Origin of the sequence: Asticcacaulis sp. (assembly GCF_035497195.1) — a bacterium.
Taxonomy (GTDB): Bacteria; Pseudomonadota; Alphaproteobacteria; order Caulobacterales; family Caulobacteraceae; genus Asticcacaulis.
In genome coordinates this window covers 1-57,671 of sequence record NZ_DATJDZ010000027.1, presented here as the reverse complement: position 1 = coordinate 57,671, position 57,671 = coordinate 1, and the positions used below count along the sequence as shown (strand labels likewise).

Below are 57,671 nucleotides of genomic sequence, written 5' to 3'. Positions count from 1 at the left end.
CTGGCCGCCCCATATTGAAAAAGGTGGCTTCCTCGCGGTTATGACCGACAATCAGCGGCACATCGGCCATCAGCGGCGAGGCCACCGGATCGAACGGATCATGTGGCAGAACCATGCCATCGACCACAGGACCATAACCGCCGGGAACCGGATATCCCGCCGTATGCAAGAGGCCTGAGCGCGGCACGGGAGATGATCCATCCGAAGGGAGCGTCATCGCCCCCTGCCCCTGCTCCGCCGCCAGTTGGATGGCCAGGATCTGTTCGGCGGGAGCATCGGCCAGCTTGTGCAGCGCGTTCGGCGCGATACCGAGGCCTTTCAGCACACGCCGCGCGGTTTCCGTCGCCATTTCCTTCGGCATCCGCCGCAGGGCCGCACCGCTCTCGATACTGGCCTTGTGGAACAGGCCCTTCGCCGCCGGCATGGCCAGGAGCGTGCCAACCTTGAAGCCGCCGCCGGATTCGCCGAAGATCATGACATTCTCCGGATCGCCGCCGAAGGCCGCGATATTGGTCTTTACCCAACGCAGCGCAGCCACGATATCGAGCATCCCCTGATTGCCGGAGGTCGCCCAATCCGCGCCGCCCAGTTCACCGAGATAGAGATAGCCCAACAGGCCCAGCCGATGATTGATGGCGACCACCACCACATCATAAACCGCCGCCAACCGCGCGCCATCCTGCGCCGTCGATCCGCCCGATCCGCTGGCGAAACCACCGCCGTGGCAATAGAACATCACCGGGCGTTTCTTGCCGTCATTCACCGCTGGCGTCCAGACATTGAGCACCAGGCAGTCCTCGGCATAGGCCGGCTCCTGTTCGCCATAGGTCGAATGCGCTTTTTGCAGGGAAGGCGCGCCGAGATGCGTAGCATCGCGCACACCGGTCCACGGTACGACCGGCGGCGCTTCGCAGAAACGCCCCGCGCCCGTCACCGGTCCGGCATAGGGAATGCCTTTGAAGGCCAGGGCGCAACGGCTGTGTCCGCCCCTCAGCCGGCCGTCGGTAATCTCGACATTTACGTCAGGGCCGGTAGTCACCGTGGAGCGCGATACCGCTTGTGCGCCGGCGACGGGGATAAGCCCGAACGCCCCTGCCGCCGCTAGGCCGCTGCCTAAAAGATGCCTGCGAGTCCACATTTTGTCCTCCTGATTTTACCCGATTTTTCAGACTCATAACATGAGCGCGACCGACTGCGCACGGATTTAATGACATTAATATGATACCATACCGCAATACAGTCTTCGGGTGTATTTGTGACGTCAACGTCTCAAAATACACTTTTGAATTGTCAAGACGGCCGAAAAAAGCCTATTTCCCATAACGGGCCTTCCGCAATCATATATATGTCAATTAATTGGTTAGATTACCTCTGGTAATTGAGCTAACGGTTAAGACAACAGGAGCAGATCAATGAGCGGTGCAACGGGCGCGGCCACCGAAATCATCCCGGTCGTGTTTGACGGGCATAGTGGCAGCCTGCATCGTCCGTCTGTCCAGGGCGGCAATGGAGCGGCGATCATTATCTGTGCGCCGGCCGGCCGGGACGCCCGCTGGACCTACCGCGCACTTTTCCAGTGGGCTGAACGTCTTGCCGCCAGTGGGTATATCGTTCTGCGCTATGATCTGCTTGGCGAAGGCGACTCTCTCGGTCTCGATGATGCGGCGGACCAATGGGCCAGCTGGACAAAGGGCGTAAGGCAGGCGGCTGATTTTCTCAGAGCGCAGACAGGCGCGGCGCAACTGTTCGTGTGCGGCCTGCGTATCGGCGCAACCCTGGCCTGCGTCACGGCAGAAGATGTCAAACCGGACGGTCTTATCCTGTGGGACCCGCTGTCTACAGGCAAGGTGTGGCTGAAAGAACTGCGTCTGGCCTACGCCATGCAGGCGGGCGCCCATTTCGATGAGGAGACAATCGAATGCAACGGCCTCTATCTATCGGCGGCGACCATTCAGGCACTGGAATCCGTCAACATAATCAAGGAAGGCGTCACATGGCCGCCTCTTCTTCTGGCCAGCCCCGTCGGCGCCAAAAGGCTTCTGGCCGCTTTTGGCGCCCAGGCGGAATCGACACAGTTTGCAGGCTACGCGGCATTTTTCAAGGATTCTTACGTCAACCAGGCCCCGGCCGAACTGTTTAATTCGACGCTGCAATGGCTTGAAAAGCAGCTTGCCTTGCCGTCATCGTCTGTTGCTCCGGTCGTTGCGGCTGGCACTCTGCAAACCAGCGACTGGCGAGAAGAGCGGGTGTGCTTCGGGCCGGGTCTGCGCGGAGTTCTTTGTCTGCCGGCTCGAAAGACCGGCGTGCAGGCTGTCATTTTTGGCAATACCGGCGGCGATCCGAGAGCCGGCGTGGCCAATTTCTCAACCCGCGCCAGCCGCCTTCTGGCGGCCGAAGGCATTGCCGCGCTCCGTTTCGATTTCGCCGGTTTGGGCGAAAGCGAGGGCAGCGATGTCCACGTCTATGAGACGAACCGCACCGAAGAAATGCGCGCCGCTGCCGCCCTGCTGGCGGAACGTGGGTTCGGCGAAGTCACCACCGCCGGTGTCTGTACTGGCGGTTTTCACGCTGTGCGCGCCGTTGTGGAAGACAGTGGCATCAACCGTGCCGTGGCCATAAACGCCTGGCTGGTCTGGGAGCCCGGCCGGGATCTTGACCGGGCGGCGCATGTCGAATCCATGCGGTCCGTCTATCTGCGCGCGCCCGTACAGGCCCGTAAATGGATGCGTATCGTGCGTGAAAGCTGGCATACAATCGTAGTCTCGCGTCTGGCCGGTTTGCAGCGGGCGCTCTTTCCCCGGCCGGCGGCGCAGGCCGCCCGGACATTGTTCGTACGCGCCTCCGCACGCAATGCCCATATCCATATCCTTGCAGGTGCAATGGACCGCTCACTGGAAGGTCTCGAACACTTCGGCGCCCGGGGCCGCTGGCTCACCCGGCAGCGAGGCATTTCGATCACCATACTGCCTGACCTGGATCACGCCCTGACCACGAAAAAGAGCCAGGGCGAGGCCGTGAAAGAACTACTCTCCTTTATCAGGGCCAATACGCCCCTGGCTGGCCCTGCAACAGGGCGTCCTACCCAATCCGCTGAAATCGGCTTCCGTTTCAAAGAGACGCCAGGCACGACCGTTATGCCGGAAGCTCGACCAGAAACCTGACAAATCGGAACGAACCGGCGTCAGGCGCCGCGCAACGGCCCGCCATTAAAGATCAGGCTGAGCAGGCGTGAGCGGCAAACAACCAGATAGACCAGCCAGCAACAACCGAAGCTGCCCACCGTCGTCAGCGTGATGGCCACCAGCGGATTGAGGCGCAGGGATATCCACAGGTCGTTGAACAGCAACACGAATACAATATGCCATATATAAATGACATAGGACGCATCAAGCAGCCGGGTAATAACCGGATGCGTGCTGTTCGCCCAGCGGTGCATCGCGCTGAGGAAAACCCGCGTCGCCAGCATCCCGACCGGCAAGACGTTAAGCTGTTCCAATACCATCAGCGGAAGCGTTTTTGAATCGGCCAGAATAACGAAGGCCGCCGTCAGCACCACCGTCAGTCCGATCGTGAACAGGGAAGGTTTGAGATACCATTCGAAGGCCTTGGGCCTCAGGAACATAAACGAACCAACGAAGAAAACGGGCGCATACATTATAATTGTCCGGTATTCAAATGTCTCGAAAAGAAACGCCCAATTCCCCACCAGCTTGGCCGCGACGGTCGAGGCCAGTCCCAGCGGTGCAAGGCCCGCGACAAGCAGCCACCAGCATACCGCCGTGTTCTTGTCGATCAGGTCGAGGAAACGTTCCGGCAGCAAACCAAACCGCCCTTTCCTGTGCAGCGTGATCAGGATGGCCATGAAGGCCCCCACCACCAGCAGCGTCGCCAGAAACCACCTGTGGGACAGCCATTGCGGACCGGGCGAGGTCATTTGCTGCACCCAGAACTGCCACGGCGGCAAGCCGGTCCGGACGGGTGAAATGGCGACCGCCATGACCTCCAGCGGCACGAGGATAAGCCCGCCCAGTATAAGGGGAAAACCAAGCCGTTTGGCCTGCTGGGTAAACCAGTTTAGCGCCGTCGTCCGCTTCAGGATCAGCATCGAAAAATAGCCGCTGATGAAGAAATAAGCGAACATCCGAAAAGCGTGCAGACACATGAAGATCACGGTCGCTATCCAGGAGCGCTCCGGCGCGGATATAATCATATCCGCCTTGGCATTGAAAACCATAGCGGCATGAAAGGGTATGCCGAGAAACAGCATCAGCACCCGTCCGGTGTTCAGGAAATGCAGCGGCACCGCGACGTCCTTGTCGCCATCAGCGTGACGCAAGGCCTCAAGGACGTCCACTGATTTTGTTTCCCAGTCATTGGGCAGGAAACCGAGATATTCTTCGACCGCCAGGGAGGTCACGACGTAGGACAGGGAATCGCCGGCCAGGGTGATAAACGTACTGTCGCCGGTGACTGTTTTGGCGCCGGTCAGGGTCGTGAAAATCGTGGTGATGCTATCCCACCGGCCATTGGCCGCCGTTTCGTTCACCGCGTTCGCCGGTGGATGCTTTTCGGCGGCCAGGCGGATCAGGGCCTGGTAATCCGGCTTTCCGCTCGGCAACAACGGTATCTCCGCCACGGACAAAATTTCGATGAGGAACGCCGGCAGGCCATAGGTTTCCGTCAGCCAGCCAACCAAAGCCCCCTGATCATCCAGCCCACCGGGCACCGCGACGACCAGGCGCTCGTCGGTGCCCGTACAGATCGTCCCGGCGGCCCGTTCGCGTACCTGCGCCTGCAATTCGTCGAGATTCAGGCGGATGCCGAAAGGCTTGATGAAACGTGAACTGCGCCCGACGATACGGTAAAGCCCGTTGGCCAGCCTGATAGCGATATCACCGGTTTTCAGGCTGTCCTGTGTTTCGTCCGTAGCCAGCGCGCCCGGCCCCTCGGCGTAGCCCATCATGACATTCGGCCCGGCGTAGATCAACTCACCCGCCGTTTCGGGCGACACGATGGTCGCTCCCGTCTCGTCAATCAGGGACAGGACACCGCCCGGCACGGCACGGCCGATGCTGTCGGGGTGGTCTATAGTGTGCTCCGGCGGCAGATAAGTCATGCGCGGCGCCGCCTCGGTCTGGCCATACATGACAAAGAACCGCCAGCCCTTGCCTTGTCCAAGCTCGGCCATCCGGCGCACGATATCCGGCGCCAGACGCCCGCCAGCCTGGGTGACATAACGCAGGTTCGGCTGGGCGGCCCAGTCGCTCGTTCTGTCGAGCATTTCAAAAATGTAGGGCACGCCTGCGAAACTGGTAGCGCCCTGCGCCTCGAACATCGGCCAGAAACCCGGCGTTGTGACCGAGCTTTCCGTCAAAATGAGTGAAGCGCCGCAGGCCAGGTGAGAATGAATGACGGACAGACCATACGAGTAGTTGAATTTCAGCGTCGTGATCGCCCGTTCCGTGGCGTCAAGTTCCAGATATTCGGCAATGGCCGTGGCGTTGGCATGAATATTGTGGTGCGACAGTTTGACGAACTTTGGCGAACCTGTGGAACCAGATGTCGATAATAGCAAGGCGAGATCGGGATGCAGGGCGATCTCGTCATCGTGACGCCGCTCGATCACGGACGGACCAGGCGTCTCATGACGGACGACGGCATGGGGGCGGTAAATCTCGATCAGGCCTTTTACGCGGGCCTCTTCGCCTTCACCGAACAGATGCACGACATGGCCGGCCCGCAGACAGCCGATATAGGCCGTCACCGCCTCGATGGTATTGCGAGCCTCAAGAAACACCAGGCGGCGTGAAGGGCCGACCCTCGCACCGACAGCATCGGCATCCCCGATCAGTGAAGCATAAGTGATATGGCGGTCGCCCTCTATCAAGGCGATATTATCGGCGAACCGCGCCAGATTATTATAAAATAAAACGCTCCCCACAGGGCCGCCGTTTTTATCTATACTTTCGGATGACTTTCGCTCGTTCCGCATTCTCTGCCCCTGCTGCCGCAGTTTTTTCAATACCGCAGCCTGTCGTTTATTATAACCAGCCCGCGACATCGCCCTTGCCGGTATCCAAGCACAGGCAGGTCTGTTATGCAAGATAAGGGCCAGTATTCGAAAACGGCCGATGGTTGATTTGCATCCGGTGAAACTTGTCAGGCGAACCGAAAGATGACAGAGAAGCGCATGGACTCCGGCTCCGGAGACGCCTGACCGAATGAGTCTTTACCCCGGACGCAGCGATATATGACTTTTGCGCCTCTTCTATCTCCGCCGGCTTTTGTCGCAACAGTAAGAGCAGCGTCATGAGTAAATCCGAAAGCCGTCCGCTTTCCGAACGCACCGCCAGGGCCGGCGCCTGGACAGTTGGCGGCAAACTGGCCGGCAAGGCGCTCGATTTCATATCCCTGCTCGTTCTGGCGCGTTTTCTTGGCCCCGCCGATTTCGGCGTCGTCGCCATGGCCCTGATCGCGGTCCAGGTGGTGGAGGCGCTGTCTGAACTGCCCCTGTCTGCCGTTTTGCTCAATGTGGAAAAGCCTACGGACAAGATGTACGACACCGCCTTCTCCATGGCAGTTCTTCGCTCGGTGGCCATTGTCACCGTCCTCGCCGTCCTGTCATGGCCGCTGTCGATAGTCTATCACGAACCCCGGCTTATCGCCCTGCAATGTGTGCTGGCCACAGCCCCGGCCATGCGCGGACTGGTTAGCCAGCGCCTGACCGAATTTGCCCGCGTCTTCGACTTTAGACGTAATGTGGCGCTCGAAATATTCGGCAAGGCCGCTTCACTGGTAATCGCCACAACGCTCGCCATCACCACCCACAGTTACTGGGCTATTGCCGCCGGCATGGTCTCCACCACACTGGTTATGATGATCGCCTCCTATATTTTTGCCCCGCAGCGTATCCGGTTCGATTTTTCCCAATGGCGCCTCTTCGCCGACATGGTTGGCTGGAACACCGCCGGCCAGGTCTTATCGGCGATTAACTGGCAGGTGGATAAGATCGTCCTGCCGCGTTTTGTCGACACCATGACCTTCGGTCGTTTCACCGCGGCCGACAACCTGATCGGCATCCCGTTGCAGGCCATCGTCGCGCCCCTTTCCGGACCGTTGTACTCGGCCTTTGTGGCCACACACGCCAAGACGGACCTGGCCCGCATCTATCTGAAAGTCTATGCCGGCATTTTATCACTGGTCGGTATTATTCTGCTGATGATCGCCATATTGTCAGAGCCGATCGTACGGCTCATATTAGGGCCGAAATGGCTGGAAACGGCCCCTATTCTGGCATGGCTGGCCCTTACGGCGATCGCCATGCTGCCCTCCACCATCCTGCCTCCGCTGGCCATGGCGCTGAACCAGACGCGCATGGTGTTCGTCAACCTGATGGTGCAGTTCGTGGTCAAGGTGCCACTTATCGTGGTTCTGGCGACCACCCTGCATTTGCAGGGCGTGCTTATCGGGCACGCCATTTCGTCCGCTGTTGTCTTCGTCACCTGCCTTTTTATCGTCAGGCATCTGATCGGCCTGTCCGTGAAAACACAACTTCTGGCGCTTGTACGTCCGGTCGCGGCGATGCTGCCGTCGGCAGCCTTCCTGCTGCTTGCTTTGAGGACATTCAGCGCCCAGGAGTCTGCGCTCTACCTCTTTTTAAACCTGATCTGGGTAGGCGCCGGCGCCGGCATCCTCTTCGCCGCCGGAAATCTGGCGCTTTGGAAGCTGGCCGGCTGTCCCGACAGCTACGAAAGCCTGGCGGTCCGAATGGCTGGAAACATCATCAGAAAAGGGCAGGCCGTCAAAAAAGTATAGGCCGGGAGCGTCCAGCCTGATACGGTATTTCATCCGGCATCAGCCGGACAGATTCTGTGGTCCGTTTCTTGCAACCGCGTCAGGAAACAAGCCAGAAAAACAAGCACTGACCCTTGTCAGCGTCTTATTCATCACCCCGGCAGCTTCGGAGTTCAGTATGCGTCTTACCTTGGTACAGTCGGTTATTTTCGGTGCGGCAGGTGCCGAATGAAGATAGCGATCGCCATTGCCACAGCCGGACGCCGTGAAGGATTGTCCGAGACGGTCGGGTATCTTCGCCGCCAGACGCGCCCCGCCGATGCTCTTTATATTTGCCCCGCCAGCGACGCTGACCTGGATGAGACCTGCCTGAAGGATTTTCCCAGCCCGACCCACGTCGTCCGGGGACCGCGCGGTTTGCCGGCGCAGCGCAACGCCATATTGCGACAAATGGCTGACGAGGATATCGTTATCTTTTTTGATGATGATTTCCTGCCTGAAGCCACTTTTATGGCTGAACTTGAAAGTCTTTATGCAAACAACCCTGACGTCCTGATGGCCACCGGTGATGTGGTCGCCGACGGCATCAAGGGCAAGGGCATAAGCCTGGATGAAGCCGTGAGCATCATCGAAGCCCTGCCGCCGCTTCCGGTCTGCGAGTTGAAGCCGTCCTATTCGGCTTATGGCTGCAACATGGCCGTGCGCATCGATGTGGCCCGGAAAGCGGGCATCGAATTTGATGAAACCCTTCCCCTTTACGCCTGGTGGGAAGATGTCGATTTTTCTCGCCGCATGGCGCGCCTGGGCCCGATCGTGAATTGCAACCGGATACGTGGCGTTCACCAGGGGAGCAAAAAGGGCCGCACACCGGGCAAGCGCATGGGATATAGCCAGATCGTCAACCTGATCTACCTGAATCGCAAGGGCAGCATTGAATCCACCATGGCATTCGGTCAGATTTCCAGACACATTGCGATGAATATGGCCCGGTCACTCTGGCCTGAACCCTGGGTTGACCGTCGTGGCCGCTTGGTCGGCAATCTGATAGCCCTGGGCGACGCGGCCAGGGGTAAGGTGGACCCGCAGCGAATTTTGGAAATGTAGGCGGCAACGGACCAGATGGTCGTTCGGTAAGACTGCAAAAGGTCGGCAAGTTGAAGTTCAGCATCATAATTGCGAATTATAATTACGAACGCTTTGTCGGCAAAGCCATAGACAGTGCGCTTGCCATCAGATGGCCCGACGTCGAGGTCATTGTTGTCGATGACGGCTCCACGGATCAGTCAAGGCAGGTTATCGCCGCCTATGGCGACCGCGTTCTCCCTATCCTGCAAAAGAATGCCGGGCAGCTCATCGCCTGCAATGTCGGCTTTGCCAAAGCCACCGGCGACTGGATTATTTTCCTCGACGCGGACGATCTGCTCGATCCTTCGATTGCCGAAGAAGTGGCGCGCGTCTCCACCCCGCGCACCAGCAAGGTGCAGTTTCTAATGGAACGAATCGACAGCGACGGACGACCGACCGGTTCGTGTTTCCCTACCTATACCCCCCCGCCAACACCTGAAAAAATAAGCGACTGGGCCGTCCGCCTCACCACCTACTCCACACCGCCCGGTTCGGGGAACGTTTATGCGCGCGCCTTCCTCGACAAAATTTTTCCGCTCGACAATGCCTGTGGCGACGCCCCTGACTCAGAACTGGTGACTGCGGCGCCCTTTTTCGGCGATGTCGTGACCGTCGAAAAACCCTTGGTGAAATATCGTGTTCACGGCGGCAATGACAGTAACCTGTTCGCTAAGGAAGGCCAGTTTGCCCGTGAGGTCGCGCGCGGCTACGCGCGATTCCTGTACTCGCAACGCATTGCGCAGACTGTTGGCATCGATATACCCGATGCCACTTTCCGCAAAAACCTGCATGTCCTTCAACACCGGATTCCTTCGGTGACGCTCAGTCCGGCGCTGCATCCCCTTCCGTGGGATAACAAATATCAGGTGCTGAAGGACACACTCACAACGACCTTCACATTTGACGCCATGTCGCGCAAACACAGGGTTGTTCTGCTCGCCTGGAGCATACTGACACTATTGGCCCCGAAACCGATCGCCAGGAAACTGATCCAGTTGAGGTTCAGCCACTAGGCTCAAATATCCGTTTCGGCCAGTGACAGCAGGGTGGCGTTGCCGCCGGCCGAGGTCGTATCCGTCGAGATGGTGCGCTCGCTGACGAAACGCATCAGGAAATGCGGGCCGCCAGCTTTCGGGCCGGTGCCGGACAGGCCCTCGCCGCCAAATGGCTGCGAGCCGACCACCGCGCCGATCATCGAGCGATTGACATAGAGGTTGCCGACGCGCGCCAGCTTGCTTACCGTTTCCGCGGTCGAGCGGATGCGGCTGTGCACCCCCATGGTCAGGCCATAGCCCTGGGCATTGATGCGGCCGACCAGATCTTCCAGTTCGCCGGCCTTCCAGGTGACGACGTGCAGCAACGGGCCGAACCATTCCGTCGTCAGGTCTTCAACTTGTTCCAGATGGATCAGGGTTGGCGGCACAAAAGTGCCCGTGCCCGCCGGTTTTTCCAGCGCATGAACCCACTTATCCTTCACCGACTGGCGATAGGCTTCAAGTTTATCACGGGCCGCCGCGTCGATCACCGGCCCAACGTCAGTACGGATATCGGCCGGATCGCCGGTCACCAGGGTATTCATTGCCCCTGTCAGCATTTTCAGCAGATTGTCGGCGATATCCTCCTGCACGATCAACAGGCGCAGGGCCGAACAGCGCTGGCCGGCGCTGCGAAAGGCCGAGGTGATGACATCGGCCACCACCTGCTCCGGCAGGGCCGAGGAGTCGACGATCATCGCATTCAGTCCGCCGGTTTCGGCGATCAGCGGCACGATCGGGCGGTTGTCGTCTTTCAGCAGGTTGCGGGCGATGGTGCGCGCCGTCGGCATGGAGCCGGTGAAGGCCACGCCATTGATCCCAGTGTGTGAAATGATGGCGTCACCGATCTCGACACCGCCGGGCAGGAAATGCAGGACTTCCGGCGGGATGCCGGCTCTGTAGGCCAGCTCGATGGCGCGGAAAGCGATGAGCGGCGTCTGCGGCGCCGGCTTGGCGACCACGGCGTTGCCAGTAACGAGTGCTGCCGTGATCTGGCCGAGAAAGATGGCCAGCGGGAAATTCCAAGGCGAGATGCAGGCAAAGACGCCACGTCCGACGAGGCGCAGTTCGTTGCGTTCGCCGGTCGGTCCCGGCAGGATTTCCTGTGCCAGACCAGAGCGGGCCTGCACGGCGTAATAGCGGCAGAAATCGACAGCTTCACGCACCTCGGCGACGGCATCACCGATCGTTTTGCCGGCTTCGCGGACGGCCAGACGCAGCAGTTCCGGACGGTTCTCTTCCAGCAGATCGGCCAGACGTTCCAGGCAGGCGGCGCGCTCTTCCACCGGACGCGCATTCCAGACCGGTGCGGCAGCCGTGGCGGCGGCAATGGCGCGGCGGACATCATAAGCGACGGCCTCGATGACCGTACCGACCATCGTGCCATCGGCCGGATTGATCACCGGACGGGCCTCGCCGGTCACCGGTTGACCGGAGACAAGCGCCGTGGCGTGGACGGGGTGCGCCTCGGCAACCACGGTCAATACGCTTGTCAGCGTCGCGGCGTCGTTCAGGTCAAGGCCCGCCGAATTGATGCGGCCGGGAAACAGGTCGGCTGGCTTGGCGATGCCAGGATGCGGACGGCCCTGAACGGACGAGATACGGGTTGCGGGGTCGGCCAAGAGCATGTCCTCCGTGATGGCGGTGTCGGCGAGTTGATGAACAAATGAGCTGTTGGCGCCGTTTTCCAGCAGGCGGCGCACGAGGTAGGCGAGCAATTCGCGGTGCCCCCCCACTGGCGCATAGGTACGGCAGGCGAAACCCTCCTCGCAGACCAGCCGCTCATGCAGGCCCTCCCCCATGCCGTGCAGACGCTGGAACTCGAAGTCACGGCGCTCGCCGGCCCAGTCGATCAGGGTGGCGACGGTCAGGGCGTTATGGCCGGCAAAGGCGGGATAGATGTGCGAAGCGTCAAACATGTCACGGGCGCAGGCGAGATAGGAGACATCGGTCGCCGCCTTGCGCGTGAAAAGCGGATAGTCGCTCATGCCGTCGACCTGGGCCTTCTTGATCTCGGAATCCCAATAGGCGCCCTTGACGAGCCGGACCATCAGCCTGTTGCCGGTGGCGGCGCCAAGCGCCTGCGCCCAGCCGACCAGCGGTCGGCAGCGCTTGCCATAGGCCTGGATGGCCAGGCCGAAGCCTTCCCAGCCGGAAAGCTGCGGATTGCGCGCCACGCCCTCGATGATATCAAGCGACATCATCAGACGCTCGGTTTCCTCGGCATCTACCGTCAAGCCGATCCCGAGGCCAGCGGCCTGGCGCGCCAGTTGCGTCATCATTTCGGTCAGTTCGGGCACACAGGCGGCGGCATTGGCGACCTCATAACGCGGATGCAGGGCCGACAGCTTGACCGAGATATTGTGGCCCGGCACCTTTTTCGACGCGCCAACAGCCGCGATCGCGTGCTCATAGGATGTGTAATAGCGCTCGGCGTCTTCGGTTGTGCGGGCAGACTCGCCCAGCATGTCGAAACTGGCGGTAAAGCCTTTATTCTCCGGCCTGGCGGCACGGTCAAGCGCCTCGTTGATATTGCGGCCCATGACAAAGACCCCCCCCATCATTTTCATGGCGGCGGCGACGCCGGCGCGGATAAAGGGTTCGCCGGCGCGCGCCAGAAGCCCTTTCAAAGCGCCGCCCTCGTCGGCAACCAATGCGCGCGTCAGGACCAATCCGAAAGTGGCGGAATTGACCAGTTTGGAATCGGACTGGCCGGAATGCGCTTTCCAGTCGGCGTCCCCCAGCTTGTCGCGGATAAGCAGGTCCGCTGTAGCGCTGTCGGGAACGCGCAGGTAAGCCTCGGCCAAGGACAGAAGCGCCACGCCCTCCTGGGTATTTAGGCGGTATTCATGCAGGAAGCGGTTGATCCAGCCGGACTTTTGCGCCGCGCGCAGATCATTGAGGATCAAGCCGGCCTGGCCGAGGACGCGCGCGCGCGTTGCGGCATCGAGCGTGGCCGCCGGCAGCAGACTTTCCAGAACATCCGGTTCGACCGCGCGCAACAGGGCGATCATTTCCGAGCGGGCGAAATCGAGCGCACCTTGCATTTTCATGGCGGTCTTCCCTACAGGTTATATATCCTGTATATTTCGGATATGGCCGAAGGTGCTTGGTATTTTTTCCTATATAGCCGATGATAATTTGCAAAAAAGGCTATTTTTCCGAAGGAATTTACATGCTTGATGAAATGGATCGCCGCCTCCTGCGCGCCCTTCAGGAAGACGGCCGGATCACCAACCAGGCGCTCGCTGAAGCCTGTCATATCTCGCCGGCGGCCTGTTTTGACCGCGTCAAGCGGCTGCGCAGCAAGGGCTACATTCTCAGCACTATGGCGGTGCTCGATCCTGTGAAGCTGGATTGCGCCCTGATGATCTTTGTCGAGGTCCTGCTTGACCGCACGACAAGCGGCCTGTTCGAGGAATTCGCCCGCGCCGTGATGCGCCGGCCGGAAATCATGGAATGTCATATGGTCGGCGGCGGGTTCGACTACCTGATCAAGGTGCGTGTCAAGGATATGGCCGCTTACCGGCATTTCCTCGGCACTACGCTGGTCGATATGCCCGGCGTACGCGAAACCCGGACCTATGCCGTGCTCGAAGAGGTCAAAAATACCCAGGCCCTGCCTGTGTAGTTGCAGGCAAAAAAAAGCCGCGCACTACGGCGCGGCCAAGTTTACAGGGAGGAAACGCCCAGGAAGGGCATCAACGCTGAAAAGCGTCGAACAATCGTATAATATGCTGCAATGCGAGATATTTCAAGAGCGATCGTATCAATTTTAATCACATTGCATATGCGATCCGCAACAATCGTCCTGATTGCGTGATTATCGCATCCGGCGCTTCTCACGCATGATGACCTGATCGAGGGTTTGCAGGAACTGCGAGCGATTGGCGGCGGAAAAAGGCGGTGGGCCGCCGGTGATGTCTCCGGTCGAGCGGATATGTTCCATAAGGGCACGGCTGGCCAGTGCGGCGCCGATCGAATCAGGCGTAAAGGCCCGGCCATTGGGTGCGATGGCGTGGGCGTCCTTCGCCAGAACCCGCGCCGCCAGCGGAATATCGTTGGTGATCACCACATCGCCGGCCACCGCCTGTTCGGCGATCCAGTCGTCGGCGACATCCGGCCCGGCCTCGACGATCCTCCGCTCGATCAGCGGCGACTGGGGGATCTGGATAAAACTATTTGATACTACAAAGGTTTTCACCCCATAACGGGCGGCGACCTTGTAGGTTTCGTCCTTTACAGGACAGGCGTCGGCATCGATAAAGAGGGTGATCGTCATGCCGCGTCGTAACAGATCACCCCCATCGCGCCCACACATTTTTGTGTCTTTTCACTGAGACTGCATGACCCCCAGAGGACGGCGCCCTCTTCCCGGCGATGTGGTTCAATGCGCCATTCCGGGACCGGGCGACCGGAAGACATCGGACCGATGCAGTGATTGTGCTCTAGTAGGAACCACGCTGCGTCAGGATGCTCGGACCGGTGGCGGCCAGGATATAGAGGTAGAGCCACAGGTTGCGGCGGCGGCAATACAGGCGATCCATAGCCACACGGCGGCTGTAGCTGACATTGTTGCGACCGGAAACCTGCCACAAGCCGGTAATGCCGGGCCTGACCGAGGCGTAACGAACAAAGGTCCGGCCGTACTTGCAGATTTCGTCATGGACGATCGGACGCGGGCCAACCAGGCTCATATCGCCCTTCAGCACGTTCCACAGTTGCGGAAACTCATCGAGGCTGGTCTTGCGGATGAAACGGCCGAAACCAGTAATCCGCGGGTCGTGCTTCAGTTTATGGTCACGTATCCATTCAGCACGGGCGGCGGCGTCGGTGGCCAGCAGATTCTTGAGGCGAATCTGGGCGTCCACCAGCATACTGCGGAACTTGTAACAGGTGAAGCTGCGGCCACCGTAACCAATACGGGTCTGGCCATAGAATATCGAACCGCCATCCTGCGCCTTGACCATCAGCCCGACGGAAATCAGCACCGGCGCGAAGAAAATCAACGCCAACAGGCTTATAACGATATCGAGCGTGCGGATAAGTATATCCGAAGAGCGCTTGCGCAATGTCTGGAACGCACGGAAAGACGGACGCGACCTTTCGATGATCGCATACTGCAAGGTCAGGTCGGCATTGCCGTCAATCTGAACGCTTTGCCCCCTTACATAGTACATCAGGTTTTCCAATCGACTTATAATCCGCATGAAATTAAGCTTGTGTAACGTCGCTGGAGTCAAGGCGCAAGTGATGCGGCATATAGGGTTCGCGCATTTTTTGCCCCAAATTGGCCTTTTTTGCCACAACGATATTATGGTATTTTAATACCACAAATACTAGATCGACATAAAGGCCTGAACTCCGGCTTCGCAGGTGAACCCGGAGATATGCATGAAACATGCCAGCCCTTGCCACGAAAGTAATGATATCAAATTTCCATTAATAAACAAAAAATAACTACCAATTTTCCGTATAACTCACAAAATTACTTCAACACCACCCAAATATACATAACATTAACCACGAATTTGCAATTATTAAAATAAATATTGCTTCATATTCATACAATACAATTTACACATACACAGCACGCCTTAAATGCCCCCAACCTTTCGTTAACCAACTACTGAAAGCAAGCCTTAAGCATTAAATGTCATGATGCCATATATTATAACGTGTTGAAGTGAGAAGCCCATGTCGCGCTTGAAGGCAAAGCCTGAAACGGCACAAATGCTACCTGAAGTGCGGGAGACGGCTTCCGATTCCGTAACCTTGATGGCGGCCCGTGCCGATATGACCCCACACCACTCGCCTGCCCTTGCCCTGCAAGCCAGCCTCGAACAATCGTGGGGCGCCAGACACGGGCGTGACGCGGCGCAGGTCACCAAGATTCCTTTCGGCTGGACGCTCATCGGCATGTCGGTCGTCTGCGCTGCTTTTTGGTACGCGCTCCTGCACCTGGTATTCTGAAATCAAGCCTCCCCGGTCGTGGTTCCCCGATCGTGGCTCAATGTCCCACGGGCAGCTGCCGTATTGCCGGCCATAGCGAAGCCACACCCGAGCAACAGAGCTACAAACATAGCCAGCGCCGGCTCCTGAAACGCGTAGTCGGTAAAGCCATGCAGCAGGAACACCAGATATCCCGCCAGTATGGCCCAGATACGTCCGCCCATCTGATGGCGCCGGCGCGCGCCTGAAACCATCGGCGCCAGGACCGCGAGGTTCAGCAGGGCCAGCCCGGCAAGTCCGACAATGCCTGTTTCCTCGAACCACTGAAGATAAACATTGTGCATGGCCCGCATGACCGCCAACGCCGGATAATCCTCAGCCGTTACGATATGATCGTTCACCGTATTGAATGAACCCAGGCCCGAACCGAGCCACGACTTATGCGCGGCGAAGCTAAAATGGCTTTTCAGGATTGTAGCCCGCTCCAGTGCATCACCGTCTATGCCGTCAAACCGCCCGATAACGCTTGTGAGGGGCGTGGCGAAAATAACGGCCAACCCCACGAGCGCCGCCGCGCCGATGGCCGCCAGTTTAGGGACGGACAGGCGCCGGTGCAGCAGCAGAACGCACAGTCCCGCCGCACAGATCATCGTCGAGAAGATGGCGCCGCGTGAAACCGTCAGCATCAGGGTCGCCAGACTGACCGCGCAAACCCCCGCCATCACCGGATCTATACGTTCGAGGATCTGAGGCTCCTGCCGGGTCAGCATACGACTAACGACGCGACCGAGCGCCATGACGCCCAGGGCGCCGAAAAGAGTGCCCGCGCTGTTGGGGGAACTGAACGCGCCGGTCAGGCGTCCGGCGCCGAATTTCTCGAAACCATAGATGCCGGCCGGATCGAGGATGAACATGACGATGGACGCCACCGCCCAGGCTCCGCCGGCATACAGCAGGGCCTCGAATAATCTTTTTGCCCGATCATCCGTCAGCGAGCAGCGCAGGCCGAGCGCAAAGGCGCAGATAACGCCGCCCAGTTTTATAGCCGCAAGCCACGCCGCCGAGGGATCATAAACGACAAAAGCCGTGGATAGGGCAAGCGCAACGATAAAAATCGCAAAAGCGATCAGGAGGGATTTGACGGCCTTGCGCTGAGCAAGCGCCGGATTTTCGGCAACCGGCAGGATGAAGGCCGCAGCCGTCAAGGCGGCGAAAAGGGCCGCCAGCATCGTCGCGGCGGCCGGCAGGTCGGAACCGCGTATGGCGAAGGCCGTCAAAACGACCACCGAAACCAACCCCGGCCACAGCCAGGCAGAATATTTATGAATCCCCATGCGTTCCCTCACCAGCTTTACCCGATCTTAGAGGAGGCCGTGCCGAAGTACGAGGCCCTTCTCGCGTAAAGCGCAAAAAAGCCCTCTCTGCCACATATGGCGCGGGAAAGAATTTGTGCAAAAACAATCAGGCTAAACATATATAAAGGTCCGCGTGCTTAGTGTAATCAATACAAAACCGCACCCTTGCCCCATTCAAAACCCGCAAATCTGATGAACGCCGATAATTTTTCTTTTGATGCCAAGATTATGCAAAGGCGCCCCCAGTCTTTACTCGCAAAAAGCAGCCCGCCGACGCCATGCAGGGCTTATTTTAACGGCAGGTTCCTCACCGCCTCGCCGGCGGGTGTGCATCGTGTCGCCGAAGAACTGATCGTCGCGGTGGACAGCCTCCTTTCTGCGGAACCGGCGCTCGCCGCAGCGTTTGACCTGACCCTGGCCACGCCAAAAGACATCCGCCGTCAGCCGAAACTTGACCTGGTGCACAGCAAGACCGGCGGGCGCCTTTCGGGCGTCTTCTGGGAACAATTCGACCTGCCCCGCCTGACCTCCGGCGGCCTGTGCGTCAGCCTGTGCAATGCGGGGCCTCTGGTCAGGCGCAACGCCATGACAATGCTGCATGATGCGCAGGTCTATTCGATGCCCGCCTCTTACTCTTTCGCCTTTCGGACATGGTATAAAATTACCCATCCCCTGATTGGCCGGCATCACAAACATATCCTGACCGTCTCCGCCTTTTCCAAATCAGAGCTTGTGCGTTACGGCGTGGCGCCCGCGGAAAAGATCAGCGTCATCCCCAATGGCTGCGATCATATCCTGCGCATCATACCGGATGACACAACGATCGGGCGTTATGCTCTTCAAAACAAACCCTATGTGCTGTCTCTGGCGAATACCCAGTTTCACAAGAATATCCGTGTCCTTCTGGAAGCCTTTGCCGATCCCGCTTTGAAACACACGACCTTGGCGCTTTTCGGCGGCGCAACGGCCGCGGACTTTCAAGCCATCGGGTATGGGGTTCCTGAAAACGTATTGTTTCTCGGACGCATATCAGACGCAGAAATGGTGGCCTTGATGCAGGGGGCGGTCGCCTTCGCCTGCCCGTCATTGACGGAGGGGTTCGGCTTGCCGCCGCTGGAAGCCATGTTGCTCGGCTGCCCGTCAATTGTAGCGCCATGCGGGGCCCTGCCGGAAGTCTGCGGCGATGCGGCGCTGATTGCCGATCCGCACGACGCCACCGCCTGGACCGAACAGATTTCACGTTTGGTAAAAGATGAGGCCATGAGAGACGACATACGTGCGAAAGGGCTGCATCAGGCGGGAAAATTCACCTGGGACCGCGCCGCACGCCGGCTTTTGCGAACAATTGCCGAGGTGGAAAATATCCCTGTTCCCAAGGAATTGTTGCTTTAGGATCACAACCGGACGATACCCGTCCGGTTCAAAACCGAAAATTATTTGAATGTTAATTTTAATCATATAATCAGTAAGTTATATAACTATCAGCCCTATTTGGTAAAGCGGACGCATCTCATGGAATCCATCATTGTTCTGGGCGGCGCCGGCTATATCGGCAGCCAGGCCTGCAAAACACTGCTCGCCGCAGGCATCCAGCCGGTGACCTATGATAATTTGTCCCTCGGCCATGAGTCCTTTGTCAAATACGGCCCCCTGGTAAAGGGCGACCTGCTCGATACGGCGTTGCTCAGCGACACCATCCGCCGTTATAACGCCAGTTGCGTCATGCACTTCGCCGCCTTGGCCAGCGTCGCGGATTCCGTAACGGATCCGGCCAGCTATTACCGCAACAATGTCACCGGCACACTGTCCGTGCTCGAAGCCATGCGCGCGACAGACTGCCGTTCCCTGGTCTTCTCATCGACCTGTGCCATTTACGGACAGCCGGAAATCGTGCCGATCGATGAAACCTGCGCCAAAAACCCGATCAATTCTTACGGCCGCAGCAAGCTGATTTGCGAGCATATGATGAATGATTACAGCGCCGCCTATGGTATCCGCTCGATCGCGCTGCGTTATTTCAATGCGGTCGGGGCCGATTTCGACGGCGAGATTGGTGAATTCCGCGACAACGAAACCCACATCATTCCGCGCGCCCTGATGTACCTGCTCGGATACATTGATGAATTCATCATTCATGGCAGCGATTTTCCGACGCCGGACGGTACGGCGATCCGCGACTATATCCATGTCAAGGATCTGGCGGAGGCCCACATCTCGGCGGCCCGCCTTCTGGCTGATGGTCATGCCGGTGGCGCCTATAATCTGGGTCAGGGCACCGGTTATTCGGTGCTTGAGGTCCTGTCGGCGATTGAGCGCATTACCGGCCGTAAAATGCCGGCCGTCACGGGCGGGCGCCGTCAAGGTGATCCGGCCATTCTGGTGGCGCAACCTGCTCTGGCGCGCAGCGTTCTTGGCTTTGCCCCGCATTATTCGTCACTGGAAGATATCATCGGCTCGGCATGGGCCTGGCATCAGAAGGCCCATCCGCAAAAGAGCCTCCCCCTTACGCCGGCAAGGGTGATATAGGCGTCACGCGGATACCTTTCGCGTCCCTTCGGTGCCCGTCGGCGCGACATCAGTGCTCTTGCGCCGGTTGTGCCAGGAAACGATGGCGGCAGCGAACATCGTGCCGAACAGGAAGGCATTCTTCAGACCGAAATCCGCCGAGGTGCCCGCCAGAATACCCGCCGTCAAACCGGGCAGGAAAGACCAGCGCAGGCCGGAAACCAGCGCGACATTGACAGCATCCCCCGGATAGGCCCGCCGCAACATGGATTGCAGCGCGAAGCCGTAATAGAGCAGTCCGCCCAAGACGCCTGTATTGCTCAAAGTGGCGACGATCTCGTTGGACGCCCGCGTGCCACCCATGCCGACTCCCAGACCATAGGTATCAAGCAAGGCCTGCCATGAGGTCAGGGTCCAGAAAGAACGCTCCTCGAAAGAAGAAGTATGTGTCTTCTTGAGAACCATCTGGTCGAAAAGTCTGAAAATCGAATCGAAAATTTCCGGACGGGCGATGAAGGCCATAAATACGATCGCCGCCACGGCGGAGGCCGTCCAGAATTCCAGTTCCAGTTCGCGTCCGGCCCTGGTGCCTCGCCTTGCTTTCTTGGCGCGCCACAGGAAGTCCAGCCCGGCGAAGGCGCCGAAAACAACAAGAGCGACATAGGCCGAAGACGACGTGGACAGCCAGACAAACAGCAGCAGCAACGCCGCCACGATTGGAACCACCTTGTTGCGGTAAAAGGAATCGGTGATGGCATGTCGCAGGAAATACAGCAATGTCAGCAACTGGGTGCACAGGGCGCCGTAGCTGGACGCTTCAGGCATCAGGCCAACGACACGCCTTGTGCCGCCTTCAAGCGTTACGTCCGTCAATAACGCGTAACTGGCCGTGCGAAAAGGCTCAAGCAGCCATTCCAATGGCGCAAAATGGCTCGCAAAATCCAGCACACCGGTGATGATCGTTATCGCTCCACCAACGCAAAGCGCTTTAAGCGCCTCTTGCTGTTGTTTGGCGTCGAGCATCAGACGGGCGAACGTCACGACCGTGATGACCGAAATGGTCAGGTACATGATTTGAGAAATATTCTGCGTCGTCGGCTCCAGGAATTCGGACTGAAGATACCGTGTCAGCTTCATCGGGACGATTATGACGCTGCCCGCGAAAAAGCGCGGGCTGAATATCGTCACCAGGACGGCGACCGCCCAGAACAGCGTCAGTAACACCAGCCCCCGGGGTGCGAAAAGGGCGGAGAGGCCGAACTTGATCGCCCTGCCCGTCAGGAATGTTCGCAAAAACAGGAGACAGGCGACGATCGGCGTCGGCGTGAAGGTCAGGCCCATCGTCATGGTCGTCGGGAAGACGGCGAAAGACCCAAAAGGCATGGTCGCAAAAAAAAGATAGATGAGGAGCGACCTATTGCCAAACAGGCCGATCACAGCGAGTCCCCAGAATATCGCTATCGGGATATAGTCCATCTGCCCTATAATCCCTTACGGTTCAGGTGAAAAACGATGGTGTCCGGGTGCGCGTACCAAGACGTCTTTCTGTCATGTTTCGGTTTGGCTGACAAGTTCATGCCACATCCCGCAGTTGCGCTTCAATAAAGGTTTGCAGCCGGCCCTTGAAGATATCACGGTTCCAGCCCTGGGCGTGCAGGCGAATAGCAGCCGGATCGAAATCATCCGGCCTCGTCTCAAACCGGACCATAGCGTCCATCAGACTCTCCGCGGTCTGCACATCGAAGAACAGACCCGTTTGGCCGTCGACGACCGTTTCGACCGCCCCGCCGCGCCGGTAAGCCAGAACGGGCCGGCCGCTGGCCATAACCTCAAGCGGCACGATGCCGAAGTCTTCCACGCCCGGAAAGAGCAGCGCCCGACAGTTGCGGAAATGGTGCGCCATCGCCTGGTCATCGATCTTGTCGAGGAAGATGATGGTCGGTCCCGCCTGGCGCTTCATTTCCTTAGTCGCCCCTGAGCCAATGACGATCAGCCGTTTGTTCAGGCGCGTGCAGGCCTCGATGGCGATGTCGATACGCTTGTAAGGCGTGATCTGGCCGGCACAGAGGTAATAGTCCTCCGGTGCGTCGGATGGCTCGAAACGCGATACATCGACCGGCGGATGGATAACCGTGGCCTCGCGCCGGTAGAACTTCCCGATACGTTTGGCCACGAAGGCCGAGTTGGCGATGAAATGATCGACCCGCGCCGAGGTCGTTACGTCCCACGCACGCAGCCAGCTTGAGGTCAGGCGCATAGCCAGGCGCGCCAACCAGCCGGACTTGCGATAATATTGCGGGTAGAGGTCCCAGATATAGCGCATCGGCGAATGGCAGTAGCAGATATGTACGGAATCCGGCGGCGGAATAATGCCCTTGGCCGGTCCGGCCTCGCTCGACAGGATGAGGTCATACCCCGACAGATCGAAGGATTCCAGGGCCTGCGGCATCAGCGGCAGCATCTTCTGGTAAAAGCGCCGGCCGCCGATTTTTTGCAGAAAAGAAGTGGTGATTTTGTGCTTCAGAAGAGTCGGGGACAGCTTGTTCCGATCCACCACCAGGGTGAAGATATCGGCGTCCGGGTACAATTCGCACAGGCATTCGAGAACCTTCTCGCCGCCTCTCATGCCGACCAGCCAATAGTGAACGATAGCGACTTTCATCAGATATTTGCCTTGCAACACCCATAGTCCTGCGCCCCTTTACGCAGGGACAAGGGGGCTATTCCTGATAGTACTTCTTGTACTGATCGTAGTAATAGCCGCTGTCGCCATAGCCGTACTTGGCCTGTTCCTTGACATTGACCTGGGTAAGCACAACACCGCAAACATGGGCGCCGGTTTCGGTGAGCAGATCGAGCGAGGCTTGGGCGGCCTTGCGCTGCGTCTTGCGCCAGCGAACCAGCATGGCCACCACATCGGCTTTACGCGCCAGGATACGGGTATCGACCACAGCCAGCACCGGCGCCGTATCGAGGATCACCACATCGAAGCTGGCACGCAGCTTATCGAGGAGAATATCCATCGCTTCGGAGCCGAAAACATCCTTCGGCGTATAGGCGCTTTCAACCAATGGCAGGTACAGAACGTTGGTCAGATCGTCCTTGATCAGAACATCGTTCAGTTCAGCCTTACCGGCCAGGACTTCGAGTAAGCCGCCTTCGACGGGGCCGGTGATGTACTGGTTGATCGAGCGACGGCGCAGGTCGCAATCGACCACCACGACAGATTGCCCCGACAGCGCCATGACACGCGCCAGACAGACGGCAGTCGTCGTCTTGCCTTCGCCCGGCAGGGACGAGGTTACCGCGATAACCTTTACTTCATGACCGATACGCGAATAGATCAGGGCGGCGCGCATAATGCGGAAGCCTTCGGAAAAAACCGATAGCGGCTTATCAACCACATATTGTGCCGGCGTCGCCTTCTGACCGCGCGTCAGTGTCGAGGTCAGATCGGCGATATTACCGAGGTGCGGTTGGCGCAGGATGGTTTCGACATCCGTCGCCGTCGTCAGGCCGCTGTCCAGCGCGCGACGGATCAAAACCGATCCTGTAGCCGCGCCAAGCGCACCAATGAAGGCCAGGGCCAGGGAGATTGGAATCTTCGGTGCGCTCGGCCCGGTAGGCAGGGCGGCGTTCGATACGATCCTGGCGTCGGAGCGATCAATGCCTTCCTGCGATGAGGTTTGTTTGAAACGATCCAGATAGGACTGATACAAGGTGGTGACGGCATCGGCATTGCGTTGCAGTTCGTTAAGCTTGACCATCGCCTGATTGTTGCCAACCAGTTGCCCCTTCGCCTGCGCCACGCTGCCGGCGAGCGACGCTGTGCGCTGACGCTGGATCTCAGCCTGCGCTTCAAGATTCGACAGAATACGCTGGATTTCGGCGCGAATCTGAGCGTCGATATCGGCGAGTTGGTCATTCGCCTTGATGATATCCGGGTGCTTGCTGCCATAGCGTGACTGGAGATCGGCCAGGCGCTGGCTGACCTGCGCCCGTTGGGCGCGCAGGTTCTTGACGACATCGGAATTCATCGCTTCGCCGACATCTTCACCGCTCGAACCGGTATGCAGCTGCCGCCTGGCGACCGACAGGCGCGCTTCGCTTTCGGCCCGATCCACTTTCACACCGGCCAATTGTTGATCGAGCGTGGTGATCTGCTGCTGGCCAAGCGTATTGTCGGCCGAAACCGCCAGAAGATTATGCGAAATCTTGTACTGCTGCACCGCCGTCTCGGCCGCTTCAACCTGCGTGCGCAGGTCGCCGAGGCGTGAATTCAACCAGTCATTGGCTTCCTTGGTGGCCTGGAACTTGGTCTCCAACTGTTGCGACAGATAAAGACGCGCCCATTCATTGGCGATCCGCGCCGCCTTTTCCGGTGAGGTCGAGGTGAAGGAGATCGTGATAATCCGGGTCGCGCCCGAACGCTCAACCGTTAATCGATCCAGGACATTATTGAGCACATCCTCGTGCCGGGCCTGGACCTCCAAAGGAGTCAAGCGATGGCTATCCGACGTGTTCTTGATCAAACCGAAGAAATGACTGCCGCTAAGCGATGGATTGAATTCGGGGTCCTGATCCAGTTGCAAAGAGCGCAAAACCCGATCACCCAGCGAATTGGATTTGAGTATCTCGACCTCGGTGTCAACCGTCGCCGCATCGGGCGGCAATCCGGACAGAACATCCTGATCCGACGTCGTGTTCATGGTCCGCGGGTCCATCATCACGCTGGCCGTCGCCGTGTACCGCGGCACCTGCATCAGCACAGGCACGATAATCAGCAGGAAAACGCATCCGAAAATAACCGCGAAGAATCGACTGAACCGTCTGAAATCCGCAATAATGGCGGCCAGGTCGAGTGAAGGCAGCAGACTGTCCGACACATCGGTTTCAGTGGAGTGTTTATCCGAGATCATAAATTGTGCCAGATTATCGTGAGATTGAACAGGAGCCCGGATTAATTTATCCGAGACCTACACCTTAATACTGAAGACCTAAAGAAACCTTCAATGCGTTGTCCTTGTAACCCGGAATCGCGTCGCCGCCCTTGGATTTGTTCTCGCTGTAGGTATAACCGCCGCGAATGACGATGTGGCGGTTGACAAGATACTTGGCCCCTAACCACAAAGTCGTCCGGTCATCGGTACGATCGACGCCGTTATATTCGTCGGTCGTATAACCATAGGATGCGCTGAGAACCAGCGTCCGGAGCAATTCATAATCCGCCCCGATCTCCGAGGCCGTCGATGTATAGCCGGACGCGCCGAGTTGTGGCGTTTCCTGGATCGTGCGGGCCGTCTTGGCGGAAACAGTCAACAATTGGGTCGGAAAATACTGGATGTTCGCCAAAAACGACACCCCGTCCACCTTTTCAAACGCCGGATTGTCATAGGTCTGCTCCTGATAGCCAAGCTGCGCTTCACCACGGATAAGGTTCGTTAGATCAAAACTGGCGCCGATAGCCACATCGTAGCCGTCCGAGTCGCGGTTTATGGTCTGGTCATCATAATCACGTGTATTTCCAATCCAGGCAGCATAAAGCGCCGTGTCGGGACTCAACGCATAGTCGGCGTGACCGGCATATTCCACACGTCTGTAATCCCGGTAATCCTGAGAGATTGGGCCGCCGGCCAGAATGGCGTTTTCATAATTTATATCGGTCAGGGTTGCCTGACCGGTAAAGCGCAGACGGTTGCCTTCCGCGACGAAACCGGCGTTCACGACGGACGCCTTGTATTCAATCGGCTTGATCAGAGACGTCGAAACGGTCTGGCTCGCCGGCTCGTAAAGCGCCTCGAAGCCATCGCTGTAGCTAAGGCCGCCGAACAAATTGCTACGGCCGTGGATATCGAGACGCCCGCCAACAGCCGCTTCCCAACTCGTGGTGTTCTGGTTGTCGTTGTCGGCATAGTTCGTCATGGTCGAACGCACCGAGGCCGTCAACTGATGGCGGCCCCAGTCCGAAGCGATGCGCACAGCCGGCGTTATGGCCGAATAGGTGTCCGAAACCTCGTTTATGTCTTTATAATAGATGTTGTCGTTGCGGCTCACATCGATATCAAGCGACGGGGATACGTCGAATACGCCCCAGCGCAAGCCCCGCGGTTCATATTCAGGCGGGATGCGCTCGGTCACCGCGATATTGCGGTCACGAGCGAAATTGGAATCCTGCGCGTGCGCTGCATTGGCTGCAAGCAAGGCAACGGAAAGCACCACCAGCGATGTGCCGTATTTCATATTTATCCCCGTCATACTGACAAAGTTATTGGAAAAAGCCCTGCGGACGCGGGCCGGAACTAAAACAAAAATGCGCCGGATTAACCCGCGCGATAACCAGCCCCTGCCGGTGCGCCATTCGGTGCGACGGGCAGGCTGTAACCTTTGCCGCGGCCATTAATCGCGCCGGGCGCCGTCTGATCGAACAGCTTCGTCAGGTCGCCCTGGACGCGACCGAAAGCGGCGGCGACGTTCTTTGACAGGTTCGGTGTATTGGAGGCGCGGGTCAGGGCCGTGGAGATGCTTAAGGTAGGAACCCCGGCGGCCACCTGGGCCTTGATGTCGTTTTCGATGGCGACGACGATCAGGGCGATGACATCTTCCGAGGCCGCGGCGTCACGTGCCGTCGCGTGAGCGCTCTGGCCAGGCTGGCTGGCGCCTTCACCGGCGACCGACGGGCCGTTACCCGTGGCGTTCGCTATGGCGGCGGCATCGCTGCCCAGGGCGACGAAAGCGGCTTCTTCCGCCTGGTTCGCCGTCGAAACCAGCTTCATCGCTAAAGAGGACGATACTTTTTCGACGCTCGCCGGCGCAAGACCGGCAGGCGCGGCGACAGCGACGGCGGCGACCGACAGGCCGACTGCGGCGCCAAGTCCCAGGATGATCTTTTTCATTGTCTTCGAGTCCCCTCGGCGGCGAGAAGAATCTCTTCCCGCACTTGCTAAAACGAAATCATAATACTGTTATCGATTCAAGCTCATTAGCCTAAACCGCCTTCGGTGCAAAGCGATTACACCTAAAGTGATACCTAAAAGTAACGTTCGGCGATGCGAATCGTATCGCCTGGCGCCACCAGCGTCATGGATGTCAGAGGCACATCCTCTTCGGCCGTCGCCCCGGCATGGCGAATGAACACTTTTTTCTGATTGGCACGGTAACTGAAGCCTGACGCCAGGGCGACGGCGTTCACAACCGTTATACCGTTGCTATAAGGATATTCGCCCGGCTTGTTGACTTCACCGAGGATGTAAAATGGCCGAAAACTGAGCACCTCGATGCTGACGCGCGGGTCCTTGAGGTAGCCTTCCTTGAAGGCGCTCTCAATCTTCATCTGCAACTGCGTCGCCGTCAGGCCGGCCGCATGGACTTCGCGGATAAGCGGCAGAGACACCACGCCGTCGCCCGAAATCATAAACTCACCGCTCAGATCCGGCTCGCCGAAAATGATCAGGCGAATCTTGTCACCCGAACCGAGCCTGTATTCATACCCAGCACTCGCTGTCGCCGTTACCGGAACGGCGACCGGCGCATCAGCCACCTGGGCGTGCACTGCGCCGCCTGTGCCGAAAAGGGTCATTGCCGTGAGCGCCAGCCCCATCAGGGCCAGCCGCAGCCGGATCGAAAATACCTGCAATCTGTTCACGTCGCCTCTCAAGAATTTAAAGGAGGTTGTCCCAATTTTACGCTATATACGCTTACATATGCCGTTTACAGCCTATCTGACCAGCAAGACTGCAAAACCCATGCCAGAAAATAGGGCCTGCCAGAAGATATGACCAGACAGGTAAACTACAGGCGAACCTGGATGATACGGCGCGAAACATCCTTCAGCCGGACCGCCGTCAGCACGCCAGTGGCATAAGCGCCGCTGTCGATACCGATGCGCCAGCGCTTGTCGGCCGGCTCGTCTTCCGGCGTATGGCCATGCACCACCACGAAATCACATGCTTTTTCCGACGCCATGAAAGCCCCTCTCACCCACAGGAAGGTTTCCGGCCCTTGCGCCTCCAGCGGCTGATCCGGCCGGACACCCGCATGAACGAACACATAGTCATCGACCTTCAGCAGATACTTCATGGTCTTGAGAAGCGCCAGATGCGCTTCGGGCAGGGCCGCGGCGAACGTCTGGCGCGCCTCTTCCCACTGTGCCGGATCGGTACGGGACGCAGGCAAGGCTACGCCATATGATCCCAGCGTACTGCCACCGCCATAATCGTTCCAGGCCGGGCCATGCTGCGCCGTGTACAGGAACTTCAGCAGAGATTCCTCGTGATTCCCGAGCAGCACCTCAACGTCGCACCACACCTCATTCTGGAGCTCCAGTATACGTGACAGGACGGCGGAAGACTCCGGCCCCCTATCGACATAATCCCCCAGCAGGACGATCAGGGGACGCTCAGTCCTCGCCATCTCATCGGCGCGGATATGCTGGATCATGCGCTCGAACAGATCGAGACGCCCATGTATATCTCCGATCGCATAGACCAGCCGCCCGATCCGCGACGCCGGCGGCTCAGGTTTTGACCTCGATGTCCCGAAAAAAGACTTGAGTGCTGCCAGCATGAGTGTGTGATTAATCCCGAAACCCGGAAACAGTCTATTCTTCCGCAATGCAACACTCAAGGGCAGGCCGTCCGATTTTAATCATTTGCACAGCGGTGTGGGAAAAAAGCCCGCGCAAATCACAGCCTGCAGTGAAGGGGGCGACGCGCATCATTAAATTATAATCTTAATTTATGTAAACCATACCTTTACATGAGTTGTTGACGATACTTTTTATCCGGAAATTGAATGTTGTTTGAGAGGATACCATAACCGCAAAGAGGATGTGATGGTTATGGCCTGTATAAACAACTCCACAAAAGTCAGTTTGCTTGCACTGTTTACCATCACGGCTGCTTTTGGTGCCGGTTCGACCGCCGCCGCCGATCGCCCCGCCGCCCAAATCGCCTTTTTGCCCGCCGGACGGCAGATCGCCGCACCGACAGCCTTTCTTGAGATGTGCGCGCGTTCGCCCGAGGATTGTCAGCAGTCCGCCCGGCCCGAAGCGGCGCGCATCGTTTCCCTGGCCCGGCAGGCCCTTGTCGAGAAATACGAACTGGCCTTCACGCACCTGACCACGACCGCCACACGTGACCCCATGCCGGGCGCCGTTGATGCGCCGCAATGGCCGCGCCTTACCGGCAACCGCCCGACCGACGCCATGCCGCGCTCAGCAGCCACGCCCGACTATGTACGCATTGATCTGGACGCCCCCGCTATGGCGACGCTCAAGGCGGTCAATAACCGCGTCAACCGCCGCCTGATCGCTGATACCGATGCCCGCGTCTACCAAACCAATGATTACTGGGAGGCCCCCGCCCTGACGCGCGGGGCGCGCGGGGACTGCGAGGACTTCGCGCTGGTCAAGCGCCGCCTGCTGATCGCGCAAGGCATTCCCGCCGCCGCCCTCAGCCTGGCCATCGTGCGCACCCGTTATAACGAAGACCACGCCGTTCTGGTGGTCGCCACAAAGCAAGGCGACTTCGTTCTCGACAACCTCGCCTTCAAGGTCAGGCCGTGGCAAACGACCGGTTATGGCTGGGTATCGCGCCAGGCGCCGGGTGACGATCTCGGCTGGGTGTCGCTTGCGCCGGTTCCGGCGCCCATCATGCGTATGGCCTACAACCACTAAATCTGTTATTCCGGTGTCCATGACCCAGACGATGTTATGGACGCAATCCTTGAGATATGGCCCTGCCGGGGCGGCGCTGGCCGTCGCCCTGCTTGGTTCTGTGGCGGCCTTGCAGTTCGCCCTGCCGGACGCCATGCCGGCCCTGCTGCCATTTTCCGAATCCTTCTACGCCCACACCCTGGCCGCGGCCGATGACGACCGGCGCATAGATCTGGCGCGCAAGACAGTGAACACCGCCCCCGGCCGCGCCGAAAACTGGCTGCTGCTGGCCTCTGCCTATCAGCAAAAAGACGAAGCTCTGTCCGGCCGCGTGCTGGCCACCCTGCGTCGTTCCTATGCGGTCGGCCCGCTGTCACCGGACGCCCACGACTGGCGATTGGCTTATATTTTCTCCAACTGGAGCGTCATGCCGGCCGATCTGAAGACATCGGCGATGGCGGAAGCTGAAGCCTATGCCACGCGTTATGCCGGATATATCTATATCAAGGGACTCGCGCCGACCCTCAGCGACAACGAAGGCCGCGTGGCCCTGGGGCTGGTGGCCCTGACACACTACCGCACCAGAGAGAGCGCCCGCCGCGTGGCCGAGTACCGGGCAATGCAGGCGAATTTCACGCAGTAATACCGTGCGATCGTCTCAGAGTCCCCCCAGAGCGCCCTGAGACGATAGCTTCGCCGCCCATGCCGCCCCCTATTCCCCCCGGAATCCTGACGACTCGGACCGCACAGCCGCACGGAAGCCCGTTATGCACAGACTTTAGCTGGTAGTCACACACCATTTACGGATCGCGCCTACGTTTCAGCTCCGGTATTGCTACACTTAAAAAGCGTGGTTATCAACAATAAGCGATCACAGTTTGCGTCTTTTTTTTTGGACCGGGGTTATACCTCGGCGCCACGCCCCGGCACGGCGTTCAGCAGGCTTTGCAGATGATCGAGATAATCGTAAAAGGCGTCACGGCCGGATACGGTCAGCTTGGCGATGGTGCGCGGCTTGCCAGCCGACATGGTTTTGTCGAGCTGGATATAGCCGGCGTCATCGAGCTTTCTCAGGTGCTGCGACAGGTTGCCGTCGCTGATACGGATTTCTCCGCGCAAGGTGACGAAATCGGCCTTGCCGACCGTTGACAGGAAGGCCAGGATTGCCAGGCGGGCGCGGCCGTGGATGACCTCTTCCAGGCTTTCGTGGGCGAACAGGCTCATGTGGTCCTCATCTTGGGTTGGGCGCGCCATTCGGCACGCAGCAGAACAAGACCGGGCGCCGTCATGAAACAGACGGTTGAGGCGGTCATAATAACGTAGCGATCGATCGGGCTATCGAGCACGAACATGGCGCAGGCGGTCAGCATCCAGCCGCCGGCCATGCCCAGAAGCCAGGACTGGTTGCTCGACGTCGCCATCACCGCCAGCACGAGACTGAAAACAATGGCGAGAAAAGCCATGGTGATATGTGGTTCGGAAACCCGTGTCCACTGACTGCCCAGCAGGAAGACGAAAATGCCGATGCCGGCGAATACCCAGGTCGTCGAGATCGACTGGCTGCGCCACGACCGGAAAAAGTAGCGGCGCTTGCTGAAATGCGAGATCAGGAAGGCGCCGCCGCAGCCGAGAAGGATGGTGCCCCAGCCAATCGGCAGATCGGCCGGCAACAGGTTGGCGGCGATCAAAGCTTTCAGCGCATTGGCGATGGCCAGAACCACACCCCACCACGCCATGATGGCGCCGCCGGCGATCGCCAGGGTATCCCCCCGGCTGACCAGTTCGCGCAGGCTGTGCAGTTCCTCGCCGAGATAGCCGGCTTCTTCCGGATCGAGACGCGGAAGCAGGGAGTGTACCTGACGATCTGGCATGTGATGTTTTTCCGGCATTCCGGCTGAGCATCCTTGTTAAACCGTCAAGAGTAGAGCCATTTGACGCGTAAATCCACTGGGAATCTTGTCGCACCCGGTAGTCCGGCTATCCGGCGCTCGTCCAGGTGGTGACGCCTTCCACCAGCAGATTGCAGACCATCGGGCGGGCGGTGGTTTTTTCCGCGATGATCGTTTGCAGGTATGGCCGGACATCAGGATCGACAATGAACATGGCGAAGCCGCCACCGCCGGCGCCCGACAGTTTTCCCGCCTTTGCGCCATTGCGCATGACGACATCGAACAGCGCCTCGACCTCCGGCGTGCTCACCGTCGCCGCCGTGCGCTTCTTGGCTTCCCAGCCACTGCGCAGAATATCGGCGACCCGATCTATGCTGCCGAAGAGCAGGGCCTCCTTCATTTCCCCGGCCTCGATCTTGAGTTGATGCATCGCTTCCAGCGACGCACCGCCGGCCGTCACCGATTGGGACTGAGAGGAAATGATCGCCGCCGACTCGCGCGACTGGCCGGTAAAGGTGAGCAGGATGGAGGATTCCAGCTCATTATGGACATGCGGCCTGATGCGCAGCGGATTGACGACCACGCGCTCATCGGCGGAAAATTCCATGAAGTTGAAGCCGCCGAAAGTCGCGGCATACTGATCCTGCCTGCCGCCCGCCAAACCGAGATCGGCGCGCTCGATATCATAGGCCAGCCGCGCCATGTCGTATTCGCCAAGCGGGATGAACAGGAGTTCGCAGAACGCCGCCACAAGCGCCACCACTAGGGCCGAGGATGACCCCAGGCCCGATCCCTGTGGTGCGTCAACATGGGTGGTGACCGTAACCGCCAAAGGCCTGCCTTCGGTATATTGCGCGATCATGCGGTTATAGACCCCGCGATGGAGCTTTAGGCGCGAATCGTCAGGTACCCGCTGCCCGGCGGGAAAGGCTTCCTGGCAACCGAGATCGACCGAATTAAATACGACCTGGCCGTCGTCGCGCGGCGTCAGACTGGCATAGGCGTATTTGTTGATCGTGACATTGAGAATGGCGCCGCCATAGGAGTCACAATAGGGTGAAACGTCCGTGCCGCCGCCGGCCAGACCGAGCCGCAACGGCGCCCGCGACCTGATGATCTTTTTCTTCATGCCGCCTCTTTAACCAGACCCCGCCGCTCCCGTCACCCCAAAAAGCTAAGATAGCAGCGCCTTGGCGGCCTCGGCGGCCTTTTTGACATCCTGGGCGCGCGACAAGGGGGCAACCAGGATTCCGGAAGGCGTTGAAATAACCATGATATCGCTAAGGCCGATTACCGCCACCACCGGACCGGCATCATTGCGGATCAGGCAGTTTTCGGCATCGATGAGGATAGCGGCACCCTTGACGTGGTTGGCGCTGGTGTCTTTTTCACCCAGCCGCCACAATTCCGCGAAACCACCGACATCGGCCCAGCCGATATCACACGGAATCACCGCCGAACGACGGGTGTTTTCCATGACGGCGTAGTCGATCGAAATAGACGGCACCTGGCAGAACGCTTCTTCATCGAGATTGATGATCACGCCGTCGCGCCGTGCCCTTTTATAGGCGTCGACGCACGCCGCCAGCACTTCGGGCGCATAGAGGCTCAGTTCTTCAAGCATGACCTCCGGCGAAAACAGGAATATGCCGGCGTTCCAGTCATGGCGTCCGCCCTCAACATATGTCGTCGCCGTTGCCAGATCGGGCTTTTCCCAGAATTTTTTGATTTCGAAAATGCCAGCGCTCAAAGCCGCGCCGCGTTCGATATAACCGAAGCCGGTTTCGGGATGGGCCGGCGTAATGCCGAAAGTGACGATGCGTGATTTCGCGGTTTCGACGGCGGCCATTACCGCTTCGTGGAACGCTTGCGGCTTGCTGATGACGTGATCGGCCGGCACCAGAAGCACCAGCGCGTCCGGATCGCTTTCCTGCCCACTCAAGGCCGCCATCGCGGCGACAGCGGCGGTATTGCGGCCGAACGGTTCGAGGATCACCGCCTGCGGGGCCTTGTTGATCTGGCCCAATTGCGACACCACCAGATCGCAATGTCCGCGCCCGCAGATCGCCACCGGTGCCAGATATTCGTCGCCGACCAGTCGCAGCGCCGTTTCCTGGATCATGCTGTTGGCTGTCGCCAGCGCATGAAATTGCTTCGGCGCCGCGGGGGTCGATAACGGCCACAGCCGCGTACCGGAACCGCCGGACATGATAACAGGTATAATTTTAGTAGACATTTATTCGTCCTCACTCCCCACACAGGCAGTCTATAGTCTTTTCCATCGCCTGCCGGGGCGTATTTTTTCGATGCCGTGGCCGTTGCGTACATATAAAGAGACGGCAGGTAAACATGCAGCCTTGGCAAACAAATAAGTATTTTTGAAATATTTAACTTGCCGCCACCTGCAAACCCAACTGTATTTTTACGCGTTTTTGCCTTAAGCCCTGAACCCGCTCCATATTGACCTCATTTTGTGAGACCCGACCTCATGTCCACGCTCGCCAATACCCTTGCCGGCAAACAGCAATCCCTGCGCCAGTGGCTGTTCGATCACGCCCTGCCCCTGTGGTGGGATATCGGCGGCGACAAGGAAAAGGGCGGTTTTTACGAGAAGATCAATCTCGACGGCAAACCGGACGATATCGACCGCCGTACCCGCGTGGCCGCCCGTCAGGTCTTTTCCTATGCCCTGGCCAAACGCATGGGCTATTCGGGCGACACGGACGGCCCGATCGACCAGGGCCTGAAATGGCTCTCCGGTCCGGCGCACAATCCGGAAACGGGAATGCTCTACGCCACTTTGAAGCCGGATGGTTCGGTGGTGCGCGGCGAGTTCGACTTCTACGATCACGCCTTTGCCATGCTGGCCTATGCAAGCGCCTGGCGCGTCCGCCCGGATGACAAATCCCTGGAAGCGGCGGGTGTCGCCATCCGCGACAAGATCCTCGCCGACTATTCCCATCCGGTGCGCGGCTTCGAGGAAGCCAATCCGCGCACCCTGCCGCTCAAGGCCAATCCGCATATGCACATGTTCGAGGCCTGTCTGGCGTGGATCGAGGCCGGCGGCGACGACAAGTGGCGCGAAATCGCCGGCGAGATCGCCGACTTGTGCGTCGAGAAGTTCCTGCATCCGGAAACCGGCGCCCTGCGCGAATTCTTCGACGGCGACTGGAATGTCATGCCGGGCGAGGCTGGCCGAATCGTTGAGCCGGGCCACCAGTTCGAATGGGCCTGGCTGTTCCTGCGCTGGGCGGAAATGACCGGCAAGGACAGCTACGTGAAAACGGCCCGGCGCCTGATCGACATCGCCGAGGTGGCGGGCACCGACCCCAAACGCAATGTGACGATGTTCGAGCTATGGGACGACTTCACCGTCAAGGACGCCAAGGCCCGCCTGTGGTCGCAGACCGAGCGCATGAAGGCGTTTACCGCCCTGTCCCTGTCAGCGAAAACGGACGCTGAAAAGGAAGCCGCCATCGCCAGCCTGATCCTGGCGACCTCCGGCCTGCAACTTTACCTCAGTACCGAGATTGAGGGATTATATCGTGATCGCATGAAACCCGATGGCACGTTCGAGATCGAACCGGCGCCCGCCAGTTCGCTGTACCATATCATCTGCGCCATCGACGAGGTGAGTTCGGTCAAGCTCTGACTTCGGCAGCCTCACAATTCGCTCTTTTCCTGAGAGCGCTTCCATTGTAGCGTCCGCCCAACGATAAAATAATCATCGAGGGAGCTACCATGAAACACCTGCCCGTTACGAGTCTGCTTACTGCGTCCCTGCTCGCCTGTGTGTCCACGTCCGCGCTGGCAGACGTGCAGCCGTGGGCCGATACCTCCAAGCCCGCCGACCAGCGCGCCGCCGCCGCCGTGGCCGCCATGACGCTCGATGAAAAGCTCGGGCTCGTCATGGGCTATACCGACCCCGAACAACTGATGAAGGAGCCGGACGATATCGTCTCGGCCGCCATCAAGGCCGATGTGGCGGCCAACCATATCAAGGGGTCTGCGGGTTATATCGCCGGCATCCCGCGCCTCGGTATTCCGGCGCAATGGCAGACCGACGCCTCGATCGGCGTGCGCGTCACCGGCATGGAGCGCACCGCCCTGCCCTCATCGCTGGCCACCGCCGCCTCGTTCGATCCGAAAATCACCGAGATGGGCGGCATCATGATCGCCACCGAGGCGCGGGCTTCCGGTTTTAATATCTTTCTGGCCGGCGGCGGCAACCTGGCGCGTGAACCGCGCAATGGCCGTAATTTTGAATATACCGGCGAAGATCCCCTGCTGACCGGACGCATGACTGGCGGCCTGATCAACGGCATCCAGTCGCAGCATATGGTCTCGACCATGAAGCACTGGGCGGTCAATGATCAGGAAAGCCAGCGCACCACAGTTGACGCCACCATCTCGAAGCCGGCCATGCGCCAGTCCGATCTTCTGGCTTTCGAAATGATCTATGACCTGTCCAATCCCGGCTCGGTCATGTGCTCCTACAATCTGGTCAATGGCGACTGGGCTTGCGAGAACGACTATCTCAATAACCGGGTGCTCAAGCAGGACTGGGGCTTCAAAGGCTATGTCATGTCCGACTGGGGCGCCGTCCACTCCTCGGCAAAAGCCGCCAATGCCGGTCTCGACCAGTTCACCGGCTATCCGTGCTGCGGTCATCACGGCGCCTTCTTCTCGGCCAAGACGCTGAAAGCCGATATCGCCAGCGGCGCCATTCCCATGTCGCGCATCGACGACATGGCCGAACGCATCCTGTGGCCGCTGTTCGCCAAGGGCGTGGTCGATAATCCGGTGAAAGTCGGCCCGATCGATTTCGAGGCCGACGCCAATGTGTCGCAGAAGGCCGCCGAAGCCTCGCTGGTCCTCCTGAAGAATGACGCCATAGATGGAAAAAGCCTGCTGCCTCTGGCCGGCGTGAAATCCATCGCCATAATCGGTGGCCATGCCGACAAGGGCGTGATGGCCGGCGGCGGTTCCTCAGGCGTCACGCCGGTCGGCGGTAATGCCGTGCCGGGATTGGAGCCGAAAACCTGGCCGGGGCCGGTCGTCTTCATGCCGTCCTCCCCGGTCGAGGCGCTGAAGGCCGCCAAGCCCGATGCTAGCATTACCTATATCAGCGGTGATAATATCAAGCAGGCGGCGGCCCTGGCGAAGAAGAGCGAGGTCGCCATCGTCTTCGTGACGCAGTGGATGGGCGAAGGTCTCGACAATCCGCTTGAACTGCCCGGCAATCAGGATGCGCTGGTGGCCGCCGTGGTCAAGGCCAATCCGAAAACCATTGTGGTGGTCGAATCGGGCGGCGCCATCCTGATGCCGTGGGCAGGTAAGGTGCCCGCCATCCTGGAAGCCTTCTATCCCGGTGCGCGCGGCGGCCAGGCCATCGCCAATATCCTGACTGGCCAGGTCAATCCCTCCGGCCACCTACCGATCAGTTTCCCGGCCTCCAATGCACAACTGGCCCACGCCGAAATTCCCGGTTTCCACAAGCCGGATGGCATCAGGGTCGGCATCACCTATGACGAAGGCGCGGCCATCGGCTACAAATGGTATGACGTAAAGGGCTACACACCGTTGTTCGCCTTCGGCCACGGCCTTTCCTACACCACTTTCGCCGTTTCCGCCCCAAAAGCCGCGCTTGACGGTTCCGATCTGGTCGTTGGCGGCACCGTGCAAAACAGCGGCGGCGTGGCGGGCGCCGCGGTGATGCAGGTCTATGTTTCCCCGACCGACTGGCAGGCCGCCGGCTGGGAAGCGCCCAAGCGCCTCGTCGCCTTCCACAAGGCCGACCTGACGCCCGGAGGCAGCGCCGCCTTCAGCCAGAAGGTCGATCCGAAGCTGCTGGCGACCTATGACGAAGCCACCGATAGCTGGGTGATCAAGGGCGGCGTTTATCATGTCCGGCTCGGCCAGGCCTCCGACGACCTGCCGCAAAGCGTCGACATCACCTTGCCCGATAGCCGCTGGAGCGCCGTTCATTAATTAAGTACATTTGAAACCAGATTGACCGCAAAGGCGGCTTGTGGGAACGTGGCGCCAATAATGCCACATATAAGCAGATAATCGGCCCGCGCGCACGATGGCAAGTCTGCTAGATATCTCAGGATATCGTCCGCAAGAAAGAGCCTTCATATGACTTCAGCCCCCAAAACACCGTGGGCTTTGAGCGTCACCGATCTGTTCACCATCGGTATCGGCCCCTCCAGTTCGCATACGGTGGGGCCGATGCGGGCGGCGGTGCATTTCGCCGAGCAGGCCGCCAGCTATGGTCCGCCCTCGCGGGTCGTCTGCCAGCTTTACGGCTCTCTGGCCCTGACCGGCAAGGGCCACGCCACCGACACCGCCATTCTGGTCGGGTTATCCGGCTGGTTGCCGGATCGTATCGATCCGGAAGAGATCACGCCGCTGGTCACCGAAATCCGCGCGACGCAAAGCCTGAAACTGGCCGGTCTTTACGATATCGTCTTCGATCCGCAGACCGACCTGCACTTCATGATGGGCGAGTTCCTGCCCGAACATTCCAACGGCATGGTGTTCGAGGCGACCTATCCGCACGGCAAACCGCTCACCGCCACCTATTTCTCCATCGGCGGCGGGGCGATCACCGGCGACACCGTGGTCGCCAATTCGAGCAATATCGCCCTGCCCTACGCCTATAAATCCGGTGAGGAACTGCTGGCGATCTGCGTGGCTGAAAACCTGTCGATCGCCGGGGTGGTGGCGCGCAATGAACTGGCCTTTCGCGCCGAGGCCGAGACCCACGCCTTCATCGACCAGGTGCGCGACGCCATGATGGCCAGCATCGAGTGTGGCTGCGCCAAGGACGGCATCCTTCCCGGCGGACTGAACGTCAAGCGCCGCGCCAAGGCCATGCGCGACACCCTGATGGCGCGTGGTCCGCGCATCGATCCGTCGCATATCTTCGAGTGGGTCAGCCTGTACGCTCTTGCGGTCAACGAGGAAAACGCCGCCGGCGGCCGCGTGGTCACAGCCCCGACCAATGGCGCGGCCGGCGTTTTGCCGGCGGTGATCAAATATTATGAGACCTTTGTGCCCGGCGCCACGAAAGAAGGTTCACGCACCCTGCTGATGACGGCAGCGGCGATCGGCTTTCTCTACAAGACCAATGCCTCGATCTCGGCGGCCGAAATGGGCTGCCAGGGCGAGGTCGGCGTCGCCTGCTCCATGGCTGCGGCGGGACTATGCGCGGCGCTCGGCGGCACGCCCGGACAGATCGAGAACGCCGCGGAGATCGGCATGGAGCACAATCTCGGTCTGACCTGCGATCCGATCGGCGGGCTCGTCCAGGTGCCGTGCATCGAGCGCAATACCATGGGCGCCATCAAGGCGATCAACGCCACCTATCTTGCGCTCAATGGCGACGGCCATCACATCGTCTCATTGGATGCGGTGATCGAGACCATGCGCCAGACCGGCGAGGACATGCGCGCCAAATATAAGGAAACGAGCCTCGGCGGTTTAGCGGTCAATGTGGTGGAGTGCTGATACGATGATCACCACGGAACGACAACTTATATACCAAGTATTGGTAGTTGACACGATAGCTATTAGCCTTCTTGAAGGAGCGTGAACCTCAAGACGCACCAGCCGCAAAGCGCGCCTTCCAGGAATCGATGTCGGTATCGTCTAATTGACGCTGCGTAGTCCGGGCTTGTCGGCTTCATAGTCGTGGCCCACGCAGCTTGCGTGCTGTAGGCTTGGGCGGCTGGGGACCATACCGCGCCACGTCCCGCTCAGCCTCCCGCACGCGCTGGCTGACCATGGATGTGCTGATACCCTGCCACTCGGCAATCTCGGCAACCGTCAGGCCATCGACATGGTGCAGAAGCCATATCGCCCGCACCTTAGGCGCCATTCGCCTGGTCGCTTCGTAGAACTGCGTCACATAGGTCGCCGGAGTAGAACGATTGTCATCCTCATACGTCTGGCAATAATCGTCCGCGAGTATCAAGGGCAGGAGCATCATCCGGGGATCAATTACCGGGTTTCCCTCCTCTGCCTGCATGATGTCCCTTTCTGTCAGGCACAGCGCGGCGCCCAAACCCCGCTCGTACATGCCAACTTTTACCCGCCATGTCCTGATACGCTCGCCGTAATTCTCATTGGCAGCATGTCGGGCTTCAATTTCGGCAGGCCGATTGCCGGGATGAGGCGCGGTCTCGTCGTTGGCATGTTTAGCGAGGCGCATCCGAACCGTCTTGATGCGCCGAAGTATCTGATTACGGCAAAGGTCCATGATCGCTTGCCACCTGTGTCCGATCTTTTTGTCTATCCGGTTGGCTTGGGCAATCGCGTAAAGTTCGAGCGTTTGCCAATTCGTCAACTTTCCAGCGCAGATAGCCTCAGTGGCTTTCCGATAATCTTCCGGATCGAAACCACGTAGTTTACGGGTCTCAGGGTCGTCTGGCTTACGACCGGACATGCGCGAGATAAGCACATCCTCAATCTGCTTGAACCGTTCACCAAAGGTGTAGGCGCAATCGTCATTCCAGTCATGGACGAGGAAATAGAGGTTGATCAACTCGCCGTCCGGCATGTCCCGCTGGAATAGTTTTTCGATGATCGCGAGTTGCCGTTGTCCATAGCCAGGCGGTGGGCCATCTACATCTGGCAGCTCATCAATGAGGCGCTTGTCAGGCTTGCGTTTCATCGGAGCCTCCCTGGTCATGCGCCTCGACCCGCCGCACCAGTTCAGCGCGCTTCCAATCTTCCAAAGATCTCCAGTGCCGATCTTCGGGCGGCGCAGGCAATGGCTTCATACGACGCAAGATTTGCGCCCGGCACAGATCCGCCACAGGCATCCAGGGCGAATCCGATTCGCAATCCCAAGCAATACGGTAGATCGTCAGCAAGTTTTTGTTGGAAAGCCGCCCGGTCAGGACGGCCGCGAGCGCCTGCGCGTGGTGGTCAGGATAGTCGAATCCTTCCACCGGCTGAATTTGCGCCAGGTCCGGGCTGCCCTGGTCGATTCGTTGTTGCAGCATCTCGGTTATGGGATCGAGGATTTCGTCAAAAATCTCATCGTCAGGCCCGGCGCCGCAATTGTGTACAAGGACGTAGAGGTCGAGCAATTTAGCGTCCGACAATTCAGATTCGAAGGCATCCTCGGCCACCCGCAAAACTTGGCGCAGAGACACGTAGTCATCAGCATCAGCATCACCATCCTCAGCCTCGTCTGCCTCGTCACTGGCTTCCGGTTCCGTGTTCAAGGACGCTGGCGGCTTGGGTGCCGCCACCCGGCGCAGGATTTCTTCGCGGCACTGGGCTGCGACCCGACCCCATCGCGCTTGCATCGGTTCGGCCTCGCGTAGATAGGCGGTTTCAGATGCCTGGATGAACAGGGTCAGGAGTCCGCCGTTGTCCATTTTGGCTATGGAGTTGAGGGCGTGGCGAAACATTTTGGGTTGCCAGTCTGTGTCCGGGTCTCGCCAGCCGAGATGATCTGTCTCAAGATTGCCGTCCAGCAATTGCATGAGTTCGGCACCAGCCTCATCACGGAGTTGGTCCCAATGACCGGGCCGAGGGGCGGCATGGCCTTCGTTCTCGGCCTCGTGCTGGTCCGCCAGCAGCAACAGATCCAGTAGTCGCTCCGGCGAAGGGGACGACGCCAGTACGTGGCCGGCAACGTCAAACTGGCCGGTCATGTACCCGGCCGGCAGGAGATGTGAAATGGCGTTCATGGCCGCACCACCCCACCCTTCCGGACCATACCGGAAATCGGGTCGATAAAGAACGGAACGCGGACCCTGAGCGCAATCGGAAGCACCGCCAGCATATCGGCGCGGAACGGAATTTCGCCGCGCTCGTATTTGCGGATGTCGTCCTTGGTGAGCGCCAGCTGGGCGGCAAGGCCTCTTTTGGTAAGGCCCAAATGCTTACGGCGTTGCTTCATCAGCCCGCCAAGGCGGATATCTACGGCATTACGTCCGGCAATCGTTACACAAGCATCGGCTGCACGATGCACTATTTTACGAATACGCATGTCTAACCCCTTCTGCAAGTCGAAGACGCCAAGCGGGTTAGCCGCCTGGTGAGCTTCGAGTCCTGGTGATCGGGGAGTTAGTAAACCGCTGTAAGACGGTCCCTATGGCCTTCGGACGAGCCTATTGCATACGCCATAGGCTCCTATGATGTAGTTGCGCCCCCAACCTAGCCTGGATGAGATAAGGTGGCAGGCGTCATTTCATTTGGAGGACGCTATGCCAGGTTTAGTGGATTACTATGTGGGGCTCGATGTTTCGCAGAAGATGACGTCGATCTGCGTAATCGATCATGATGGAAAACAGATCGTTGAGGGGAAGAGCTCAACCCACCCTCTCGATATCCGAGGTTGGTTGGGAAATCGGATCGAGGATGGAAAATTATTGAAGATTGGGCTTGAAGCCGGAACGATGAGTAGCTGGCTTTATTCGGGTCTCGTCCGATTTGGCTTTGAAGTTGTCTGCATGGAAACTTTCCAGGCGCACCGCTTCCTCGCGACCTATCGCAATAAGACTGACAAGAACGACGCGCGAGGCTTGGCGCAACTCTTGCGGATGGGTGGAGAAGACTTCCTTCGAGTTGTCAAAATTCGGTCCCAGGCGTCGCAGGAAACACGCGTCCTATTGGCCATGCGTGACCACTTGGTCACTCAAAAGGTAAGCTTGGAAAATCACATTTCAGGCGTTCTGAAGCCTTTCGGGGTCATAGTCGAGCGAGGTTCGGTAGTTCCTGAAACCTTCTTTAAGCGCACTATCGATGCACTTGATCAAGCCGAACGTAATGGGGTTCACGTCAAAGAGTTCGTAATGCCTTCATTGCAGCTCTACGAGCAGGCCGCCGCCAAGATCGTGCCGCTAACAGCTCGGATCGAGGAGATCGCCGGCAGCATCGAGATGGTTCGGCGCTTTATGGATATCCCGGGCGTGGGCCCGGTTACTGCCCTTTCTGTCTATGCGGCCATAGATGACCCGCACAGGTTTCAAAAGTCGTCAGACGTGGCCGCCTACTTTGGCCTGACACCCAAGCAATTCCAGTCAGGAGAGTTCAACATGATGGGTGCAATCTCTCGCCGTGGAGATCCAGCTACGCGGCGAACCCTGGTGATCGCGGCCACCGTTTTGCTCAGCGTGTCGCAGGAGTGGACTACGCTCAAGGCTTGGGGTGTCAGGCTGGCTAAGCGAATAGGCTTCTCGAAAGCCCGTATTGCCGTCGCCCGAAAGCTTGTAATTATCATGCATCGCATGTGGGTCGACAATGACCGATTCCGGCCAAAGGTCATCAGCTCCGACGAGCGAATAAAGCTCAAGCAGGAACTGGCGCCTCAGCCCTCGAAATTAAGCGCCGTCAAACGGATCGTCGTCGCTTAAACGGAAACCCCGGTGAGATCTGAAGCCGGGGGTCTTGCAGCAAGACGGCAGATGGGTGAGTGACGTTTGGTCGGGTGGTCGGCGGCGCATTCGTGTTCCGCATAGAGGCCGCGGCTCCTATTGGTCCCGCCTGTTTGTTCCTTGATTGAACATCATAATGTAGCCGTCGCCAGCCCATAGGACGACGTGACTACGGAGAGACTAATGATCTCGCTTGCAAGGCAAAAAAATGGAAACTATCGATGACGGGACAACCGGCAAACGCGAAACTGTGTCCGAAGCCTTCAATGTCAATTACAGAAAATACAACAAATCAGGCACTTATTTGATGTTGACAGGGAACGCAACTAGAGACCCGACCAAATAGGGTCAAAGGAGATCGTGCCGGAAATGGCCGGCATCAAACCACTTACAGAACGGGCTTACTACGGCCCCAGAGACGCATGTGCTGCCTCCGTCGGCAACTATATGGCGAAACGGTAAAATGATCTAGTCAGAAAAATCCGTCTCGATCACGAAATAAAAAATGGACTTCTCGGGCTGACCTGGTGGCGTGGACTGCTCCCGCTCCCGGCATCTAAGTGCCATAGTGTGGCTGTCAAAGGTCACAACATTGGCGAGCCGTCCACCCATCAGGTCAACGCGGATAGCCTTATTGCGTGACACTGTTCAGAAATTTGCAAAGAGCCTCTTGGCGCTTAATGGCGTTTAGACAGGACACTAACTTAGTAAAGAGGTGATCGGGTATTAATCCAAATTAATTCTGCGGGCCCGTTCAAACGCATAACCTGTCTGAAGCAACAGCGCTTCGCTCCATTTCGGACCGATAAAGCTCAGGCCCACCGGCAGGGCCTGCACCGCGCCCATCGGCACGGTCAGGTGGGGATAGCCGGAAGTGGCCGGCAATTGTGTCGCCGAGGGGCCATTATACTGGTCGCCATAAATGAGGTCTGACAACCACGCCGGGCCATAGGTCGGGGCGATCAGCACCGTTACCTTGTTTGTTGCCAGCAGGCCGTCAATCCGCGCCGCCGAGGCGTTTCTGGCGAGATAGGCGGCGGACACATAGGCCGAATCATCGAGCCCTTTTGTCTGTTCGGCTTGCTCGAAGAGTTCCTGCCCAAAGTATGACATTTCCTGCGCGGCATTGGCCTTATTGAAGGCAATGACATCGGCCAGGGTGCGCGTTTTCACCGCCGTGGGGGTAGAGGCCAGATAGGCGTTCAGGTCGGCCTTGAGTTCGGTCATCATGACGGTCATTTCGGCATCGCCCAGTCCCTTGACCGAGCTGTCCTTGATATCGACCAGTACGGCGCCCTGATCGGTCAGGGCTTTCAGCGCCGTCTCGAAGACGGCATTGGTCTTGGCGTCGCTGCTGATATCGCGCAACACGCCGATACGAACGCCTTTCAGGCTGTAGTCTGTCAGTCCAGCGGCGTAATCGGTCTTGTGCGCGTCGGCCTCAGCGGTTGCCTTATCGGCCGGATCGCTGCCGGCCATCACGGTCAGCATGGCGGCGACATCGGCCACGGAATGCCCCATTGGTCCCGGCGTATCCTGTGAATGCGAGATCGGCACCACATAGGTGCGCGACACAAGCCCGACAGTTGGTTTCAGCCCGACCAGCCCGTTCATCGATGACGGACAGGTGACGCTGCCGTCGGTTTCAGTGCCGACCGCCAGGGGCGCCAGGCCAGCCGCCACAGCGGCGCCGGAACCGGACGATGAGCCGCAGGCGGTGCGGGCGTGATCGATCGCATTGGCCGTCAGCCCGCCGACGCCACTCCAGCCGCTGACCGACCGGGTGGAACGGATATTGGCCCATTCCGACAGGTTGGCCTTGCCGAGGATGATGGCGCCGCCGGCGCGCAAGTTAGCCACCACCGGCGCATCGCGGTGCGTGATATTGGCCGCCAGGGCCATGGAGCCGGCCGTCGTCGGCATGATGTCCGCCGTCTCGATATTGTCCTTGATCAGGACGGGAATGCCCATGAGGGGGCCGAGGGTCTTGCCGGCCTTGCGCGCTTCATCGGACTCCTTGGCGCGTTTCAGGGCATCTGGGTTGACGGTGATGACGGCGTGGAGGTCTGCGTTCTTGGCCTTGATCTGGTCGAGTGCGGCCTGGGTGAGGTCGGCGGAGGTGTATTTTCCGGCCTTCATATGCGCCTGGATGTCGGCGACGGGGGCTGTCAGGTCCGCCTTCGCCTGATCATAGGCAGACGGCGCGCGGTTCGGCATCTGGCAGGCGCTGAGGACCAGCACCACGGACATACCGGCGATCAGATGACGAATGGACATGCTTTGCCTCCCCTGAGAAAGCGGAAGTTAGCTACAGATTTGCGAAGGTGACAAGTGAAACCGAATAAGCGGTTGCGTCGGGTGAGAAAAGACAAGTAAGACCCCCCACCACCCCGCGCCATAGGGGCGCGCGGTCCCATGGCTGGCGAAAGCTATACTTTCGCTGGCGCCAAACCCCAAAAAGTTGGGGAGGTATAAGGCAAGTGGAGGCTCTTTTGGACCTGAACCCGATCATGCTGGCGGCCGGCGCCGAGATCATGCGTATCTACGCCACCGATTTTGCTGTCGAGACGAAGGGTGACGCCTCGCCCGTCACCGAAGCCGACCAAAAGGCCGAGGCCATCATACTGACCGGGCTGAAGCATATCGCGCCCGGTATTCCGGTCATTGCCGAGGAAGAAGCGGCGGCGGGCCGTTTTCCGACCACGGCGGGCACCTTCTTTCTGGTCGATCCGCTCGACGGCACCAAGGAGTTCATCTCGAAAAACGGCGAGTTCACCGTCAATATCGCCCTGATCGAGGACGGCCGGCCGGTTCTGGGCGCGGTCTATGCCCCGGCGCTTGGTAAAATCTGGTGGGGGTCGGCCGGCAAGGGCGCCTTTATGGCCGAGGTGAAAGATGGCGTCATCGGCGAGGCGCGCGCTATTCAGGTGCGCCAGCCGGAAGGTGGCCTGATCGCGGTCGGTTCCCGTTCGCATGGCGGTGCGGAAACGCAAACCTATCTTGAAGCCTATACAGTGGCCGATTTTGTCGCCGCCGGATCATCGCTGAAATTCTGCCTGATCGCCGAGGGGCGCGCCGATATCTACCCGCGCATGGGCCGCACCATGGAGTGGGATACGGCGGCGGGCGATGCGATCCTGCGCGCCGCCGGCGGCAGGGTGGAAACGCTGGACGGACAACCTTTGAAATACGGCAAGCGGTTTCAGGACAATGATGGCGACTATGCCAATCCGCATTTCGTGGCGTTTGGCCATGAAAGCATTCGGAAACCGGTATAGATTAGGATTGCTGAACAATCAGGCGAGGCTTAAACGTTTGTGAGCCGTACACCGGATGGCTAGAACGTCCGCTCCAAACGATGCCGACATACGGCTGCGAGAGATATTATGACGGTTACGCCTGAACGGATGACGCATTTGCGCCGACTCGAAGCCGAGTCGATTTTCATTATGCGCGAGGTCGCGGCCGAGTTCAAAAACCCTGTCATGCTCTACTCGATCGGCAAGGATTCGTCGGTCATGCTGCACCTGGCGATGAAGGCGTTCTATCCCTCCAAACCGCCGTTCCCGTTCATGCACGTCAATACGACGTGGAAGTTCGGCGAGATGATCAAATTCCGCGACGAAACCGCGATGCGCCTGGGCCTGAACCTGATCAGCCACACCAATCAGGAAGGCGTGGCCAATAACGTCAATCCGTTCGACCACGGCTCGAACGTTTTCACCAATATCATGAAGACCGACGCGCTGAAGCAGGCCCTGACCCTGCATGGCTTTGACGCGGCCTTCGGCGGCGCCCGCCGCGACGAGGAAAAGAGCCGCGCCAAGGAGCGCATCTTCTCCTTCCGCACCGCCAACCACGGCTGGGACCCGAAGAACCAGCGCCCGGAACTGTGGAACCTCTACAATGCTCGCGTGAAGCCCGGTGAATCGATCCGCGTCTTCCCGATCTCCAACTGGACCGAGCTGGACATCTGGCAATATATCCTGATGGAAAACATCCCCATCGTGCCGCTCTATTTCGCCAGGAAACGCCCGGTTGTGCAGCGCGGCGGGCAGTGGATCATGGTTGATGACGATCGCTTGCCCTTGAACCCCGGTGAAGTGCCGGAAATGAAATCCGTGCGCTTCCGCACCCTGGGGGACTACCCCCTCACCGCCGCCGTCGAATCCGAAGCCGATACACTGGAAGCCATCGTTGCCGAAATGCTGGTGGCCCGTACCTCCGAGCGCTCCGGTCGTCTGATTGACCACGATGAAGCCGGCTCGATGGAAAAGAAAAAGCGCGAAGGGTACTTCTAAGATGAACGCGATCGCTATGGAAGACGCCCTGGATACCAAGGCCCTGGTCGAATATCTGGCCACGCACGAGAAGAAAGACCTGCTGCGCTTCCTGACCTGCGGGTCGGTGGATGACGGCAAGTCGACCCTGATCGGCCGTCTTCTTTATGACACCAAGCTGATCTTCGAGGATCAGCTGGCCAGCATCGAGAAGGACTCAAAAAAGCACGGTACGGTCGGCGATGATATCGACCTGGCCCTGCTGGTCGATGGCCTGCAGGCCGAGCGCGAACAGGGCATCACCATCGATGTCGCCTACCGCTTCTTTACGACCGACAAGCGCAAGTTCATCGTGGCCGACACCCCGGGCCACGAGCAATATACCCGCAACATGGCGACCGGCGCCTCCAATTCGGACCTGGCCGTCATCCTCATCGACGCCCGCAAAGGCATACTGACGCAGACGCGCCGACACTCGTTTATCGTGTCGCTATTGGGCATCAGGCACGTCGTGCTGGCGGTCAACAAGATCGACCTGATGGATTACAGCCAGGACGTCTTCAATGAGATCGTCGCGGCGTATAAAACCTTTGCTGCTGATTTCGGTTTCGAGACCCTGCAGGCCATTCCGATGTCCGCCCGCTATGGCGATAATGTGCTCAGCCGCAGCGACAAGCTTGACTGGTATAAAGGCCCTACGCTCGTCGAGCATCTGGAAACCGTTCAGATAGATCAGGATCAGAGCCAGAAGCCTTTCCGCTTGCAGGTTCAGTGGGTTAATCGCCCGGACCTGAACTTCCGCGGCTTCTCCGGCACCATTTCCTCCGGTACGATCCGGCCCGGCGATGACGTGCTGGTCGCCAGATCGGGCATAAGCTCGAAGGTCAAATCGATCGTCACCTATGATGGCGACCTGGCCGTGGCCGCCGCCGGCCAGGCCATTACCCTCACGCTCGAAGACGAGATCGATATTTCACGCGGCGACGTGCTCTCGGCCATCGACGCCCGCCCGGAAGTTTCCGACCAGTTCCAGGCCCGTCTGATCTGGATGAGCGAAGACGAGTTGATTCCCGGCCGCACCCTTCTGATCAAGATCGGCGCGAAAACCGTCTCGGCCTCAGTGACTGAAATCAAGCACAAGACCGACGTCAATACCTTCGCAGACCTGGCCGCCAAGACGCTCAAGCTCAACGAAGTGGCCTTAGTCAATATCGCCTTGCAGGAACCCGTCGCCTTTGATCCCTATGCGGACAATCATGAAATGGGCGCCTTTATCGTCATCGACCGCGTGTCGAACCTGACGCTTGGCGCCGGCATGATCGAACACGGTCTCAGGCGAGCCACCAATGTCCACTGGCAGGCGCTTGATGTGAATAAAGCCACGCGCGCCGGCGCCAAGAACCAGAAGCCGGTCGTGCTGTGGTTCACCGGTCTGTCTGGCGCCGGCAAGTCGACCATCGCCAATCTGGTCGAGAAGAAGCTGCTATCCCTGAGCCACCACACCTATCTGCTCGATGGCGACAATGTGCGCCATGGCCTGAACAAGGACTTAGGGTTTACCGATGCTGATCGCGTGGAAAATATCCGCCGGGTCGCCGAGGTTTCCAAGCTGATGGTCGATGCCGGCCTGGTGACGCTAGTCTCCTTCATCTCGCCCTTCCGCGCCGAACGCCAGATGGCGCGCGAATTGCTGGGCACGGGTGAGTTCATCGAGATCTACGTGGCGACGCCGCTGGAGGTCGTGGAAAAACGCGACGTCAAGGGCCTGTACGCCAAGGCCCGCGCCGGCGAGATCAGGAATTTCACCGGCATCGACAGCCCTTATGAAGCCCCGGAAAATCCGGAACTGACGCTCGACACCACGAACCAGACACCGGAAGCCCTGGCGGAACAGGTGGTCGCCTATATGCTGACGCACGGCTTCCTGGGCGATGGCCTGGACTACGTGATTTAAGGTTCAAGCCGGATCAGTTCGTTCAGGCCGCAGACGATGTGGTAGAACGAACTGGCCGGCGCGGCTTCATCCCTGAAGCGGCCATCCGCCAGCATCCGATCATACCACAGGCCGGGCACCGGTGTATCAAGGAACGGCTTGAGTCCCTGCCAGGCGGCGATAATTTCAGCCGCTTCCACTTCCGTTTTCAGGCGCGCATAGCGGATAACCGCCGCCTTCAGGCGTTCGGTTTGGGGCCACAGCCGCGCCGAGGCGTCGATGATCTCACCCTCAAGACTGATCTCATTTATCGCCACGCCCCGCGCCGCATCTATGCCGTGGCGGCGCGCGAAAACCGTCAGGCCATCGCTCAGTTTCGTGTCGAACGGGTCGAGCAGCCAGGCCCATTCCAGGCAATGGCCCGGCTCGACGATCGCGCCGTCAATTCCCGGCAACCGCTGCCAGTTCCGGTCGAAATATTCCGTTACCGCGCCGCTGTCCGCATCCCACAGGCGCGTGGTGAACAGGTGGCGCAGGCCATCGGCCAGATCGCTCCAGCCGTTCGCCAGCGCCGCCTCGAACATGTGCATGTGCGGATTTTGCCGGTAAGGCGGACAAGGCGTCAGTTCGCCTTCCCAGAAACCGCCTTCCGGTCGTCGCCATGACGCCATCGCCGCGCGCATCCGCCGGGCAGCTGCCAACGCGTCTTCCCGTCTGAGCGTCTTGCCAGCGTGGGCGAGCGCGAAAAGCGCAAAGGCGTGGTCATAGAGATCTTGCGCGGTGCTGATCACCTCACCGTCATCATTAAAAAGATGGACGCAATGGCCATTCGCCAATAGCCCGCGTTCCAGCACGATATCGAGCGCGCCCGTAACGATGTCGCGCCACGGCCCCTGCCAGCCCAGTTGGCCGAGCGCACAGAAACTGTAAATCTGCCGGGCCTGAACGCGCAGGCGGCGATCCATCCGCACGGCCGCGCCGGCCTGATCAATGCGTTCGGCGAACATACCGTCCGGCAGGATGCCAGCGGTGGACCACAGGGGCGCGGCCGTCTCAAACAGCCATACCCGCGCCTCAGTCTGCGCCCTTCGGATATCTATATGTCTCTGCATGACTCGCCCCTGTTTCGGACTGGTCAGTCCGTCCTTCATGCCCTACAAACACGATCTCCGCGCCGCAACAGGATTCGATAAAGGTATGCGTTTTTCCAGACAGCTCGTCATCCTGGTCGGGGGCAAGGGCACGCGTCTTGGCTCACATACGGCCAAGTCTCCCAAGCCATTGATGGAGATATCGGAAGGCCGGGTCTTCCTCGATTATTTCCTGCAATCCGCTGTCAGACAAGGCTTTGATCGGGTACTGATGCTGGCCGGCCATATGGGCGAGCAGGTAAAGGCGCGCTATCACGGCAAAAGCTTTGGCGGGGCGCAGATCGAAGTTATCATCGAACCCGAACCGATGGGAACCGGCGGCGCCTTTCGTTTTGCCCTCGACCGGCTGGACGAAACCTTTGTGGCCGCCAATGGCGACACCTTGTTCGACACCAACCTGCGGGCGCTCGATCATGGCCTCAACAGTCAGCCAGACCTGATGGCCAGTCTGGCGGTGCGGCAAGTGCCCGATTCAGGCCGCTTCGGCAGCGTTGATGTCCAGTCAGGCCGCATTGTCGCCTTCCGCGAGAAAGACCCCGCCGCCGGACCGGGCCTGATCAATGGCGGTCTTTATGCGCTGCGCCGGGAAGCCATTGCCGGTCTTCCGGAAGGGTCGTCATCCATCGAAGCCGACCTGTTTCCGCAACTGGCGGCGCAGGGCCGCCTCGGCGCGCAGGTATCGGATGGTTATTTTCTCGATATCGGCCTGCCAGATACACTGGAACGCGCGCGCCGGGAACTGCCGGCGCTGAAACGCCCGGCGCTGTTTCTCGATCGCGACGGCGTCATCAATCAGGATATCAATTATCTCCACCGGATCGATGATTTCCTATGGATCGATGGCGCGATCGATACGATCCGGCGGGCCAATGACCGCGGCATGGCGGTCATTGTCGTGACCAATCAGTCAGGCGTCGCGCGCGGATTTTATAATGAAGCGGATGTGGCGGCTTTGCACACACATATCCAGTCGGAACTGAACGCCCAGGGGGCCTTTATCGACAACTTCTATTATTGCCCGTATCATGCGGATGCCACAATCGACAGATATCGGGTACCTGATCATCCCGATCGCAAACCCAATCCCGGCATGATCCAGCGCGCCGCGCGAGAGCATAATATTGATCTCTCCCGCTCTGTTCTGATCGGCGACCAGCCGAGCGATATGGCCGCCGCCAGGGCCGCGGGTATAAAGGGATGTCTTTTTACCGATGGGGATCTGGTGAAATTCATTGACGCGCAGGGTGTTTTCCAGTGAGGATAAAGGCATGAAAGAAAACAGCAAATCCATCCTCCGTCGTCTCGATGACTCCAACTATATGCGTAAATACCTTATCGGCGATGGCGTCGATATCGGTGGCAAGCCCGATCCGTTGAGCCTCTATGGCGAGCTTTTTCCCTTGATGGGCAAGGTCCGCACCTGGGATATGGAAGATGGCGACGCTCAGTTCATGGCCTCCGTAGCCGACGATACGTTCGATTTCGTTTTCTCCAGCCATTGCCTCGAACACCTGAACGATCCGCGCGAGGGCCTGATCAACTGGTTCCGCGTGCTCAAGCCCGGCGGTCACCTGGTCATTACCATTCCGGATGAGGACATGTACGAGCAGGGTATCTGGCCCAGCACCCATAACAAAGGGCATCGCGTCAGCTTCACCATTCTCAAGGCGACATCCTGGTCAGAGGCGTCGATCAATGTGCTCGACCTGGTGCGCGATCTTGGTCCGGCGGCTGACCTGCGCAAGCTGCAAGTGCTCGATCACACCTATCGCTACGACTTGCCGCGCTTTGACCAGACCCTCACGCCGATCGGCGAATGCGGGATAGAACTGATCATCCGCAAGCGCACCCCCGCCGAACTGAATGCGGGTGGCCGCCTGCCGGGCCAGACGCAACCGGAACCCGGCCAGCGGGTCTACTACAACCAATACCGTGCCGATCAATCGGCATTGAAGGCCTTCAGTGGCCAGACGGACCTGTTTTCCGATGAAAGGGAGCTTTGATGTCATTTCTCGGGAAACTGAAAACACGCGCCACCACCGCCAGTCTTGAGGCGTTCGTCCGCGATCGCATGGCCTTTGACGCGGATTTTTATACGCGGTTCTACGACGATGTGCGGGAAAATGGCGTCGATCCGTTAGCGCATTTTGTTAATCACGGTTTCAGCGAGGGCCGCCTGCCGAATGCCGACCTCTCAATTGACGATTATCTCGATCTTTATGCCGAAATGCGCGCCATGCCGGCCCTGGCGACGCCCGAACGTCTGGCGGGGCTGAAACGGGCGGCCACGACGTTGGCATCCGGCCCGGTAAAAATAGCCAAGATGTCTGACAGGGGCGCAAACTATCTGCCTCCCATGCGCGAAATCGGCGGCTGGCTCGAAGGCCGCAATATCCGTGAGGGTTATCAGCGCGCGTGGGGCCTGAGATATGATGACCTTTACGCCCGCGTCGACAGGGACACTGACTTTCAGGCGGCCTATGAACCCGTTCAGGGGCGCTGCATCATTGAGCCGTCGCGCGTGCGTAACCTGTTTCTGCTGTTCAAGTTCTTCCTGCCGGCGATCGACAGCGGCGACATCATCGAGTTCGGCTCCTATCGCGGCGGCGGCGCCATCTTCATGGCCCTGCTGGCGAGAAAGTTCCGGCCCGGCGCCACGGTCTATGCGCTCGATACCTATGAAGGGATGCCGCAGACGGATCAAACCCTCGACGCCCACAAGGCGGGTGATTTCAATGATTCCCTGCTCAGTGAAGTCGAGGCGGCGCGCGACGCGCTGGGCCTTACCAATCTCGTTTACGTCAAAGGCCTGTTTCAGGATACCGCGCCCACACTGCTGCCTGGAAAGCGCTTCGCCCTGGCGCATATAGATGCCGATATCTATAGCGGGGTGGCCTACGCCTATGATGTGATCAGGGACTATATGGTGCCGAAGGGCTATTATGTTTTCGATGACGCCACCGAGGCGAGCTGCATCGGCGCGACGGCGGCCGTGGAAGAATATGTGGTGCGGCGCGATGGCCGGCTGTCCGAGCAGATTTACCCGCACTGGGTATTCCGCGCGATCGAATAAGTCGTCAGGCGATTGACGACCCCACGCCTTTGCCGGTACATCCAAAATCTTTTTATTGTTGAAACTTCAGAAAAATATTCATGGTAACCGCTCCGAAAAAGACCGCAACAACGGGAACGCGCAAGACGGAGCCTGAGTATAAAAAGCTTCAGAAGGAACTCGCCGCGCTTGAGACGGCCTTCGCCGAGCAGGCGCGCCTTCATGCCGAGCGCTTTGGCGAATATGACCGGTTGATCGCCGCGCTCAATGACGGTCTGGCCTCACAACGCGCCATGGTGCAGGCGCTCAGGGCCGAGAGCCATAAGTCGGCGCGGGTGATCAAGTCCTTTATTGGCCGCGACCTGAGCTGGCTCACCAGGATCGCCGCCACACGCGGCCCACGCGCGGCTTACCAAACGGCCCGCGATTATTTCCTGCTGAAAGCCAGTGGTCAGTTTGATCCGGTCTTTTATGCCCGCCAGGTCGGTAATGATGATTTCAGCGACGCCAAGCTTTTGCGTGACTATCTGAGCGCCGGCTATAAGCGCGGCTTCGACCCGACACCGGCTTTCTCGGTCGATAAGTACCTGGCCATCTATCCGGATGTTTATCAGGCGGGGACAGATCCGTTCAGCCACTACCTGCGCTGCGGCAAGCGCGAATACCGCCTGGCGCCGCCTTCGGCGCGGGCGCGCCTGACGCAGGGACCAACGGACAAGCCGGCGGCGAAAACGTCCGAGGTTCGGGATGGCGCCGATGGCCTGGTGGATTATTTCAACGCGCCCGCCGCCGGTTTCGAAGCCTTCGACAATTTCACCTTTACCAATCTGATGGCCTATGTCTGGTCGAGCCGGATGGACCTGCAAACCGTGCTCGACGTCCGCGATTACAACGGCCGCTTCAATTTCGGCACCTGGTTCGTCATGGAGGCGCGCGAGGAATATCATCTGCCCGCCGCTGTTTTCCCTGAAGACCTGCTGTACAGCCTGAAATCCGAAGGCGGCACCGTTCGTGATGTCGCTAACGATCTGCTGAAGGCGCAGGGCCTGCTGAAAGGCCGCACAGCGACGGTGCAGAAATCCGATACCTTCGGCGCCAATCTTGTCGGCTATGCCTACGGCGAATTCGGCATGGGTGAGCATGTCCGCGAAGTGGCCCGCGCTGTCAACACGACCGATACGCCCTTTGTCATCATCAACCAGAACGCCGCCGGCCATGGCAATGGCGACCTGAGCGTGAAACACTGGGTAAAGGACGAGGCGGCGTTTAATATCAATGTTTTCCACGTCAATGCCGACATCTTCCCCTTCCTCTATTTCAATGTCGGCGAGGCCTTCTTCGAGGATCGCTACAATATCGGCTATTGGGCCTGGGAACTGGAAAAAGCGCCGCCGGAATTTGATCTGGCGCTGAATATCGTCGATGAGGTCTGGGCGATTTCAGAGTTTGTTTCGGAAGCCTTCCGCAGCCGCGCCAAGGTGCCGGTCGTCACCATGCCGCTGGCCGTCAGCGTGCCGGAGGTGGATGCAGCCAAATACACCAAGGCCTATTATGGCCTGCCGCAGGATGCCTTCACCTTCCTGTTCATCTTCGACGCCGCCTCGCACCTCGACCGCAAGAATCCGATCGCCGCCGTGCGCGCTTTCCGCGCCGCCTTCCCCTCCCCCACCGCCAAAGCGCACCTGCTGCTGAAGGCGATGAATGTCGGCAAGGGCAACAGTCTGTGGCAAGCTCTGCTCGACGAGATCGACGATGATCCACGCATCACCATCATGCAGCAGCGCCTGACGCGCGACGAGGTCCTGGGCCTTTACCACGCTGCCGACGCCTTTGTGTCGCTGCACCGTTCGGAAGGCTTCGGCCGCTGCGTCGCCGAGGCCATGGCCTATGGCAAACCGGTGGTCGTCACCAATTATTCCGGCACGCTCGACTTCGCGCACGAAGGCACGGCCTGCGTGGTTGATTACAAGCTGGTGCCGATCCCGCGCGGCGCCTACCTGCTGGCCAATGAACAGGTCTGGGCCGATCCCGACATCACCCACGCCGCCCAACACATGCTGCGTCTGGCTGAGGACTCTGACTTCCGTGAGACGATGGCGACAGCCGGTCAGCGCTATATCCTCGACAATTTCAACCTCGAAGTCACCGGCGCCCGCTATGCTGCCCGTCTGGCCGAACTGGAAGAAAAGCGCAAGACGACGCCGAAAAAGCCCAAGGCCACCGCCCTGCCGGCGCCCACCACGGGCGAAAGCGGCATTATCGGCAATATCGATTCACCGACCGTCGCCGAAGCCGGCGCGATCTCGGATATTCTGTCGGTACAGGGCTGGGTCATCGCCCCTGCGGGGATCGAGCGTCTTGAGCTGTATATCGACGAGGAACGTGTCGGCGAGCCGCATTACGGTATCCTGCGTCCCGATGTCCACGCCGCCCATCCGGAAATCGTCGATGCCGGACGTTCCGGTTTCTTCTTCCAGACGGATGTGACCAAGCTATCCAAAGGCCGGCATGTCAGCCGCCTCGTCGCCTTTGCCAGGGATGGCCAGACCCGCGAATGGCGCAGCGATTTCACCTATGTCGGCAGCGTGCGCTATGACCACTGGATGAAAACGGCCGAAAACCTGTCCGTCAAACAGGGCGCAGCGCTGAAGAAAAAAGCGAATAAGCTGGTGACTGTCGCCATTATCGCCGGTGCGGACAGCGAACCCGAAGCGCTTCAGGCCACCCTGGCCTCGATCGCCGCCCAAACCTATACACGCTTTGAGATACTTGTCGCCGGCGACGGTCCGCCTCAAACCGCCACGGACTATCGCTGGATCGGCCATACACCCGATATCTGGCAGGCGATTGCCCGCGAAGCCCGCGGCGATGTCGTCACTGTGCTCGACGCCGGCGACAGCCTGCTGCCGTGGGCGCTGGCCTATATCGGCGCGGCGTTCGAGACGACGGAAAAGCCCGAATTTGTTTATGCTGACGAAGACAGCCTTCTGAGCGGAAAGCGGACTCGTCCGCGCTTCAAGCCGGGCTGGTCGCCGTATTTTCTGGCGCAGTCGAACTATATCGGCAAGCCGTGGGGCGTCGCGCGGCCGGTGCTGCTTGGTGTGGCCAACAGCGACATCACAACCGAGCACGATCTGCTCGGGTCGATCGGCGGCAAGGCGAAAGCCGTGGCGCACATTCCCAATGTTCTGTGTTCGCGCCCCCTGAACACCTCAGCGCCGGAAGATGCGCCGGCGCTTCCCGCGGTGCGCGCCTCTGGCCCACGGGTATCGCTGATCATCCCGACCTGCCTGCGTCACCTCGATATCGTCGAGCGTTGCTTCCAGGGCCTGACCGACCTGACCGCCTATAGTGATATCGAGGTCATTCTCGTCACCAACAATCTGGCGGACCCTGTGGCGGCCGAGGCCTTCCTGAAACCTTATCAATCTCTTGGGCCATTCAAGGTCGTTCATTGGGAAGGCGAAGGCTTCAACTGGTCGGCGCTCAATAATTTCGGCACGCGCCACGCCACCGGCGACTACCTGCTCTATTTCAACGACGATGTGGAATCGATCAAGGCCGACTGGCTCGACCGCCTGGTGCTGTCTCTGGAAGACAGCGGCGCCGGCATCATCGGCCCCATGCTGCGCTATCCCAACCGGACGATGCAGCACCTTGGCATCAACCTCGTGTCCTATGGCGGCGGCGCCCGCCACCTGTTCCGTTTCTGCTCCGGACTTGAGGACAACCTGCGCTGGATCATGGATTATCCGCGTGAGGTCAGCGCTGTAACCGGCGCCTGCCTTCTGACCACGCGCGCCCTGTTCGATGCGCTGGATGGCTTCGATGAAAGCATTCCGGTCGTCTGCAACGATGTCGATTTCTGCCTGCGCGCCCAGGCGAAGGGCTATTCGGTGCTCATCGAACCGCGCGCCGAACTGATCCACCATGAAGGCATCAGCCGCACCGGCATTTCGGAAACCGAGGACGTCAAGCGCTTCTGGGGCCGCTGGGGGACTACGCTCAAGCGGCCAGACCGCTTCACCAATCCCAATCTCGATACAATGCGCGACGACTGGATGGTCAATCCGGATATTTCGCGAATCGAAGCCTCGCGTTAATGAACCGCCGGTTGCGTTTCGCTTGACAGTAAAGCGCGGCTCACCCCATAAAGCCGCTTTTTATAAATTCAATCAGGACTTTGGCCTACTTGTCGAGTCACGTGCGGACTTTTTTTTAAGAACAGACGGGACATGACGATTTTATCCACTTCCGAAGCCATTCTCGCTACCGGCGCGCGGGTGATGCGCACGGAGGGCGAGGCCCTGCTTTTGTTTGCCGGTTCGCTGTCGGAATCGTTCGTACGGGCGGTCGAAGTGATGTACGCCGTCAAGGGCCGGGTCATCCTGTCGGGCATGGGCAAGTCGGGCCATATCGCCGCCAAGATCACCGCGACGCTGGCCTCCACCGGCACGCCGGCGCAGTTCGTCCACCCGGCCGAAGCCTCGCACGGCGACCTCGGCATGATCACGCCCGATGATGTGGTGATCGTGCTGTCGAACTCCGGC

General features: G+C 59.2%; 44 protein-coding genes (1 of these 44 running past the window's edge). 22 read left to right on the top strand and 22 right to left on the bottom strand.

All coding sequences use genetic code 11. The annotated features are described in order from the left end of the window. Positions 1–1,138, bottom strand: partial view of a carboxylesterase/lipase family protein gene (locus tag VL130_RS16125; protein WP_325364379.1) — the 5' portion only. It extends 545 nt beyond the left edge of the window; the window shows 1,138 of its 1,683 coding nt (coding positions 1–1,138); its start codon is at positions 1,136–1,138; its stop codon lies off the left edge, out of view. 274 nt (positions 1,139–1,412) lie between these two features. On the opposite strand from VL130_RS16125, the gene VL130_RS16120 reads away from it, so the two are divergent. Continuing rightward, positions 1,413–3,161, top strand: coding sequence for a serine aminopeptidase domain-containing protein (locus VL130_RS16120; protein WP_325364377.1), 1,749 nt, complete (start codon positions 1,413–1,415; stop codon positions 3,159–3,161). A gap of 20 nt (positions 3,162–3,181) precedes the next feature. Here VL130_RS16120 and VL130_RS16115 read toward each other — a convergent pair whose 3' ends face one another. Then, the gene (locus VL130_RS16115; RefSeq protein WP_325364375.1) at positions 3,182–5,941 is read right to left on the bottom strand and encodes an AMP-binding protein; all 2,760 of its coding nucleotides are present in this window, start codon (positions 5,939–5,941) and stop codon (positions 3,182–3,184) included. Between the two features lie 368 nt (positions 5,942–6,309). Between VL130_RS16115 and VL130_RS16110 the strand changes: the two genes are divergently transcribed. The 3 genes from VL130_RS16110 to VL130_RS16100 all read left to right on the top strand — a co-directional run bounded on the left by VL130_RS16110 (position 6,310) and on the right by VL130_RS16100 (position 9,932). Next, entirely contained in the window at positions 6,310–7,815 is a 1,506-nt protein-coding gene (locus VL130_RS16110; RefSeq protein WP_325364373.1) for an oligosaccharide flippase family protein, read from the top strand. A gap of 207 nt (positions 7,816–8,022) precedes the next feature. After that, positions 8,023–8,898 (top strand): glycosyl transferase, encoded by an 876-nt coding sequence (locus tag VL130_RS16105; RefSeq protein ID WP_325364371.1) that lies wholly within the window; start codon positions 8,023–8,025, stop codon positions 8,896–8,898. A 50-nt stretch (positions 8,899–8,948) separates the two neighbouring features. Further along, positions 8,949–9,932: a glycosyltransferase family A protein gene (locus VL130_RS16100; protein ID WP_325364369.1), complete on the top strand. Its 984-nt coding sequence runs from the start codon at positions 8,949–8,951 to the stop codon at positions 9,930–9,932. Between the two features lie 2 nt (positions 9,933–9,934). Here VL130_RS16100 and putA read toward each other — a convergent pair whose 3' ends face one another. Next, complete coding sequence (putA, locus tag VL130_RS16095) at positions 9,935–13,006, bottom strand: bifunctional proline dehydrogenase/L-glutamate gamma-semialdehyde dehydrogenase PutA (RefSeq protein WP_325364367.1); 3,072 nt, start codon at positions 13,004–13,006, stop codon at positions 9,935–9,937. Positions 13,007–13,128: 122 nt separating this feature from the next. Between putA and VL130_RS16090 the strand changes: the two genes are divergently transcribed. After that, a complete protein-coding gene (locus VL130_RS16090; protein WP_325364365.1) occupies positions 13,129–13,584 on the top strand; it encodes an Lrp/AsnC ligand binding domain-containing protein in 456 nt (151 codons plus the stop codon). 192 nt (positions 13,585–13,776) lie between these two features. Here the strand turns inward: VL130_RS16090 and VL130_RS16085 are convergent, their stop codons facing one another. Beyond that, a complete protein-coding gene (locus tag VL130_RS16085) occupies positions 13,777–14,235 on the bottom strand; it encodes a YaiI/YqxD family protein (RefSeq protein WP_325364363.1) in 459 nt (152 codons plus the stop codon). Between the two features lie 166 nt (positions 14,236–14,401). Beyond that, positions 14,402–15,163, bottom strand: a complete 762-nt coding sequence (locus VL130_RS16080; protein WP_325364361.1) for a sugar transferase — start codon at positions 15,161–15,163, stop codon at positions 14,402–14,404. 487 nt (positions 15,164–15,650) lie between these two features. On the opposite strand from VL130_RS16080, the gene VL130_RS16075 reads away from it, so the two are divergent. Next, positions 15,651–15,926 (top strand): hypothetical protein, encoded by a 276-nt coding sequence (locus tag VL130_RS16075; RefSeq protein WP_325364359.1) that lies wholly within the window; start codon positions 15,651–15,653, stop codon positions 15,924–15,926. 2 nt (positions 15,927–15,928) lie between these two features. On the opposite strand, the gene VL130_RS16070 is transcribed toward VL130_RS16075, so the two are convergent. Further along, a complete protein-coding gene (locus VL130_RS16070) occupies positions 15,929–17,239 on the bottom strand; it encodes an O-antigen ligase family protein (RefSeq protein ID WP_325364357.1) in 1,311 nt (436 codons plus the stop codon). A 381-nt stretch (positions 17,240–17,620) separates the two neighbouring features. Between VL130_RS16070 and VL130_RS16065 the strand changes: the two genes are divergently transcribed. Continuing rightward, the gene (locus VL130_RS16065) at positions 17,621–18,652 is read left to right on the top strand and encodes a glycosyltransferase family 1 protein (protein ID WP_325364355.1); all 1,032 of its coding nucleotides are present in this window, start codon (positions 17,621–17,623) and stop codon (positions 18,650–18,652) included. A 120-nt stretch (positions 18,653–18,772) separates the two neighbouring features. Then, positions 18,773–19,786, top strand: coding sequence for a UDP-glucose 4-epimerase GalE (gene galE, locus VL130_RS16060; protein ID WP_325364353.1), 1,014 nt, complete (start codon positions 18,773–18,775; stop codon positions 19,784–19,786). Positions 19,787–19,789: 3 nt separating this feature from the next. Here the strand turns inward: galE and VL130_RS16055 are convergent, their stop codons facing one another. From VL130_RS16055 to VL130_RS16025, 7 genes are all read right to left on the bottom strand, one after another. Next, positions 19,790–21,241: a hypothetical protein gene (locus VL130_RS16055; protein WP_325364351.1), complete on the bottom strand. Its 1,452-nt coding sequence runs from the start codon at positions 21,239–21,241 to the stop codon at positions 19,790–19,792. Positions 21,242–21,338: 97 nt separating this feature from the next. Next, on the bottom strand, positions 21,339–22,427 hold the full coding sequence (locus VL130_RS16050) for a glycosyltransferase (protein ID WP_325364349.1): 1,089 nt from the start codon (positions 22,425–22,427) through the stop codon (positions 21,339–21,341). A gap of 58 nt (positions 22,428–22,485) precedes the next feature. Then, a complete protein-coding gene (locus VL130_RS16045) occupies positions 22,486–24,684 on the bottom strand; it encodes a polysaccharide biosynthesis tyrosine autokinase (protein ID WP_325364347.1) in 2,199 nt (732 codons plus the stop codon). 64 nt (positions 24,685–24,748) lie between these two features. Continuing rightward, a complete protein-coding gene (locus VL130_RS16040; protein ID WP_325364345.1) occupies positions 24,749–26,005 on the bottom strand; it encodes an outer membrane beta-barrel protein in 1,257 nt (418 codons plus the stop codon). An 80-nt stretch (positions 26,006–26,085) separates the two neighbouring features. Continuing rightward, entirely contained in the window at positions 26,086–26,658 is a 573-nt protein-coding gene (locus tag VL130_RS16035; protein ID WP_325364343.1) for a hypothetical protein, read from the bottom strand. A gap of 134 nt (positions 26,659–26,792) precedes the next feature. After that, entirely contained in the window at positions 26,793–27,407 is a 615-nt protein-coding gene (locus VL130_RS16030; RefSeq protein WP_325364341.1) for a polysaccharide biosynthesis/export family protein, read from the bottom strand. Positions 27,408–27,553: 146 nt separating this feature from the next. Next, a complete protein-coding gene (locus tag VL130_RS16025; protein ID WP_325364339.1) occupies positions 27,554–28,327 on the bottom strand; it encodes a metallophosphoesterase family protein in 774 nt (257 codons plus the stop codon). Between the two features lie 307 nt (positions 28,328–28,634). Here VL130_RS16025 and VL130_RS16020 point away from each other — a divergent pair, with 307 nt between their 5' ends. Continuing rightward, complete coding sequence (locus tag VL130_RS16020; protein WP_325364336.1) at positions 28,635–29,438, top strand: transglutaminase-like cysteine peptidase; 804 nt, start codon at positions 28,635–28,637, stop codon at positions 29,436–29,438. A gap of 19 nt (positions 29,439–29,457) precedes the next feature. Then, positions 29,458–30,060 carry a hypothetical protein gene (locus VL130_RS16015; RefSeq protein WP_325364334.1) on the top strand — a complete coding sequence of 201 codons (603 nt, stop codon included), beginning with the start codon at positions 29,458–29,460 and terminating at the stop codon, positions 30,058–30,060. A gap of 260 nt (positions 30,061–30,320) precedes the next feature. Here the strand turns inward: VL130_RS16015 and VL130_RS16010 are convergent, their stop codons facing one another. The 4 genes from VL130_RS16010 to VL130_RS15995 form a co-directional block, all read right to left on the bottom strand. Next, positions 30,321–30,641, bottom strand: a complete 321-nt coding sequence (locus VL130_RS16010; protein ID WP_325364332.1) for a transcriptional regulator — start codon at positions 30,639–30,641, stop codon at positions 30,321–30,323. After that, positions 30,638–31,288, bottom strand: a complete 651-nt coding sequence (locus VL130_RS16005) for a hypothetical protein (protein WP_325364330.1) — start codon at positions 31,286–31,288, stop codon at positions 30,638–30,640. The genes VL130_RS16010 and VL130_RS16005 overlap by 4 nt, the downstream gene beginning before the upstream one ends. A gap of 106 nt (positions 31,289–31,394) precedes the next feature. Beyond that, positions 31,395–32,435, bottom strand: coding sequence for a dehydrogenase (locus VL130_RS16000; protein WP_325364328.1), 1,041 nt, complete (start codon positions 32,433–32,435; stop codon positions 31,395–31,397). A 45-nt stretch (positions 32,436–32,480) separates the two neighbouring features. Beyond that, positions 32,481–33,542, bottom strand: coding sequence for a mannose-1-phosphate guanylyltransferase/mannose-6-phosphate isomerase (locus VL130_RS15995; RefSeq protein WP_325364326.1), 1,062 nt, complete (start codon positions 33,540–33,542; stop codon positions 32,481–32,483). Positions 33,543–33,794: 252 nt separating this feature from the next. Here VL130_RS15995 and VL130_RS15990 point away from each other — a divergent pair, with 252 nt between their 5' ends. From VL130_RS15990 to VL130_RS15980, 3 genes are all read left to right on the top strand, one after another. Further along, positions 33,795–34,958: an AGE family epimerase/isomerase gene (locus tag VL130_RS15990; protein ID WP_325364324.1), complete on the top strand. Its 1,164-nt coding sequence runs from the start codon at positions 33,795–33,797 to the stop codon at positions 34,956–34,958. An 89-nt stretch (positions 34,959–35,047) separates the two neighbouring features. Then, the gene (locus tag VL130_RS15985) at positions 35,048–37,297 is read left to right on the top strand and encodes a glycoside hydrolase family 3 C-terminal domain-containing protein (protein WP_325364322.1); all 2,250 of its coding nucleotides are present in this window, start codon (positions 35,048–35,050) and stop codon (positions 37,295–37,297) included. A 150-nt stretch (positions 37,298–37,447) separates the two neighbouring features. Then, on the top strand, positions 37,448–38,821 hold the full coding sequence (locus VL130_RS15980) for an L-serine ammonia-lyase (protein ID WP_325364320.1): 1,374 nt from the start codon (positions 37,448–37,450) through the stop codon (positions 38,819–38,821). A gap of 175 nt (positions 38,822–38,996) precedes the next feature. Here the strand turns inward: VL130_RS15980 and VL130_RS15975 are convergent, their stop codons facing one another. The 3 genes from VL130_RS15975 to VL130_RS15965 are packed head-to-tail and all read right to left on the bottom strand — an operon-like array spanning position 38,997 to position 41,318. Then, the gene (locus VL130_RS15975; protein ID WP_325364318.1) at positions 38,997–39,986 is read right to left on the bottom strand and encodes a sigma-70 region 4 domain-containing protein; all 990 of its coding nucleotides are present in this window, start codon (positions 39,984–39,986) and stop codon (positions 38,997–38,999) included. Further along, a complete protein-coding gene (locus tag VL130_RS15970; protein ID WP_325364316.1) occupies positions 39,970–41,016 on the bottom strand; it encodes a hypothetical protein in 1,047 nt (348 codons plus the stop codon). The genes VL130_RS15975 and VL130_RS15970 overlap by 17 nt, the downstream gene beginning before the upstream one ends. Continuing rightward, positions 41,013–41,318, bottom strand: coding sequence for a helix-turn-helix transcriptional regulator (locus tag VL130_RS15965; protein ID WP_325364314.1), 306 nt, complete (start codon positions 41,316–41,318; stop codon positions 41,013–41,015). The genes VL130_RS15970 and VL130_RS15965 overlap by 4 nt, the downstream gene beginning before the upstream one ends. A 217-nt stretch (positions 41,319–41,535) precedes the next feature. Between VL130_RS15965 and VL130_RS15960 the strand changes: the two genes are divergently transcribed. Then, positions 41,536–42,684: an IS110 family transposase gene (locus VL130_RS15960; RefSeq protein WP_325364312.1), complete on the top strand. Its 1,149-nt coding sequence runs from the start codon at positions 41,536–41,538 to the stop codon at positions 42,682–42,684. A 747-nt stretch (positions 42,685–43,431) separates the two neighbouring features. Here VL130_RS15960 and VL130_RS15955 read toward each other — a convergent pair. Continuing rightward, a complete protein-coding gene (locus VL130_RS15955; RefSeq protein WP_325364310.1) occupies positions 43,432–44,982 on the bottom strand; it encodes an amidase in 1,551 nt (516 codons plus the stop codon). Positions 44,983–45,197: 215 nt separating this feature from the next. On the opposite strand from VL130_RS15955, the gene cysQ reads away from it, so the two are divergent. The 3 genes from cysQ (at position 45,198) to cysN (ending at position 48,939) form a co-directional block, all read left to right on the top strand. Next, on the top strand, positions 45,198–45,983 hold the full coding sequence (gene cysQ, locus VL130_RS15950) for a 3'(2'),5'-bisphosphate nucleotidase CysQ (protein WP_325364308.1): 786 nt from the start codon (positions 45,198–45,200) through the stop codon (positions 45,981–45,983). A 108-nt stretch (positions 45,984–46,091) separates the two neighbouring features. Then, positions 46,092–47,006 (top strand): sulfate adenylyltransferase subunit CysD, encoded by a 915-nt coding sequence (gene cysD, locus VL130_RS15945; protein WP_325364306.1) that lies wholly within the window; start codon positions 46,092–46,094, stop codon positions 47,004–47,006. A 1-nt stretch (position 47,007) separates the two neighbouring features. Next, positions 47,008–48,939: a sulfate adenylyltransferase subunit CysN gene (cysN, locus tag VL130_RS15940; protein ID WP_414636304.1), complete on the top strand. Its 1,932-nt coding sequence runs from the start codon at positions 47,008–47,010 to the stop codon at positions 48,937–48,939. Here cysN and VL130_RS15935 read toward each other — a convergent pair. Continuing rightward, positions 48,936–50,030, bottom strand: coding sequence for an AGE family epimerase/isomerase (locus tag VL130_RS15935; RefSeq protein WP_325364304.1), 1,095 nt, complete (start codon positions 50,028–50,030; stop codon positions 48,936–48,938). The two genes, cysN and VL130_RS15935, sit on opposite strands and share 4 nt — an antisense overlap. Before the next feature lie 85 nt (positions 50,031–50,115). Between VL130_RS15935 and VL130_RS15930 the strand changes: the two genes are divergently transcribed. From VL130_RS15930 to VL130_RS15910, 5 genes are all read left to right on the top strand, one after another. Further along, positions 50,116–51,327: an HAD-IIIA family hydrolase gene (locus VL130_RS15930; protein WP_325364302.1), complete on the top strand. Its 1,212-nt coding sequence runs from the start codon at positions 50,116–50,118 to the stop codon at positions 51,325–51,327. Between the two features lie 10 nt (positions 51,328–51,337). Further along, positions 51,338–52,072, top strand: a complete 735-nt coding sequence (locus tag VL130_RS15925) for a class I SAM-dependent methyltransferase (RefSeq protein ID WP_325364300.1) — start codon at positions 51,338–51,340, stop codon at positions 52,070–52,072. After that, the gene (locus VL130_RS15920; RefSeq protein ID WP_325364298.1) at positions 52,072–53,142 is read left to right on the top strand and encodes a TylF/MycF/NovP-related O-methyltransferase; all 1,071 of its coding nucleotides are present in this window, start codon (positions 52,072–52,074) and stop codon (positions 53,140–53,142) included. Before VL130_RS15925 ends, VL130_RS15920 begins: the two co-directional genes overlap by 1 nt. 80 nt (positions 53,143–53,222) lie before the next feature. Then, complete coding sequence (locus VL130_RS15915; protein ID WP_325364296.1) at positions 53,223–57,224, top strand: glycosyltransferase; 4,002 nt, start codon at positions 53,223–53,225, stop codon at positions 57,222–57,224. A gap of 132 nt (positions 57,225–57,356) precedes the next feature. Then, positions 57,357–57,671: SIS domain-containing protein (locus tag VL130_RS15910; protein WP_325364294.1), on the top strand; the 315-nt coding region annotated here is incomplete at its 3' end.

Excerpts from the sequence above, each read along its gene's own strand:
- VL130_RS16025 (WP_325364339.1), bottom strand. The coding sequence starts at position 28,327 with ATGCTGGCAGCACTCAAGTCTTTTTTCGGGACATCGAGGTCAAAACCT.
- VL130_RS15965 (WP_325364314.1), bottom strand. The coding sequence starts at position 41,318 with ATGCGTATTCGTAAAATAGTGCATCGTGCAGCCGATGCTTGTGTAACG.
- VL130_RS15930 (WP_325364302.1), top strand. The coding sequence starts at position 50,116 with ATGCGTTTTTCCAGACAGCTCGTCATCCTGGTCGGGGGCAAGGGCACG.
- VL130_RS16120 (WP_325364377.1), top strand. The coding sequence starts at position 1,413 with ATGAGCGGTGCAACGGGCGCGGCCACCGAAATCATCCCGGTCGTGTTT.
- VL130_RS16105 (WP_325364371.1), top strand. The coding sequence starts at position 8,023 with ATGAAGATAGCGATCGCCATTGCCACAGCCGGACGCCGTGAAGGATTG.
- cysD (WP_325364306.1), top strand. The coding sequence starts at position 46,092 with ATGACGGTTACGCCTGAACGGATGACGCATTTGCGCCGACTCGAAGCC.
- VL130_RS16000 (WP_325364328.1), bottom strand. The coding sequence starts at position 32,435 with ATGAAGAAAAAGATCATCAGGTCGCGGGCGCCGTTGCGGCTCGGTCTG.
- VL130_RS15960 (WP_325364312.1), top strand. The coding sequence starts at position 41,536 with ATGCCAGGTTTAGTGGATTACTATGTGGGGCTCGATGTTTCGCAGAAG.
- putA (WP_325364367.1), bottom strand. The coding sequence starts at position 13,006 with ATGAAAATGCAAGGTGCGCTCGATTTCGCCCGCTCGGAAATGATCGCC.
- cysN (WP_414636304.1), top strand. The coding sequence starts at position 47,008 with ATGAACGCGATCGCTATGGAAGACGCCCTGGATACCAAGGCCCTGGTC.
- VL130_RS15935 (WP_325364304.1), bottom strand. The coding sequence starts at position 50,030 with ATGCAGAGACATATAGATATCCGAAGGGCGCAGACTGAGGCGCGGGTA.
- VL130_RS16015 (WP_325364334.1), top strand. The coding sequence starts at position 29,458 with ATGACCCAGACGATGTTATGGACGCAATCCTTGAGATATGGCCCTGCC.
- VL130_RS15915 (WP_325364296.1), top strand. The coding sequence starts at position 53,223 with ATGGTAACCGCTCCGAAAAAGACCGCAACAACGGGAACGCGCAAGACG.
- VL130_RS16070 (WP_325364357.1), bottom strand. The coding sequence starts at position 17,239 with ATGGGGATTCATAAATATTCTGCCTGGCTGTGGCCGGGGTTGGTTTCG.
- VL130_RS16075 (WP_325364359.1), top strand. The coding sequence starts at position 15,651 with ATGTCGCGCTTGAAGGCAAAGCCTGAAACGGCACAAATGCTACCTGAA.
- VL130_RS16080 (WP_325364361.1), bottom strand. The coding sequence starts at position 15,163 with ATGCGGATTATAAGTCGATTGGAAAACCTGATGTACTATGTAAGGGGG.
- VL130_RS16035 (WP_325364343.1), bottom strand. The coding sequence starts at position 26,658 with ATGAAAAAGATCATCCTGGGACTTGGCGCCGCAGTCGGCCTGTCGGTC.
- VL130_RS15985 (WP_325364322.1), top strand. The coding sequence starts at position 35,048 with ATGAAACACCTGCCCGTTACGAGTCTGCTTACTGCGTCCCTGCTCGCC.
- VL130_RS16090 (WP_325364365.1), top strand. The coding sequence starts at position 13,129 with ATGCTTGATGAAATGGATCGCCGCCTCCTGCGCGCCCTTCAGGAAGAC.
- VL130_RS15925 (WP_325364300.1), top strand. The coding sequence starts at position 51,338 with ATGAAAGAAAACAGCAAATCCATCCTCCGTCGTCTCGATGACTCCAAC.
- VL130_RS15920 (WP_325364298.1), top strand. The coding sequence starts at position 52,072 with ATGTCATTTCTCGGGAAACTGAAAACACGCGCCACCACCGCCAGTCTT.
- galE (WP_325364353.1), top strand. The coding sequence starts at position 18,773 with ATGGAATCCATCATTGTTCTGGGCGGCGCCGGCTATATCGGCAGCCAG.
- VL130_RS16040 (WP_325364345.1), bottom strand. The coding sequence starts at position 26,005 with ATGAAATACGGCACATCGCTGGTGGTGCTTTCCGTTGCCTTGCTTGCA.
- VL130_RS16085 (WP_325364363.1), bottom strand. The coding sequence starts at position 14,235 with ATGACGATCACCCTCTTTATCGATGCCGACGCCTGTCCTGTAAAGGAC.
- VL130_RS15955 (WP_325364310.1), bottom strand. The coding sequence starts at position 44,982 with ATGTCCATTCGTCATCTGATCGCCGGTATGTCCGTGGTGCTGGTCCTC.
- VL130_RS16005 (WP_325364330.1), bottom strand. The coding sequence starts at position 31,288 with ATGCCAGATCGTCAGGTACACTCCCTGCTTCCGCGTCTCGATCCGGAA.
- VL130_RS16110 (WP_325364373.1), top strand. The coding sequence starts at position 6,310 with ATGAGTAAATCCGAAAGCCGTCCGCTTTCCGAACGCACCGCCAGGGCC.
- VL130_RS16050 (WP_325364349.1), bottom strand. The coding sequence starts at position 22,427 with ATGAAAGTCGCTATCGTTCACTATTGGCTGGTCGGCATGAGAGGCGGC.
- VL130_RS15975 (WP_325364318.1), bottom strand. The coding sequence starts at position 39,986 with ATGAAACGCAAGCCTGACAAGCGCCTCATTGATGAGCTGCCAGATGTA.
- VL130_RS15970 (WP_325364316.1), bottom strand. The coding sequence starts at position 41,016 with ATGAACGCCATTTCACATCTCCTGCCGGCCGGGTACATGACCGGCCAG.
- VL130_RS16055 (WP_325364351.1), bottom strand. The coding sequence starts at position 21,241 with ATGGACTATATCCCGATAGCGATATTCTGGGGACTCGCTGTGATCGGC.
- VL130_RS15980 (WP_325364320.1), top strand. The coding sequence starts at position 37,448 with ATGACTTCAGCCCCCAAAACACCGTGGGCTTTGAGCGTCACCGATCTG.
- VL130_RS15990 (WP_325364324.1), top strand. The coding sequence starts at position 33,795 with ATGTCCACGCTCGCCAATACCCTTGCCGGCAAACAGCAATCCCTGCGC.
- VL130_RS16010 (WP_325364332.1), bottom strand. The coding sequence starts at position 30,641 with ATGAGCCTGTTCGCCCACGAAAGCCTGGAAGAGGTCATCCACGGCCGC.
- VL130_RS15995 (WP_325364326.1), bottom strand. The coding sequence starts at position 33,542 with ATGTCTACTAAAATTATACCTGTTATCATGTCCGGCGGTTCCGGTACG.
- VL130_RS16045 (WP_325364347.1), bottom strand. The coding sequence starts at position 24,684 with ATGATCTCGGATAAACACTCCACTGAAACCGATGTGTCGGACAGTCTG.